The following is a 57,038-nucleotide window of genomic DNA, read 5'->3' as shown; positions in this document are numbered from 1 at the left end:
TGTTGCAACTTGCCCAAGAGTTTCTATTTTCAAATCAAACAGAACCCTTTATGTTCAAGCGATTGACGATGTTACAGCTACTACACTAGCTGCAGTTGATGGTAGAAAAATAGGCATAAAAGCAAATAAAGAAGGTGCGGTCACTTTAGCTAAAGAATTTGCTAAGGCTTTAAAAGCTAAGAAGATAGATGTTGCAATTTTTGATAGAAATGGTTATTTGTATCATGGCGTTATCGCAGCATTTGCTGAAGCTTTAAGAGAAAATGGCATCAAGCTATAACCCAAAGGAAAATCGATGGAAAAATATAATAGAGAAGAATTTGAAGAAGTAATCGTCGATATCGGTCGGGTTACAAAGGTTGTTAAAGGTGGTCGTAGATTTAGATTTACAGCTTTAGTTGTTGTTGGTAATAGAAATGGCCTAGTTGGCTTTGGATATGGCAAAGCTAAAGAGGTACCAGATGCGATGAGAAAAGCGATTGATGACGCATTTAAAAATATTATCCACGTTAAGATCAAGGGCACAACTATCCCTCACGATGTAGAGGTAAAATACAACGCAAGTAGAATGCTACTTCGCCCAGCTAGCGAAGGTACTGGTGTTATTGCTGGTGGTAGTGCGCGTCCTATTATCGAGCTTGCAGGTATTAAGGATATCCTTACTAAATCACTTGGCTCAAACAACTCAGCAAACGTCGTTCGTGCTACTATAAAAGCACTTAGTTTGCTAAAAAGCTAAGAGAAAGGAGTTAAGATGGCATTAGAAAAATTAACACCTGCTGCAGGTTCAACTCATGCAACTAAAAGAATAGGTCGTGGTCAAGGCAGTGGCAATGGCAAAACTGCTGGCAAAGGTAATAAAGGTCAAAGAGCAAGAAAAGGCTACAATGAAAAAAGAGGTTTTGAGGGCGGACAACAACCACTTCAAAGACGTCTTCCAAAGGTAGGCTTTGCTTCTAAATTTGAAAAACCTTATGTTATCAATGTTGAAAAGATCGCAGCTATAAAAGAGCTTGCGGAAATTTCAATCGCAACAATAGCTAGCGTTCATAAAATTTCAAAGAGCGTTACTAAGATAAAACTAATCGGTGCAAGCGCAAAAGCTCTTGCTTCAAAGATCAAAGACGAGAACGTTAGCGTTAGCGGAACAAAATAATGGATAAAACACTGACCAACAAGATTTTAATCACGTTGGCATTTTTGTTCGCATACAGGATACTGGCTTATGTGCCAGTTCCTGGTGTTAATGTCGACGTAATTAAAGAATTTTTCAATTCAAACAATAGCAACGCCTTGGGTCTATTTAATATGTTTAGTGGTAAGGCTGCTGAGCGTTTAAGTATCATATCTCTAGGCATCATGCCTTACATCACAGCTTCGATCATCATGGAGCTTCTAGCAGCGACATTTCCAAAGTTAGGTCAGATGAAAAAAGAGCGCGACGGTATGCAAAAATATATGCAAATCATACGTTATGCAACCATCGTTATCACTCTTGTACAATCAATCGGCGTTTCTATCGGACTTCAAAGCTTAAGCGGTCGTGGCGGCGAGCAAGCTATCATGATAGATATGAATTTATTTATCGCGATCTCTGCTGTGTCTATGCTAACTGGCACCATGCTACTTATGTGGATAGGCGAGCAGATCACACAGCGCGGTATAGGCAATGGTATAAGTCTTATCATCTTTGCGGGCATCGTCTCTGGCATACCTAGTGCGATCGGCGGAACTGTAAATTTGGTAAATACTTCTGAGATGAATTTCCTAACAGTCATCGCTATTTTGGTGATCATTTTAGCGACCATTGGTGCTATTATCTTTGTCGAGATGGGCGAAAGACGTATCCCTATTTCTTACTCAAGAAAAGTGATAATGGAAAATCAAAACAAACGTATAATGAACTATATACCGATCAAAGTAAATTTAAGTGGCGTTATCCCACCGATATTTGCTAGTGCGATTTTGATGTTTCCAAGTACTATTTTACAAGCTAGTACAAATCCAGTAATCCAAGCTATCAACGACTTTTTAAGTCCAAATGGCTATATGTTTAATGTTTTAACATTTTTATTTATCATCTTCTTTGCGTTTTTCTACGCATCTATCGTGTTTAACACAAAAGATATAAGTGAAAATTTAAAGAAACAAGGTGGATTTATCCCAGGTGTTAGACCAGGTGAGAGTACAGCTAGCTATCTAAATGAAGTAGCTGGCAGGCTAACTTTAGGTGGAGCTTTGTACTTGGGTATCATTTCAACATTACCTTGGGTACTTGTAAAGACTATGGGCGTACCATTTTATTTTGGTGGTACATCAGTTCTTATCGTGGTTTCAGTAGCACTTGATACGATGAGACGTATAGAAGCTCAGTCTTATACAAACAAATACCAAACTCTAAGTGCAGTAGGTCTGTAAAATGGCTATCACGCTAAAAAGACCAGCTGAGATAGAGAAAATGAGAGCGGCGAACAAGATCGTCGCTCGAACACTTGATCATGTTTCTACGATCATAAAACCTGGAATTTCCCTTCTTGAGATAGATAAAATTTGTGAAAATATGATAAGAGCCGCTGGAGCAAAACCTGCCTTTAAAGGACTTTATGGCTTTCCAAATGCAGCTTGCATAAGTGTCAATGAAGTGGTAATCCACGGAATTCCAAATGAGTACAAACTAAAAGAGGGTGATATCGTTAGTGTAGATATTGGTTCAAATTTAGATGGTTATTTTGGTGATTCAGCTAGGACATTTGGAGTTGGTAAAATTTCAAAAGAAGACGAAGCTTTGATCGCTTGCTCAAAAGACGCGCTATATTTTGCGATTGATTTTATAAGAGCTGGTATGCATTTTAAAGAGGTTAGCTATGAGCTTGAGAAATTTATTCTTGGTAGAGGATATGTACCTTTGCGCGGATATTGCGGTCATGGCATAGGCAAAAGGCCACACGAAGAGCCAGAAATTCCAAACTATCTTGAAGGAAATAATCCAAAAGCTGGACCAAAGATAAAAGAGGGAATGGTTTTTTGTATAGAGCCGATGATCTGCCAAAAAGATGGCACGCCAGTTTTAGGAAACGATAACTGGAAAGTAACCTCAAAAGATGGTTTGAGAACTAGCCATTATGAGCATTGCATGGCGATAGTTAATGGCAAAGCCGAAATTTTAAGCCAAGCGTAAAATTTATAGCAAATTTAAAGAAAGGAGAGTTTGTGGCAAAAGACGATGTCATTGAGATTGATGGAAATGTTGTTGAAGCACTGCCAAATGCAACTTTTAAAGTTGAGCTTGACAACAAACATATAATTTTATGTCATATCGCCGGAAAGATGAGAATGCATTATATAAAGATAATGCCTGGCGACCGCGTAAAAGTAGAACTTACGCCATATAGCCTAGACAAGGGCAGGATCACTTATAGATATAAGTAAATTTGATTTTGTGGCAAATATGCTAAGTAAATTTAAAGCTGGTTTTGGGTAAAATCCAAGCTTTGCGAAAAGCTGTATGAAGAATTATTTTCAAAGTTCCCCACTTATTTTGAAAATAGTTGGTTTAAATTATTTCTTTAGACCTGATGCAGCCCCTAAAAAAGTGGAATAAATTTTTAGGAGACTAAAATGAAAGTTCGTCCTTCTGTAAAGAAGATGTGTGACAAATGTAAAATTGTCAAACGTAGTGGCATAATTCGTGTTATCTGCGAAAATCCAAAACATAAACAAAGACAAGGATAAGGCATGGCACGTATTGCAGGTGTAGATTTACCAAACAAAAAGAGAATCGAGTATGGTTTGACTTATATCTATGGTATAGGTCTTTACAAATCTCGTCAAATCCTTGACGCAGCTGGAATTTCTTACGACAAGAGAGTTTACGAGCTTAGCGAAGACGAAGCAGCAGCTATCCGTAAAGAAATTCAAGAGCACCACGTCGTTGAGGGTGATTTGAGAAAACAAGTTGCTATGGATATCAAAGCTCTTATGGATCTTGGAAGTTATAGAGGTCTTCGCCATAGAAAGGGCCTTCCTGTTCGTGGTCAAAAGACTAAAACTAATGCTAGAACCAGAAAAGGCAGACGTAAAACTGTCGGTGCGGCTACTAAGTAAGGCAAGGGTTAAAGGATAATAAATGGCGAAAAGAAAAATTGTTAAGAAAAAAGTAGTTAGAAAAAGCATAGCCAAAGGTATCGTTTATATCAGTGCAACATTTAACAACACTATGGTAACTGTAACTGATGAAATGGGAAATGCTATTGCATGGAGTAGTGCAGGTGGCTTAGGCTTTAAGGGTAGTAAAAAATCAACTCCTTATGCAGCTCAACAAGCTGTAGAAGATGCTTTAAACAAAGCAAAAGAGCACGGCATTAAAGAAGTTGGCATCAAGGTTCAAGGTCCAGGTAGCGGACGTGAAACGGCTGTTAAGAGTGTAGGTGGTGTTGAAGGTATAAAAGTAACTTTCTTCAAAGATATCACACCTTTACCACACAATGGTTGCAGACCGCCAAAACGCCGCCGCGTATAATTAGAGAAAATTAGGAGAAATTATTATGGCTAGATATACAGGACCTGTTGAAAAATTAGAAAGACGTCTTGGTGTGTCTCTTGCGTTAAAAGGCGAAAGAAGACTTGCTGGTAAAAGCGCTTTAGAAAAAAGACCTTATGCGCCAGGACAACACGGACAAAGAAGAGCAAAAATAAGCGAATATGGCTTACAACTTCGCGAGAAGCAAAAAGCTAAATTTATGTATGGTGTTTCAGAGAAACAATTTAGAAGATTGTTCCAAGAAGCAGCACGCCGCGAGGGCAACACTGGTGCTCTTTTGGTTCAACTATTAGAGCAAAGATTAGACAATGTTGTTTACAGAATGGGCTTTGCAACGACTCGTCGTTTTGCTCGCCAGCTTGTAACTCACGGACATATTTTAGTAAATGGCAAGAGAGTAGATATCCCATCTTACAGAGTGGAGCCAGGCTCTAAAGTAGAAGTTGCTGAGAAATCTAAAAACAATCCACAAATCGTTCGCGCGATCGATCTTACAGCTCAAACTGGCATCGTTGCTTGGGTAGATGTGGAAAAAGAGAAAAAATTTGGAATTTTCACTAGAAATCCAGAAAGAGAAGAGGTTATCATTCCTGTTGAGGAAAGATTTATAGTAGAGCTTTACTCAAAATAATAGAGGGTATAAAGATGAGAAAGATTACTACATCAGCTTATATGCCAACTGAAATAGAAGTTAAAAGTGTTAGCGAAAATGTCGCTAACATTACAGCATATCCTTTTGAAGCAGGTTATGCTGTTACTTTGGCTCACCCACTACGCCGTCTTCTTTACACAAGCACAGTAGGCTTTGCTCCTATCGGTGTAAAGATAAAAGGCGTTAGTCACGAATTTGATAGTATGCGTGGCATGCTTGAAGACGTGGCATTTTTTATTATAAATTTGAAGAAGATCAGATTTAAATTAAAAAGCGGCAGCGAGCGTGAAGTTATAGAGTATAGCTTTAAAGGACCAAAAGAGATAACTGGAGCTGACCTAAATAACGACCTAGTTGAGATCGTTAATCCAGACGCATATCTTGCAACCATCAACGAAGATGCTGAGTTAAATTTCTCAGTTATCATCCAAAAAGGTATCGGATATGTTCCTAGTGAAGAGATCAGAGAAGAGATCGAAGACGAGTATATCGCACTAGACGCTTTCTTTACACCTGTTAAAAAAGCAGTTTATGAGATACAAAACGTCTTGGTTGAAGATGACCCAGACTACGAGAAGATCGTATTTACGATAACAACAGATGGTCAAGTTGGTCCAGTAGAAGCTTTTAAAAATTGTTTAGAAGCTATGTATCAACAAATGTCAGTATTTAAAGGAATTTTAGATATTGACGTTAGCGCCCCAGTTGCTAGTTCAAGTGCAAGCGGCGAGTTCTCAAAGCTACTTTCTAGCGTAGAAGATCTAAATTTAAGCGCTAGAAGTTTTAACTGCCTTGACAAAGCCGATATTAGATTTATCGGTGAGCTTGCGTTGATGGACGAAAATGAGCTTAAAGAGCTTAAAAATTTAGGTAAAAAATCTCTTGAAGAGATAAAAGCGGTTATGGAAGAGATAGGCTATCCAGTTGGTGTCGATGTGTTAAAAGATAGCAAAGAGCAACTCAGAAAGAAAATAACCGAGCTAAAATCACAAATGAGTGCAAAAGAATAAAAGGACAATAGATGAGACATAAACACGGATATCGCAAACTTGGTAGAACGTCATCTCATAGATCTGCATTGCTTAAGAATTTAGCGATAGCTATCATAAAAAGCGAAAAGATAGAGACAACTTTACCAAAAGCAAAAGAGCTTAGAAGCTATGTTGAAAAGCTTATCACAAGAGCTAGAAAGGGCGACTCTAACGCTCACAGAGCAGTATTTGCTTCATTGCAAGACAAAGAGACTACAAATAAGCTAGTTACTGAAGTAGCTCCAAAATTTAAAGAGCGCAACGGTGGCTATACAAGAATCATCAAAACTCGCGTTCGCAGAGGCGACGCAGCTGAGATGGCTTATATAGAGCTAGTAGCTGAATAATCCCCAGAGAGCCTATCTGGCTCTCTTTTCTTTTTAAATTTATTTTTTACATTTTATTAAATTTCATTTTTTAAAAGCTTTTTTAATTCATCTATCCTATTTCCTAGCAAATTTGTAAGTTGAAATGCTTTAAATTTTGGCTTTTGGAGTGTTCGGGTGTGATGGGTCGGAGCTAGTGTAAATTATATATTGGCTTTAAAATATAAAAAGGCTAGATACTCATATATCAAATTTAATGTATTTCAAATTTCTAAAATAACCTTACAAATTTCTATATTTTTTAATTTTAGCCATTTTGTGTTGTAGCAAATTTGCAAGTTGGAACATTATAAATTTTAGCTTTTCGAAGTGTTAGGTAATTGGCACAGAGTTAGTGAAAGTTTAGAATTATTAAAACAGAATTGGCTAGACGCTCATAGAATTAAATTTAATGTATCCGCAAATATCTAAAATAAACTCATAAATTTCTAGCTCAAATTTATCCTATTAAATTTTATTGCTAACGTTATAAATTTCTGAATTTAAGCTGGTTATTCTTGGTTTGTTTTAAATTTTGCCCGTTTTGGCGTGGTGTGCAGAATTTAGAAGCAGTAATGCGGTGCAACTTTTATGATATTTTGTTAGTTTTAAGAGCAATTACTAGATATTTACAAGGAGAAAACGAGTATAAAACAAAAATTTCAAAATGGCCTATCTTGTGCTATAAATTTGCCAAATTTATCCAAAAGGCAAATTTCTGCTTTCCTATAAATTTGCGATCTAAAATGATATAAATTGCTAAATTTAGAGCCAGCTTTTTAAATTTTCGGTGTTGTGCCAAGCTACGGGCTGAGTAGGCGATGTTTGTTTTTTATTTGTATTTGTGGCGCAAATTTACAAAGTAGTTTGTGGAGTTTGAAGGGTAATGGTCGGATACTTGAAAACATGCGGTATAAATTTCTAACAGACTATCTAAAATTATAAATTTTACCAGCTTCACCAAAATCAAATTTCAAATTTGCAATTCAAAAGCTTCTAAATTTATTAATAACGCATTGGCTAGTAACTTCTGCGCCGCTCGTGCCAAACGATGCAACACTACTTTTTACAAATGCTGGCATGGTGCCATTTAAGAGCATTTTCACAGGCGAAGTGCCACGCCCAACACCACCTATCCGCACTAGCTGTCAGACCTGCATAAGAGCTGGCGGAAAGCACAACGACCTTGATAACGTTGGCTACACAGCGCGCCACCACACATTTTTTGAGATGCTAGGAAATTTTAGCTTTGGCGAATACTTCAAAAAAGAGGCGATCGCTTATGCTTGGGAATTTGTCACAGAGGTGCTAAAACTACCAAAAGATAAGCTCTATGTCACGGTGCATGAGACTGACGATGAGGCCTTTAAAATTTGGAGCACTCACATTGCAAAAGAGAGGATTTACCGCTTTGGCGACCATGATAACTTCTGGCAGATGGGCGATACTGGACCATGCGGCCCTTGCAGTGAAATTTTTACGATCAAGGGGCTGAGCGGTTATGCGAGCAAAGATGGCGCAAATTTGATCTTAAATGATCAGCAATATGGCAAATATACGAGCTAAAATCAAAAATATGAAAAAACAATAAAAGCAAAACCAACTCAGGCAAATGCCTACAAAGCAAATTCTAAAATATCCAAATTTATCCAGTCCTAAGTCAGCCTAAATTTACAAGTCAAACTCTATAAATTTCTAAATTTTACTCTGAAAAAGACGATATTTGTTTTAACTATCTTACAAAGGATTTGAGATGATAGGTGGCGTAAATGGAGCTAATGTAAATTTATATAGCGGCTTTCAAAACATTAGAGAGCAAAGCGCTAGCCGTAGTAAGCCCAGTGCGGACGAAAATTCTTTAAATTTATCATCTCAGAATTTAACCAAAAAGACCAACCAAAACAGTGAGCAGATAAATTTAAGTCGCACAAGCGAGAGTAAATTTAACAAAGATGACGAGCCACTAAAATTTGCTAAAGACTACTCGCTCACAGGCATAGCTGCCAATGGCAAGATAAGCATCTGGGGCAAGCTCATGGGATACGACAAGCAAATGAGTCAAGATGAGATAAACGAGCTTAAAAGCTTTGTTAGTCAGACCGAGGCGCTTGGTTTTGGAAGGCTTTACGAATCGATCATCGGATACTATCCAACAAACGTCGATCTCTTCGCTAAAGAGTACACGTCAAAAGATGATAGCGGCACCTTGCTCGGACTTGGACACAAAAGCCACGTGGAGGGCTTTGAGATACTTGATAAGGACCTGAGCGTCGAGGAGTTCAAGGATAGGTGGCTGGACTATGCGCTGAGGCAATATCTTGGCGAGAGGGTCGGCGTTGAGAGCATTACAATAGGCAAGAAGGCTATCTCAATGCTAACTAGCACGAACAAGCCACCGATCGAATATGAGACAATGCAAAGCATAAATTTCACTGACGATGAGAGCAGGCAGAGATTTTTAACGCTGATGAAGGCTGGCATGAAGAGCGGCGCGAAATTTAAAGAGGTGATAGAGGGCGTGCTGTCGCTTTACAATGTGCAAAATACCGATAAGCTTGATGGCAACAAGGTCTATGCCTCGGTGATCGGCCGAAGCGAGAAGCTAGCGACCTACGATATCAATAAAGATGAGAAATTTGCCTATCTTAAGGAGCTAATGCGCCTTGAAAAAAGCGGCATAGATATACTAAAGCTAATGGAGAAAAGCCAAAAAAAACGAAATTTAGACGTAAAAGTCTAGCCGTTTTCTTATAAATTTAACCTCCAAAGCCATCTTTTTACTTTCAAGTGATACAATTTTGATTTTAATTATTACATTTTGCTTTTAAATTTGACGGGAGCTTTAATGAAAAAAGTGGTTTGGTTAAATCCTGTTGTAAAAAATATCTACGACTTTGCAGCGCTTAAAGAAATTTTGCAAGACAAAGGTTTTAGCGTAGTAGAGTGCGAAAAAGACCACGTTAAAAGCGTAAAAAACGCATACAAAAACGCTCTTGCGCAAAGCGAGCTTATTTACGATAGTCGCTGCCCGAGAGCTGTAAATTTCATCAGGGCAAATTTCAAAGAACAAGCCGCATTCATATCAAATTTAAACCCCATTTTAATAGAAAGCGCGCTTGAGCTTAGCGCAAAGCTAAAAGAGGACGAGTGGCTTTACGTGACCACACCTTGCGAGGACTTGGCCCAGCTTGGCATGGGGCTAAATTTAGAGCGAACCACATTTTTGACATGGAAAAGCTTTAGGGAGCAAAACGCTATAAATTTAAAGATGCGTAGTATCGAGCAAAGTCCGATACCGCCGGGATTTTTCACAAATTTGGGCGTAAAAACACTAAGTCTTAGTAGTAAAGAGAAGATAGAAAACGCCCTTTCATATAAATTTAGCGAGCTTAAAAACTACCAGATCATCGAGCTTTTATACTGCGAAAACGGCTGTCACAACGGAGATGGGCTGTGAGGGAGATTTTTAAAAAGAGCATTTTGATCCTAGCGATCTTTGCCATCTGGCAGGTCATTTGCGATCTAGAAATTTTCACACCATATATATTGCCAAGTCCGCTAACTACGCTAAAGACGATGTATAGCATGAGCTTAAGCGGCGAGCTTGCTACGCATACGATCATCAGCTTTAAGCGCATATTTGCAGGATATGCTCTCTCGTTTGCCCTAGCGCTCGTGCTTGGCGGTATAGCCGCACTTTTGCCAAAGATCAGCGTTTATTACGAGTGGATACTGGAGTTTTTTAGAAACATCCCGCCGCTTAGTTTGATCGCCATTTTGGTGCTTTGGTTTGGCATAAACGAGACGCCAAAGATCATCATTATCATCCTAGCCTCGTTTTTCCCGATGTTTCTAAGCATCCAAAAAGGACTAACGAGCTGCGATATAAAGCTCATCGAGGTTGGTAAAATTTTTGGTTTTAGTAAATTTGAGATTTTTTACAAGATCATCTTAAAAAGCGCGCTAAAAGATATCATTGTCGGCATGCGAATAGGCTTTGGCTACGCCATGCGCGCGATCATCGGAGCTGAGATGATAGCGGCTTCAAGCGGGCTAGGCTACTTAATCCTTGACGCCGAGGAGCTCTCACGCGCGGATAGGATATTTGTAGGCATTTTTACGATAGGCATTTGCGGCGTGCTCATAGATAGGCTCTTTTTGCTTTTGATAGCGAAATTTAGCCTTTTGCGAGGTGAAAAATGATAGAAATTTCAAATTTATCCAAGCATTTTTTTATAGGCGAAAAGCGTATCGACGTTTTAAGAGAGCTAAGCTTAAACATAAAAAAAGATAAGATCACCGTCATACTTGGCAGAAGCGGTTGCGGCAAAACTACGCTTTTACGCCTCATAGCTGGTCTTGAGGGCGTAAGTCTTGGCGAGATAAAATTTAAAGAGCAAGCAAAGATCGGCTTTGTCTTTCAAGAGCCCCGTCTTATGCCGTTTTTAAACGTCTATGAAAACATCGTTTTTCCTCTTAAAAAGCATGAAATAGAGGCTGAAAAGATAGGTAGCCTGATATCGATGATAGGGCTTAGCGACTTTAAATTTGCCGCAGTTTCGCAGCTCTCTGGCGGTATGAGCTCGCGCGTTTCGCTTGCTAGAGTGCTTGCGTATGAGGCAAATTTGATCCTCATGGACGAGCCATTTGCCGCACTTGACGCATTTACTAGAGCTAGCATGCAGGCTGAAATTTTAAAGATACAAGCTGGCAAAACCATCATTTTTGTCACGCACAACATCGACGAGGCGCTATTTTTGGCTGATGAGATCATCTTGCTTGAAAAGGGCGGGATAAAGTCAAACTACGAGCTATTAAATTTAGCAAGGCCAAGAGATCTGCTAAGCGAGGAGCTAATAGCGATAAAACGCAAAATTTTGAGCGAAATTTAGGCAAATAAAATGATAATTAAAACCAAAATGAAGCAAAAGATTATATAATCTTGAAAATTTTTAAAAGGAGTAAGTATGAGAAAGTTTTTTAAGGTTTTGTGTGCGGCCTCTTTGTTTTGCCTAGTCGCAAATGCAAGCGAGGGCTTAGATAAGATCGGCATGACCTACGTCAAATCGCCGCTAAACGTCCCATCGATCGTCGATAAATTTAAAGGTTTTTATGCAAAGTCTTTTGGCGTACCAGTCGAGTACTCTGAGATCACCTCGGGTGCGAAACAAACGCAAGCGCTCGCTTCAAATTCGCTCCAGTTTCTAAACTGCGTGGGCGGTACTTCGGTCATACTTGCAGCGGCAAATAAGGCTGATATAAAGATCATAAGCGCCTATTCAAGGGCACCAGAGGCTTTTGTGATATTTTCTAAAGACCAAAATATCAAGTCGCCAAAGGATCTAAAAGGCAAAAAGGTAGCAGGCCCAAAAGGCACGATCTTAAACGAGCTTTTGATTAGATATCTAGCTCTTGGCGGACTTAGTATAAACGACGTAGAGTTCATCTCTATGGGTATCCCAGCTGCGCAAGCTGCACTTGAAAACGGCAGCGTCGATGCAGCGCTTCTTGCAGGACCAGCGGCCTACAACGCTCAAAAATCAGGCCTAAATGTAGTGACAACCGGTAAAGGCGTCATCACTCCAGTCATCGTCACGGCAACAAGCGGAGAGTTTTATAAAAAGCACAAAGACATAGTTGAGAAATTTAAAAAGGCTCAGGATGAAATTTTGGCCTACATCAAAGCAAACGAGGACGAGGCGCTTAAATTTACAGCCGAAGAGACTGGGCTTAGCATAGAGGCGATAAAGAGCATGTATCCTCAGTACGACTTTAGCTCAAAGATCACGGCTGATGATATAAAAGCGCTTGAGACTACGCAAGAATTTATGCTTGAGAGCAAGATGATTGAACATAAAATCGATATAAAATCACTTCTACTAAACTAAACTTAAAGGGCAAATTTGCCCTTTTTCTCCACAAAAAAACACCAAAATTTAAAGCCAAAACGCCCACGCCAAAAGCCTAGAAAACGTTTGTTTGCACTTTATCTGCTATAATAGCTAAAAAATTTAAGGAAAAAATATGATCCCATTTAGTGATGAAGAGCTTTTAAAACCAGTGACTGCGAGTTTGCAAAAGGTGCTACCTATGCTTGAAAATGACGGCGGCGGCATGGAGCTACTTGGCATAAAAAACGGCAAAATTTACGTAAGACTCACAGGACATTGTCACGGATGCGCAGCTAGCACAACCACGCTAAAATACGGCATCGAAAGGCAGCTTCGCATAGACATTCACCCAGAGCTTGAGGTCATAAATGTCCCAATCGGCGAGGAATTTGACATTGATAGATTATAAAAAAATAGGCATAAAATATTTCAAACGCTCTAAGTTTAAAGACGCGATCTTTTACTTTTCGCTAGCCTACGAAAAGACGCAAGAGAAAAATTTACTATTTTTGATACAAATTTGCTCTCTTGGCGAGGAAAATGCCGAAGAGGCAAAGCTCTTGTTTGACTACTACATGGCTAAGGTAAGAGCCGGCGAAGACGACGAGGGCGTGGAGGAAATTTTAAAAATTTTAGAGTCCAGAGACGAGGAGAGCGAGTACTTTGAAGAGCAAGACGCGATCAGCTACGAGGACTTTAAAAGGGCTGTTTATAAGGACGGCAGCTTTAAAAAGGTCTTTGAAAACATCATGTTCTCAACAAAGGTGATGATCTCAAACAAAGACGATTTTTTGGAATTTTTAGGAAATTTGATAAAAAATGACTTCATCGACATGAGCATGAACTACCTTGAGAGTGCGGCGGTGATGTTTGGCGGCGACGAGCGTATAGATCAGCTTTTTAAAGAGATACAAAAAAGACAAAACGATGAAAATATCAGTAGAAAATAGCTTCATAACAGATGATTCAAACGAGTGCGAACAGGGTGCATACTTTGTGCAAACTACTGCAAATGCGAAATTTGTAGAAGCTGCGGTAAAAAAGGGCGCTAAGATAATCACCCTTGAAGAGTGCAAAAAGCTTTTAAAGATCGATGAAAATCTAAAAATAGTTGGCATCACAGGCACCAATGGCAAGACCACAACGGCTGCGGCTATCTACGAGACCTTGCGAAATTTAGGCAAAAAATGCGGTCTAAGTGGTACCAGAGGGGCATTTATAGAGGGCGAGCAGATAGATGACAAGGCGCTTACGACAAGTGCCATTTTAAAGACGTTCTCATACCTCAAAGCAGCCAGCGAGCAGGGCTGTGAGTACTTTGTGATGGAGGTTAGCTCACACGCGATTGCTCAAAAACGCATAGAGAGCTTAAATTTTGCTCTAAAAATTTTTACAAACTTAACTCAAGACCATCTCGACTACCACAAGAGCATGGAGGAGTACGCGAGGGTAAAATCAAGCTTTTTTGACGATGAGAGCGTAAAGCTCATAAACATTGATGATGGCGGAGTTAAATTTAACCCAAAAAACGCCTACACATACGCGCTCAAAAAGCCAGCTAGCTTTGCACCGATAGTTTATGGGCTAAAGGACGGCATAGACGCAGTTATCAAGACGCCAAATGGCGATGTGGAGATAGACTCAAGCCTTCAAGGTGAGTTTAATCTTTACAACCTAATCGCAGCACTTGGCGCCGTTTGCCTGCTAGAGCGCCCAGACGCAGCCGCACTTTCAAAGGCGATAAGTAAATTTAAAGGCGTGAGCGGCAGGATGGAGGTCGTTAGCACCGATCCGCTAGTCATCGTGGATTTTGCCCATACGCCAGATGGCATCGAAAAGGTACTAAACTCGCTTAGACATCTAAATTTGATCGCAGTCTTTGGCGCAGGCGGCGACAGAGATAGGACAAAGCGCCCTAAAATGGGAGCAATAGCCCAAAAATACGCAAGAATTTGCATAGTCACTAGTGACAATCCAAGAAGCGAAGAACCAGAGAGCATAATCGATGAAATTTGCGCTGGCATGAGCCAAAATGAAAATTTGATACGAAACGCCAACCGCAAAGAGGCGATCGCTCTAGCCATTAGCAAGCTTGAGCCTGGCTGGGCGCTTGTCATACTTGGCAAAGGCGACGAGCCATATCAGGAGATAAAGGGCGTCAAGCACCCATTTAGCGACAAAGAAGTAGTGCTTGAAATTTTATCTAACTAGCTTACGAAAGGAAAAACGATGAAGATTTTAAATTTAGCCCTTGTGTCTGCTTGTAGTGCGCTGCTACTAGGATGTGCCACCGCTCAAAAAGAGCCGCAAAAGCTACAATCTAGCGCAAACCAAAAGAGCTATCTGGTGAGCAACCTACCTCAAAATATAGAGTATGACGGCCAAATTTATCACCAAAAATACCAAAATGAATTTACGGTGGAGTATTATTTGGAAGATGAGGGCGGCTATGGATGGAGTAAGCTAATCAGCGTTACCTATGCGCCAAGCATCAAAAACATAGATGATTTTATAACAGCGATAAAAAAAACCACAGATCCAAAAAAGGGCAAATTTAAGATAGAAAAGATAGGTAACGACAGCTCTTACCGTGAGGAAATTTACTATCCAGAGCCAAATAATCCAAAATTTAACAGCTACGAGATAACTCTAGACGTTGCCAAAACGAGCGAGTGTGGACTAGTTGGCGTATCTTTTGCTAGAAATTTCAAAACCCTTGACGAGCTAGAAAAGACGCTAAAGGCAGAGAAATTTAACGAGAAATTTTTAGCAAACAGACCAGTGATAGAGTGCAAATAAACTAAACAAGGCAGAAAATGAATATAGAAATTTTAGCTAGCAAGATCCACAGAGCTGTCGTAACAGACGCAAATTTAAACTATGTTGGCTCGATCAGCATCGGCGAGGAGCTTATAAAGGCTGCAAATTTGATAGAAAATCAAAAGGTTGAAATTTTAGACGTAAATAACGGTGAGAGATTTGCCACCTACGTGATAAAGGGCAAAAAAGGCGAAATTTGCCTAAATGGCGCAGCTGCTAGAAAGGTCTGCGTTGGCGACGTGGTCATCATCGTGGCTTATGCTAGTATGAAATTTAAAAAGGCTAAGAAATTTAAGCCAACCATCGTGCATGTAAATAACAAAAACGAGATCATAAAGGAGTAGGCGATGTTTGAGGGGTTTGACTTTTCAAAGATGGGGCAGATGCTTGAGGATGTGCAAAAGCAAGCCAAGCAGATGGAAGAAGAGAGCAAAAATAAAGAATTTGGCGCAAAAAGCGGCGGCGGGCTGGTAAGCGTTAGAGCAAACGGCAGCGGCGAGATACTTGATATCAGCATAGATGATAGCTTGCTTGAAGATAAAGAGAGCATGCAAATTTTACTAATAAGCGCCGTAAATGACGTGCTAAAGTCAGTTGAGGCTGATAAGAAAAACACCGCTTCAAGGATGCTTGGCGGCCTTGCTTCGATGGGGATAAAATGAGACTAAAATATAAATTTGCCCTTGCATTTTTGCTATCAGCGCTTTGCCTAAACGCCGATCCTAGGCCTACGCAAGAGGACTTTAACGCCTGCTTTGAAAAGAACAAAAACTCAATCGTCTCAGTAAATAAACACTTTGGCGTGGCTATCACTAAAAATTTAATCGCAGTGCCAAAAAGTGACGGAGCTCCGCTTGGCGAATATGTCAAATTTGATCCATATTTGCAGCTCTTTTTGGTCCGCTCTAGCAAGGAGCTAAGCCCTGTCGTGATGGCCGATGAGACTAATGAAGAGCGCATAAAAAAGAGCACCTGGGTTGGCATCTTAAATGACGCAAACAACACCGTCATGGGTCACATCAAGTCTTTGGGGCAAAATTTAGGCGACTTTGACACACTAAGCTTCGAGTATAACGCAACTGGCGAGATAAACACGCCTTGTTGCAAGATGATAGGCATAGCTGTTGGAGCTGATAAATTTATACCAAACCGCTATTTAAAGCACTTTGTATCTTACGATGACGTATATTACGGCGATATCGGCGTGAAGTTCTTGCAAAAAGAGGATAAATTCTTTGTGGGACTTGTTGATCCACTGGGCCGCGGCAAGATGATGATGGTTGATGATGAGCTTGTGAGCGTAAATGGCATCAAGCCAAAGAGTCTAAGAGAGCTAAATGAGATGGTGCTTTTTGCTCCAAAGGGCGCAAAACTGGACATCATCGTGAAGCGTGATAGGCAAGAGCTACTCTTTCAAGTGCCAGTAAGCGGAGATGTGAAATTTAACCAAAGCCTAGATATTGACGCTCCTTCAAGCCTTGATCTGCCAAATTTAAATATCATGCCAAAGTCGCCTGAGAGCTTGTTAGATGATAAAGTTTTGGTGGATTATGGTATCACGGTTGATAAAAATTTAGTAGTTACAAAGGTTGAGCCAAAGTCAAATGCAGAAATTTTTGGCATAAAGATCGGCGATAAAATTTTAGGCTACAACAAAGAGAGTGTGAGTAGCCGCGAGGAGCTTTTAGAAAAGATCGGCGACCTGCAAAATTTCGTGCTTTTATTTAGTAGAAATGACTTTCAGTTCTTTGCAAGAGTGCCAAAATGAGCCTACTGGAGGAGTTTGTAAAATTTCTAAACGCAAATTTGCCAAAGGCGCCTAGCTTTCACCCTTACTACGAGGAGGCGCTTGGCGTTATGCTAAAGGCTGGAGGCAAGCACTTTAGGGCGCTTTTGCTTCTTGGTGTGGTGGAAAATGTCGATAAAAGCCTCACGCAAAAGGCTATGAGAGTGGCTTTGGGGCTTGAGATGATGCACACATACTCGCTCATCCACGATGATCTGCCTTCGATGGATAACGCAAGCCTTAGGCGCGGCACACCAACGCTTCACGTCACATACGACGAGACGACTGCGATACTTGCAGGAGATGCGCTAAATACGCATGCTTTTTATGAAATTTCACGTGCCAAGTTGCCAGCTGACACTCGTATAAAGTGCGTTGAAATTTTAAGCCAAAATGCTGGCGTTAGCGGCATGGTGCTAGGGCAGGCACTTGATTGTTTTTTTGAAAATACAAACAAAGAGGACATCAAAAGAGCAAAGGCTAAATTTGGTCTCTCTGGCAAGATGCTAAGCCTTGATGAGCTAGTCTTTTTGCATATCCACAAGACCGCAAAGCTCATCGCTGCTAGCCTAAAAATGGGCGCTGTGATAGTAAATTTAGACGAAACAGAGTGCGAGAAAATTTATGATATCGGGCTAAAGCTTGGGCTTGCTTTTCAGATACAAGATGATATCATCGATCTTACAAGCGACGAAGCGGCCGCTGGAAAGCCCGTGCACAACGACCTAGCTAAAAATTCATTTACAAATTTACTCGGTCTATCTGGCGCAAAAAAGAAAAAAGATGAGCTAATTTGCCAGATAGAGGAGGCGCTAAAGCAGATAGATACTGGCATAGCAAAGATGATCTTAGAGCTTACAGACAAGCATCTAAGATAGCTCGTAAATTTAGTAAATTTATATCACTTTTTAGACATTTTGGGCAAAAATGCAAGGCAAGTTTTAATCACTTTTTTGTATAATCTGACGCAATAAAAGGAGATCATATGCTAAAAAAACAAGCCGATACTATAAGATTTTTGTGCGCTGATATGGTGCAAAACGCTAACAGCGGACACCCAGGTGCTCCTATGGGCCTAGCCGATATCATGGTGGTTTTAAGCAATTTTTTAAAACACAACCCTAAAAATCCAAAATGGCTAAACAGGGATAGGCTCGTTTTTAGCGGTGGTCACGCATCAAGCTTGGTTTATAGCTTCTTACATTTAACTGGCTACGATCTAAGCCTAGACGAGCTTAAAAATTTCCGCCAACTTGGCTCAAACACCCCAGGACATCCAGAAATTCACACTCCAGGCGTTGAGGTGGCTACTGGCCCACTTGGTCAAGGCATAGCAAATGCAGTTGGCTTAGCCATGGCAGAAAAATACGCTGCAAACGTGCTAAATGAGCCAGATAATAAAATAATCGATCATAAAATTTACTGCCTTTGCGGCGATGGCGACCTTGAAGAGGGCATAAGCTATGAGGCATGTTCAATCGCAGGAAATTTAAGACTAGACAACCTTGTGCTCATCTACGACTCAAACAACATCACGATCGAGGGCGACACAGCGATAGCATTTAGCGAGGATGTCAAAGCAAGATTTGAGGCGCAGGGCTGGGAGGTCGCACGTATCGACGGACACGACTTCAACCAGATCGAATTTGCGCTTGAGCAAGCTAGCGAGAAAGAGTCGCCATATCTCATCATCGCAAACACACACATAGCACGCGGCGCAATGGAGCTTGAGGGCAGCCACCACAGCCACGGCGCACCGCTTGGTGAGGAGATCATCAAAAAGGCAAAGGCTGCAGCTGGCTTTGATCCTGAGAAGAAATTTGCAATTGACGAGGACGTGCTTTTAAGATTTAGAGGCGCAGTAGAAAAGGGCGATCTTGAAGAGGCTATGTGGAACAAAAAGGTTGAGGCGTTAAGCATTGAAGGCAAAAATTTATTAAACTCACTTCTTAATCCAGACTTTAGCAAGATCGAATTTCCAGACTTTAGCGACAAAAAGCTAGCCACAAGAGATACAAACCACGTTATCTTAAACGAGATAGCAAAAAAACTCCCTGGCTTTATCGGCGGTAGTGCAGATCTTGCTCCTTCAAACAAGACCGAGCTAAAGGGCATGGGCGACTTCCCAAATGGCAAAAACATCCACTACGGCATCAGAGAGCACGCCATGGCAGCTATCAACAATGGCATCGCCAGATACGGTCTTTTCTTGCCATTTTCAGCGACATTTTTCATCTTCAGCGACTATCTAAAGCCAAGTGCGAGGATAGCAGCGCTAATGGGCATCAAGCACTTTTTTGTCTTCACGCACGATAGCATCGGCGTTGGCGAAGATGGTCCAACGCATCAGCCTATCGAGCAGCTTAGCACATTTAGAGCGATGCCAAATTTCTACACTTTCCGCCCAGCTGATGGCAACGAAAACGCAGCTAGCTGGCAAGTGGCTCTAAATTTAAACGCTCCAAGTGCCTTTGTGCTTAGCCGCCAAGGGCTTGACCCACTTGCAAAAGGCGAATTTGGTGAGGTTAGTAATGGCGCATATCTTTTAAGCTCGGCAAAAGATGCAAAGATAACATTTATAGCAAGCGGCAGCGAGGTCTCACTCTGCGTAAAAGCAGCTGCACTTTTAGCTGAGCAAGGTATCGGTGCAAACATCGTATCAGCGCCTTGTTTTGACCTACTTTGCGAGCAGCCAGCTGAGTATGTGGCTAGAATTTTAGATAAAAACACAACGATCATTGCAGTTGAGGCCGCAACTGGCTATGAGTGGTATAAATTTGCTGACGCAGTTTATGGCATGAATAGCTTTGGCGCCAGCGGCAAGGCAAATGAGCTATTTGACCACTTTGGCTTCACGCCACAAAAACTTGCAAATTTTGCTAGCGAACTTATATAAAATTTAACTTTGGGGAGTAAAATCCCCAGCTGCAATCTAAAATCAAAAAAAGGCATTTTATGGAAATTTCTCACGTTATCGTTTTGGCCTTGGTGCAAGGCATAAGCGAGTTTTTGCCGATATCTAGCTCGGCTCATCTCATCTTGGTGCCAAAGCTACTTGGCTGGCCAGATCAAGGGCTTGCTTTTGACGTGGCAGTGCATGTTGGTACGCTAAGTGCGATACTTTTTTATTTTAAAGATACGATTTTTAAGCTACTTCGCGACTTTTTTGCCTCGATCGCGCAAAGAAAGATGGTAGGCGATAGCTTGCTTGTCTGGTGCGTGGGATTTGCCACTATCCCAGTTGGCATCTTTGGGCTTTTGTTTAACAACGTGATCGAAGAGTACGCAAGAAGTGGCGTTGTGATCGCAGTTACAACTATCATCTTTGGCATCGCACTTTACTTTGCTGATCTTCGCTCAACAAACAAAAGCGAATACGAAATGACCATAAAATTTGCTCTCATCATAGGCTTAGCGCAGGCTGTGGCGCTCATCCCTGGCGTCTCAAGATCAGGTATAACGATGACAGCGGCACTTTTTTTAGGATTTAGCCACAAAGGCAGTGCAAATTTCTCATTTTTACTTTCGATACCTGTCATCATCCTAGCTGGCGGACTTGAGAGTATCAAGCTTATAAAAGATCCAAACGCCCTACCTTGGAGCGACATCGCCCTTGGCGTCATCATAAGTGCAGTTAGTGCTTATATCTGCGTGAAGCTATTTATGGGGATCATCTCAAGGATCAGGATGCTACCTTTTGTCATCTACCGCTTGATCTTGGGTGCGTTTTTGCTCTATCTATTTTTATAAATTTAAGTGATGAAAAGGCTAGGCTAAGACCTAGCCAAAATGATAAATTTGCCAAAAAGCTTGGCAAATTTACTCCTCTTTTTTATCTTTTTTTATGACGTTTATGAAGTCTTTTGCGGCTTGATAGGCCCTGTCGCCAAATTTCTTAGCTTCTGATTTTATATCCATTTGTTTGATGTCTTCGAGCTTGTCATTTGCGTCAAAATTTAGCTTTAGCTTTTTGCTCTTGTCGTTTAGCTCTTGTTTTAGAGCTTCAAATTTATTGTTCGCCTCGCTCATAAGCTTTGCAACGCCGTTTGATTTTAGCTCTTCAAGCCTTGAGCTGATCTGCTCCATCGCTTGATCGCTTATGCGTTTAAATTTTGCTAGATTTGTGTCAAGTTCGCTATTTATCACGCTTTCGATCTCGCTTTTAGCCACGCCGTCAAATTCATTTTCAAGCTCTTTAAGAAGCGCTATAAACTCTTCATCCACGTTTTTTAAATTTAAAAGCTGTGAGTTTAGCCTTAGCTCATCTGGAGCAAATTTCGCCTCATCTTTTAGCTTCTCAATAGCTCTTAAAATGCCATCTCTTGTGCCATTTATCGCGCCTTTTATGAGCTCTTTTGCAAATATATGCCCCTCATTTGCTAAATTCCCCGCTGCACTGATGATATTTTTTGAAATTTCAAACATTCGCTCTTTGCTAAACTCTCCACCTCTTATCGCAGCGTAGGTCATATTTTTAGCTATCGCGCCAGCAGTCTCTTCGACATCCTTTGCGCCCTCAAGCGTCGTTAGAAAGGCGATTTGAGCACTCTCTTTTAAGATGCCAAGCATCCTTGTTTCTCTGATAATGGCATTATTTAAAAGCTCTAAAATTTCCTCTTTTTCGCCAAAATTTCTATCTTTTACGACCTCTTCAGCCGCCTCAAATGAAATTTTTAGCCTATTTTTTATCTCTTCTCGCTTTGCCTCGATCGCTCTATTTATCTCATCTCTTTTATCAAATAGCTCATAAAGCTCCTTTTCTTCGTCGCTAACTAGGGCCTGATTTATCCCCTCCATAGCGCTTTTTAGGTTTTTAGCATTTATGAGGCTCTCTTTATCCATCTTGTCGTAAAGCTCGTTCATTTTTTGTTTCAAAAGATCAGGCAGTGTGTTTTCGTCTTTGTCTGAGACGTCCCTAAAAAAGTCGTTGCAAAGAGCTTTTATGCTAGTTAGCAGCCCCTCACTATCTTTATAATCACGTAAATTTTTCTCAAGTTTATCCATATTTTTACCTTATAAAACGTATTTTGCTTCGTGTTTTAACGCTGAAAATATCTCCAGCCTCTCTTCTTCGCTTAAAACTAGCACGGCTAGATCGTAGCTAGCGTATTTTTTATCTTTGCTAAATTTCGAAAAAACTAGCTTAAATTCTCTATCTTTTACTATCCCTTTTACCTTCTCTTCGGCATTTACGCCAGCATCAAAGATCACCTTATACTCCCAGTGTGTTGGGTAGTCGATTTTCGCCTTTTTATCATTTAGATCGTATATATTCGCCACTTTTGCCTCCTGTTTTGCTCTCTAGTACGATGTTGTCTATCTCCATGCCCTTATCTATGGCTTTTACCATATCGTAAATGGTTAAAAGTCCCACGCTCACGCCTGTTAGCGCCTCCATCTCAACGCCTGTTTTGCCCTCTATCTTGACACTCACGTAAAGCTTAAAAGCGCAAATTTCAGGCAGCTCCTTGATGTCACAATCCACACCCAAAATGGCCAGTGGATGGCACATAGGTATTAGCTCGCTTGTCTTTTTAGCGCCCATTATCGCAGCGACAACGGCTGTTTGGATGACTGGGCCTTTTTTGCCGGTATTTTCTTTGATCGCCTTAAAAGCATCTTTGCTCATTTTGATGATCCCGCTAGCAGTTGCTACTCTTTTGGTGGGATCTTTTGGGCTTACATCGACCATTTTTGGACGATCTTTTTCATCTAAATGTGTTAGCATTATCTCTCCTTTTTTTGGTGGATTATAGCCTATTTAAGCAAATTTAAGTTATCAGTAAATTTAAGCAAAAAAATATCAAAAATCTAAAAATTAAGCTTTGCTCAAAACGCAAGAGCGATTTTTCATTTCTTAATATAATTATCTAATTTAAATAATTTTTTTAAAAAAATATTTATAATTTAAATTTTAATGCATAAAATACCTAAAATACGAACTTTTATAGATAATAAATTTTATCAAAAATATATTTCTATCCATTAAATTCCAAAGTCTATTTATTGTAAATGGCAAAATTTAAAAAAAATTATTGATATTTTTCTTTAAATGCTTAAAAAAGTAAATTAATCGCTAATTTGCTTTTAAGAGTTATGCTTGTATAGTTTTTACAAATTTTAAATTTACGATGAAAGCAACCTAGATAATGAAATTTCTGCTATGTCTTAGCTTATCTTTGATAGCGCTTTTTGCTGAGAGTAAGGGCTGCTTCGTCGATGAAAATAGTCAAAACATCATCTTTGTAAAAGATGGCGAGACAAAAAGCCTAGGACTAAAGGAGAAAATTTACAAAGATCAAAGATGTGCTTTTGATGAGAGCTCTTTTTACGTTGCAAATTTAAACAACGAGATCGTAAAGGTAGCTAGCGAGAAGGAATTTTTATTTGCACTGCCAAATGTTGGCTGTAAGGTTTCAAATATCTTGCTAGATAAAGAGAAAATTTACGTCGCTTGCGATATGGCAAATGTCGTAACGATCGCTATTTTTGACAAGAGTTCTAAAAAATTTATATCAAAAAATTTTAACAATGTTTATAAAATTTCTAGCTTTTTGCCGCTTGGCGAGGGAGTGTTTTTTACCAGCTTTAATGGCAAGGCATTTTTGCTTGATAGTAAGCTTAACGTAAAAGAGCAAAAAAGCGTTGGCTTTGCGCCCATTAGTGCTTGTAAATTTAGCGATGATGAAATTTTCATAGGCTTTAGAAACGGAGAAATTTTAGATCTTAAAAGTGGAGCTAAAAAGCAAGTTTTAAGATCTAAAATTTCAGCTCTTGCGTGCGTGGGAGATGAGGTTTTAGTAGCTGGCGAGGACGGAGCGATCTATAAATTTGACAAAAGCTTTAAGCTAAAGGGCAAAAAAGAGCTTTTTAGCGGCGAGATAAAAGAAATTTTTATAGATAAAAACGTGCTTGTTGGCGTGGATCTAGGCAATAAGACAAAGAGTTTAGAGATAAATTCATTTTAAAAAGGAGAGTAAATGCAAAAGTTATTTTGTGTCGCAAGTGCTGCACTGCTTGGGCTATCTTTAACTGCTGCTTGTGCTGCTAGTAGTGACCTTGAAAAAGTCATGAAAGAGCGCGGGCTAAGCGAAAAAGATGTCCTTGCAGCTGCTAAGACTTACCAGCCAAGCGGTAAAAAAGATGATTTCATCGTCTTTTCATCTGGCGGGCAGAGTGGTCAAGTGCTAGTTTATGGCGTTCCGTCGATGAGAATTTACAAATACATCGGCGTTTTCACCCCAGAGCCTTGGCAAGGATATGGCTATGACGATGAGTCAAAAGCTGTTTTAAAACAAGGCAACATCAGGGGCAAAGAGATAACTTGGGGCGATACACACCACCCAAATTTCACTGAGAAAAATGGTGAGTATGTTGGTGATTATCTATTTATCAATGACAAGGCAAACCCAAGGATCGCTGTTATAAATTTAAAAGACTTTGAGACAACTCAAATGGTTGTAAACCCTATCATGAAGAGTGAGCACGGCGGTAGCTTCATCACTCCAAACAGCGAGTACGTCATCGAAGCTAGCCAGTATGCAGCTCCACTTGATGACAACTATCACTCAATGGACGACTACGAAGCCGTTTATAGAGGCGCTGTGACATTTTGGAAATTTGACTATCCAAAAGGCAAGATCGATGAGAAAGCATCTTTCTCTCTTGAGCTTCCTCCGTACTGGCAAGACCTAAGTGACGCTGGTAAGGGCGAGAGCTACGGCTGGGGCTTTACAAACTCAATAAACAGCGAGATGTATACAGGTGGTATCGAAAAAGGTCTTCCTCCATTTGAGGCAGGTGCTAGTAGAAACGACACCGACTTCTTACATGTTTATAACTGGCAAATTTTAGAAAAACTTGCACAAGACAAGAAAAACTACAAAGTTGTAAATGGTCACAGGGTAGTTACGATAGAAGCTGCTGTAAAAGCTGGGGCACTATTTTTGATCCCAGAGTCAAAGAGCCCACACGGTTGTGACGTAACACCAGATGGTAGATACATTATCGTTGGTGGTAAGCTTGATACTCACGCATCAGTTTATGACTTTAAAAAGATCAAAGAGCTAATCGACAAAAAAGAGTTCGCTGGCACTGACCCATACGGCATACCTATCTTAGATAGAGAAAAGACAATGCACGGACAAGTCGAACTTGGCCTTGGACCACTGCATACATCATTTGACTCACAAGATGGCGTAGTCTATACTTCACTTTACGTTGATAGTCAAATCGTAAAATGGGACTACAAAAATTTAAAAGTGCTAGATAAAGTAAATGTTCATTACAACATCGGTCACCTTGACACAATGGAGGGCAAATCAGCAAAACCAGTTGGCAAATATGCAATCGCTCTTGATAAACTTTCAATCGATCGCTTCAACCCAGTTGGCCCGCTTCACCCACAAAACCACCAGTTAATAGACATCAATGGTCCAAAAATGGAGCTAATCTATGATATGCCTATCCCACTTGGTGAGCCACACGACGTTGTCTCAATCGCTGCTAGCAAGCTAACTCCAGCGCTTACTTACAACATGGGTACAAACTCAAGAACAGGCGAGGCTAGCCCATACGCAACTCTAGCTGGTCAAGAAAGAGTTGAGAGAAATGGCAAAAACGTAACTGTCTATGCAACAATGATCAGAAGCCACATCAACCCAGAGCACATCGAGGTAAATAAAGGCGATAATGTAACAATTCACCTAACAAACCTAGAGCGCGCTCAAGATGAGACTCACGGCTTTGGCATCGACCTTTACAACATCCACGCTTCACTTGAGCCTGGTAAAACTGCTTCAGTAAATTTCGTAGCTGATATGGAAGGCGTCTTCCCATACTACTGCACCGAGTTTTGTTCAGCACTTCACCTAGAGATGATGGGTTACTTACTTGTTAAAGATCCAAATAAAAAATATGAATCTGCAAAAAATAGCAAGCTAAAAACTCTAAGTCCAGAGGCTCTAAAAGCTGAGTACGACAAAGTAATCGCAACTAACAAAGCAACTGATGATGTTATCCAAGAGGTTGTTAAATACCTAAAAGAGAAACATTATGAGAAATATCCAAAAGTAAAAGCTTTGGTTGATGACGCACTTGATCAATACGGCCATATCAAAGAGGTAAAAGCTAAAGCTGACGAAGCTTACAAAAAAGGCGACGTAAATGGCGCTATCCTTTGGGAGTACCAAGTATGGCAATACATGGTTAAAACCGCCGACGTTGGTCTAAGAGCTAAAAACAACCTAGCTAAAGAGATCGCAACTCCGATGAGCCCAGCTGCTGCAAAAGGCGAAGAAGCTTATCTAAAAGGCGGATGTAATGGCTGCCACGTCATCGGTCAAGTAAGCTCAGGTCCAGACCTAACTGGTGTCTTGCTAAGACATGAAAACGGCGAAAAATGGGTAGCAGACTTCATAAAAGATCCTGCTAAATTCTATAACGATGACTACGTTAAAGCGATGATTGATTTCTTTAAACTTAGAATGCCAAATCAGCACATGAGTGACGAAGAGATCAAAAATATCATCCAGTATCTAAAATGGATAGACGAAAACGCAGGTATGTAGTTTTAAGGGGCATTTTTGCCCCTTTTAAATTTTAAAATTTAACTTTTTGCTAGGCTAAATTTTAAAATTTAAAGGAGAGATTATGAGTAAATATAAAATTTATACCATTGTTGCACTTATCATCATGAGCGTTTGTTTTACTCTGCCAGTTCTTGGCTGGCATGGAGCAAAAGAGCGTATAGCTAATGGCGACGAGCTACCATCTTATGCTTACACTATCTACGATCTTTATAGCTCATTTCAGTATAAAAACCACCTTTTACCAAAAGAGGTAGCAAGTGATCTTCATAAGATGATCGAGCAAAAAGCAGAGATAGGCACTCCATCTTTTCCTATCTGGTACGTATCTCTTGAAGCGCCAAACTATCCAAAGGCAGCCTTTCCAGATGGCATCCCAGTATATTTTCACGTAGATGGATATAGTGGCGACGTGCACGAGATGAATACGATAAACCACTACATCGGCATGTATCCTATGGAGCATGGCGGAAATTTAGAGCGAGCGATCGCACCTTATTATCTGCTTATCGCCACACTTTGTATGCTTGCGTTTTTATACTATGACGGTAAATTTAACTCACTTCTCATGGTGCCAACCATCATCGCACCGGTGCTATTTATGAGCGCATTTGTGGGCTGGCTATACTGGTATGGACACAACATGCAAGAGTGGGGCGCCTTTAAGATCAAGCCATTTATGCCAACAGTCTTAGGCGATGGTAGCGTGGCGCACTTTACAACGCACTCATACCCAACTATCGGCTTTTGGGTGATGATGGTGATGAGCGTGCTTTGCATACTTGCGGTATTTTCAAAGAAAAAAGAGCTAAATGCGTAAATTTTCTAAATTTGCCCTTGTTTTTTTGCCACTTTTTGGCTTTGCAAACGTCCTTCAAGATGCGATAAATAACGCTAACCCTGGCGATGTGATAAAGCTGGGGGATGCCGTTTATGAAGGAAATATAATCATTTCTAAGCCTCTTACTATCATCGGCGAGGGCAAAAATGCCCACATAAAAGGGGACGGCAAGGGCAGCGTTATAAAGATCATCGCTTCAAACGTGACACTTAAAAATTTAAAGATAAGTGGCAGTGGCAACGACCTTGGCGAGCTTGACGCTGGCATAGGCTGTGACAAGGCAAATAACGTTGAAATTTCTAAAAATGACATAAGCGATGTGCTTTTTGGGATTGATTTTAAAGAGTGCAGCAGCTCAAAGATCACTGAAAACAACATCACCTCAAAAAAGGGCGCTAGTCTTGGCTTTAGAGGCGATGCGGTGAGACTTTGGTATAGCCATGAAAATTTGATCGAGCGTAACAACATCCGTGACAGCCGTGACATGGTCGCATGGTACGCAAGCCACAATAAATTTCTAAGCAACAAAGCAGTTGGCAGTAGATACTCGCTGCATTTTATGTATGCTAATCAAAATTTAGTCGAAAATAACGAATTTATCGGCAACGCTGTTGGTATGTTTTTTATGTATTCAGCTAGCTCAAATATAAAAAACAATCTCGTTATGGATAGCGACGGCGCCTTTGGTATCGGCATCGGGCTAAAGGACGTGTCTGACTTTACGATAGAAAACAACACCCTTGTCTATAACGCGCGTGGCATCTTGCTTGATAACTCGCCTTTTCAGCCGGGATCAACTATAAATTTTATAGGCAATAAAATTTTACACAACGTAGTTGGCGTCTATTTTCACGCCACACAAGGCACAAGCATCTTTGAAAACAACGACTTTATCGGCAACATGGACATCGTCGTAAACGATACCCCGGGCGAAAAGATGCTACTAAACAGATGGAGTAAGAATTATTATGATGAGTATGAGAGCTTTGATAGAGATAAAGATGGCTACGGCGACACGCCATTTTTGCACCTCTCATACATCGATAAGCTCTGGCAGTACTATCCAAATTTGCAGTTTTTCTATGGCTCAAGCGTCTTTAGCGTCTTAAATTTCTTAGCTAAACTCGCTCCATTTTCTGAACCGATAAAGCTACTTGAAGATAGTTCGCCTAGGATAAAACCGCTTGATGTTTCAAATTTCAACGCTTTAAAGGCGAAACGTGGATAGAAGAAATTTTATGATAATTGGCTCAGCTGCAGCGGTGGCTGGATACGCCATAGGCAAGTTTTTGCCAAAAAGTAGTGGTGACAAGCTCTATCTTAGACCGCCAGGTGCTGTTGATGACTTTGATGATCTTTGCGTAAAATGCGGTCAGTGCGTACAAGTCTGCCCTTATCACAGTATAAGCTTACTTGATATAGAAGATGGCTACTCAAGTGGCTCAGCTCACATCGACGCCAAAGAGCGAGGATGTTACTTGTGCGACCTTTTTCCATGCGTGCTAGCCTGTCCTAGCGGTGCGCTCGATCACGCCACAAAGGTCGTGGGTGATGTCAAAATGGGCGTTGCAGTTTTAAGTGACACGGCTGCCTGTTTGAGCGTGAAAAGAGAAAATTTAAGCGAAGCTGACGTTAAACATCTGCTTGATCGCAAAGCCTATAACGACAGAGAAGAGGCGCTAAAAGATAAGATAAAAGGCAAGATCGATCAAATTTGCGATCTTTGCGTCACGCTTTGTCCAGTTGGCGATAGCGCGATAGCAATGAGCGAGGCAAATTTACCACTTATAAAAAATGGCTGCGTGGGTTGTGGCGTTTGCGCTGAGGTCTGCCCAGCAAAGATCATAAATATCGCCCCAAAGATGAGCTATGATGAAATTTACAAGGAGAAAAAATGAGAGCAATAATACCTTTAATAGCTGCTGCGTTGCTATTTGTCGGCTGTGAAAAGAGTGAGGACAAAGCGCAAGAGGCTGCTAGCGAGCAAGGTGCAAAAGTAGCGACAAGTGCTAGCATAAAGGTCGAAAAAAATGAAAACAACGAGAGTGCAAATAAGCAAAATGAATTTATAAAATACGATATGCACGGCGAAAAAAGCGTTAAATTTGGTCTTGAAGATAACAACGTAAGCCGCCAGATCGGAGCGCTTGCCATGGTAAAAAGCCCGCTTCAAACTATAAATTTAAGGCTTATAAAGGGCAGACTTAGCAAGGACTTCATCACAAAGTGCTCAGCCTGCCACGACGACTATGCAAATGGCATCATCGGACCATCGCTTCTAACAAAGAGCGAGGATGAAATTTATAAGATGATAAACGCTTATAAAAACAAAGAGAAAGTAAATGTGCTGATGCGTGATCTTGTTAAAAAGATGGATGAGAGTGAGATTAGAAAATTAGCCAAAGAGATAAGCGATTTTAATGCGCAGTTTAGGAGCAAACAATGAAAATCGGAAAAATCATAACGATCATTTTAGCGGTGCTGATATGTGGCATCATGGTGTTTATGCTAAGCCAAACTCCGCCTAAAAAGGAGAAAGTAGAAGCTAGCGTTCAGCCAAAAGTGGAGCAAAATATCTCAAAAGAGCAGTCAAAGTCTAGCGAGGAATTTGCCAGCGAAGATGAGCTAAAAAAGGTAAAAGAGCTAAGCCTAAGCGTGGCTAAGACGCAAAATGAAGGCGTTAGCAAGCAATACCTAACCTCTTGCGCTCCGTGCCACGGCGCAAATGGCAAAGGCATAGTAGCGCCTGATATCACTCATCTAAGCAAAGAGGATCTGCTAAAAAAACTAGCTGATTACAAGGCTGGCAAGGTGCAAAACACGCTTATGAAGGGACTGCTTACAAACGTTAGCGACAGCGATCTAAACAGCCTTGCTGATGAAATTTCTAAATTTAAAAAGTAAAAATGGATAAATATAACGTTCGTGCGACAGTTAGAAATGTAAGCTTTCTAAGCACGCTAATAACGACTACAAAAGATGGCAAAAAGCGCCCAAGCATACGTTTTTGGCGAATTTTTACCATCGTGCTAGTGCATCTTTTATTTGTGCTCTCTTATAGGGTCGATGTGCAAATTTTAGAGGGTGACATCAGCGCCTCAAGGATACTTGGCTTTCACCTAGCAGATGCATTTATGAGCTTGCAAGTCTTTTTAGCAACGCATGAAATTCATGTAAATTTGCTAATTGGCTCGCTTAGTATATTAGCCTTTTACATCATTTTTGGTGGCAGGGGCTTTTGCTCGTGGGTTTGCCCGTATTCACTCATAAGCGAGATAGCTGAGAAAATTCACGAAAATTTACGCGCCAAGAAGATAGTAAAACCGCGAGTTTTTGACACAAAGTGGCGATATGCTTTTACCATTTTGTTTTTGGCTCTTAGCTTTGCTAGCTCAAGTCTTGTCTTTGAAATTTTTAACGTCGTTGGGATATTTTCAAGATTTATCATCTATGGCTACTTTCACGCTATCTGGCTTGTTGTAGCTATGCTTGTGGTGGAAATTTTCTTCTCACGCAGGGCATGGTGCAGGTATGTCTGCCCTGTTGGAGCGACCTACTCGCTACTGGCTAAGCCAAATGCTATAAAGGTCAGCTGGGATAAAGAAAGGTGCGATCACTGCTTGGTTTGCACCGATGTTTGCCTAGTGCCACACGTGCTTTTTATGACAAAAAAGGGGGCAAAAACTGATGATAGTAAAAAGCTCTTTAGGATAGCTGGGGCTGACTGCACGCTTTGTGGCAGGTGTATCGACGTTTGCCACCAAGATGCGCTTAAATTTGACAACGGCTTTAAGAAACTCATATAAGGAAATTTTTTGATAGATATAAAAGAAGTAACGAAAATTTTTGGCTCGCAAAAGATACTTGATAGCGTCAGTCTAAATGTAAAAGCTAGCGAAAAGATAGCGATACTTGGGCAAAATGGAGCTGGCAAAAGCTCGCTCATGCGTATCATCTTGGGTGAGTTTGTGCCAAATAGCGGAAGCGTCGCGATAAATGGCGTAAATACCCTAAAAGATAGAAAAGAGGCGCTAAAATTTATATCATTTGTGCCGCAAACCCCGCCACCGCTTAAATTTAGCCTACGTGAGCTTTGCGAGTTTGTCTGCAAAAGCTCAAATGTCAAATTTGAAGATATTGAGAAATTTAGCAAGCTTTTAGAGCTTGACCTGCATGCAAATTTGAATAAGTCCTTTTACAAACTCTCTGGCGGTATGAAGCAAAAGATGTTAATAGCCATCGCATTTGCCAAAGATAGCGAAATTTTGATGTTTGACGAGCCAACGGCAAATTTAGATGTAAAAGCAAGGGAGTCTTTTAAAAATTTGCTCGATAACTTCACGCAAAAAAAGACGCTAGTTTTCATCTCGCACCGCATAGATGAGATCGCTCATCTGCTTGATAGATGCGTCTATATGGACCTTGGCAAGATCATCAAAGAAGAAAATTTAAGGAGCAAGAGTGAATAACCTTTTTTTAATAGCAAAACTAGACGTCAAAGAGTCGTTTCGCTCGAGGTGGTTTGCGATCTATGCGCTTCTTTTTTCTGCTTTGATGATAGGATTTTTATTTAGCGGAGTGACCGACTCGCGTGTACTAGGCTTTTCTGGGCTAACAAGGGCGCTACTTTTGTTTATACAAATTTGCGTCATCATCGTGCCGATATTTATCCTCATCTCAACCGTTAGAAGTATAAACCAAGACAGAGATACAAACCTGCTTGAGTACGTGCTAAGCTTTCCGCTAAGCCTTAAAGAGTACTACTTTGGCAAGGCGCTTGGGCGGACTTTTGTCGTTTTTGTGCCGCTTTTGTTCTCGCTTTTGCTTTGCGTGGTGGTTGGCTTTATAAAGGGCGTGTCGATACCTTGGGGCGTGCTGGTGCTTTATTTTGGTCTGCTTTTTAGCCTAAGTATCGTCTTTTTGTCGCTTGGCTTTTTCATCTCAAGCCTTATTAAAAACCAAGAAACAGGTCAAGGCGTGGCGTTTTTGCTCTGGCTTATCATGCTAGCTTTTATCGACCTAGCGCTCATTGGGCTGCTTATGCGAAGCTCTGTCGATGAGTACGTCATCTACTCTATCGCGATGCTAAATCCGATCGAGCTTTTTAGGATAGCAGCGCTTAGCCTTTTTGATCCAAATTTAGCAGTCATCGGCACTGCGTCTTACTTTATCTTAGGCACATTTTCAAAAGCGACCTTTGTAGCTTACGCGATCATCTACCCTTTAGTGCTTGGCGCGATCTTGCTAGTTTGCGGCTATTTGGGCTTTAGCAAGAGAGATCTTGTTTGATTGTTTTTTGTTAAATAAGAGTTGGCTTTAAATTTAGACGAGGCTTGTATTATTCCACTTGTCCAACAAGAAACCTCCTTTTTGTAATGACCCCCTTTCCCCCAAAGGGGGTTTATCTCTCTCAAGGAAATTTATGAAAAAATCCATTTTATTTTTAACATTTGCCGTTTTATCTCTAAGTGCAAACTGGGATGAAAATATGCAAAACTGCATCAACAAAAGTGACGCAAAAGCTTGCGAGAGCTTTACTAAAAAGCTTTCAAGCGAGTGTGAGAACAAAGACAAAACCTCTTGCTTTTTATATGCTGACATGCTAGGCCGAGGTCTTGGCGTGGAGAGAGATCTGGTTAGATCTTATGAGATATTTAAGTCGCTTTGCGAAAATGGCAGCAGCGAAGCTTGCTACGAGCTAGCTACAAAATACCTGCAAGGAAACGGCGTAGAGCAGAGCTTTGATCTATCTGCAAATGCCCTTGATAAAGCTTGCAAAATGGGCAGCAAACGAGCCTGCAACGTCTTAGAACTCGTGCCTAAGAATTAAAATTTATCTGAAATTTATATGTATGACGAAGCAAATTTGCAAATTTTAAACTTTCATTCACTCGCAAGAATTGACTACTAAAATTTGGCTTCGCTAACCGCTTGGCTCAAATTTTAGAGCCGAAATTACTCGTTCATGAAATTTTAAAATTTGCGAAAACTTACTTGATAGCAAAACGCATGCGGCACGATAGTGCTATAGCATGCACCTCTAACGTTGTCGGGGTTAGGGGATTGTTAAGGGGGAAGGGAGCGACTTCGTAATTCAAGCCTCTTCCCCCTTAACAAAGAAACAAAACTTTAAATTTCTAAAAAGCTATTTTGCAAATTTTAAAACTTTACTCACTCGCCTTAGCAGCTTACTAAATTTAGGGCTCATAACTATTCGCCACTAAATTTAGAAGCGTGATATGCTCGCTCATAAATTTTAAAATTTGTTAGAACTTTTGAAAAAATAAATAAAATAACTTTTAAATAAACCACGTTTAATAGTAATAAAAATGAAATTTCAAATGTGATTTTTGCTTTCATGCAAAAGCATATATTTTACCTTTTTAAAAGAGAAATTTCTTTAGAAAATGCCTAAATATCGTAATTGACTTTAGTATTACGTAGAATTTCTTTTTTATTAACTAAAAATTTCATTAAAATTTATATTTAAATAATAACATTTCATCGTCCTAAACGGGCCCTCCTTTTTGTAGCGGTTAAGACTTTGCTTCCCCCTTTTCTGGCTTTTCCGCTTACACAAAGAGGAGTTGTCTCTCTTTTTATATCAAATTTTTTACCTTTATAAACTCAAATTTCACAAACGTTACTTTCTTTTTAAAATTATATTTTGATAATGGTTTTAAAAATTATAAAAGCAAAAATCTTATAAAATTGCGAGCTATTATCAAAACTAATTTTTAAAAAGGTGGCTAAAGGGGTGAAATTTTTAAATTTAAAGCTTTTTTACAAGGTGCATGCATATTTGTCGCTTCTCTTTTTTATCCCGCTTGTCGTAGTTTGCTTTAGCGGTGCGATCCTGGTTTATAAAGATGAGCTAAACAGCCTTTTTTACCCAAATATCGTAAATGTAAATTTAAACAAAGAAAATTTGAGCAAAAGGATCAGCTTTGATGAGCTAAGAGATATCGTCGCAAGCGAGCTTAGCGGCTACGAGATGGTTGGCATAAACATCGATGCAAACCCTAAAAAATGTGACAAGATTTGGCTAATTGAGCATAACGACAGCAAAAAAGAGTGGAAATTTATCTATTTTGACGCTTTTAATGGCAAGATAAAGAGCGAGCCACTTGCGCATGATAAGGGATCTTTCGGAGTTTTGACGCATATCCATGAGGAGCTTTTGCTTGAAAAAAGTGGCAATGTTATCCTCTTTCTAACAGCTATTTTTACATTTTTTATCTGCATTAGCGGCTTTGTGATCTACCGCAAATTTTGGCTAACTCTGCTTAGACTGCGCGTAAATGGCCTAAATGTTTTCATGAATGACATCCACAAGATAATAGGCATTTTTTGCACGCCAGTTTTGCTTCTCATTTGCATAAGTGGCGCTTGGTGGGAATTTCAGATGGCACGCGCGCCAGAGTTTAAAAATGACTTCGTAATAGACACAAAAATTTACAACAAAAGTTTATCCCTTGATGAGCTGGTGGCTCGTAGCAAAAAGGATATAAAAGGATTTGAGCCACACTTCATCTCGCTGCCTTTCATGCAAGGAGCAAACATCCGCATCTTTGGCTACGTGATGTGGCAAAGTTTCTTGCATAACGAATACTCAAGCGTGATCACCTACGACAAAGAAAGCGGCAAACTAGTTAGCGTCCTAGACATAAAAAATGCAAATTTAAGCGAGAAAATCCTCTCAGCCTTTAGGAGATCGCACTTTGGAAACTACAACCAAACTACGAAATTTATCTGGTTTATAGTGGGCATCTCGCCGTTAGTTTTGAGTATCTCAGGGCTTTATCTGTGGTTTAGAAAATTTAAAAGGAGAAAAAATGAAAAAAATTTTATTTAGCTTAGTTGCTTTAAATTTGGCATTGCCTCAAATTTACGCTAGTGAAAATGACAAGGTTTTAGAAGCGGTCGATGTCGTGGAGAGCGAGCGAAGAGACGATGCAAACTACTTTGCAAAAGAGCTTGTAAAGAGCACAACAAGGCTAAATTTAACCTCTCGCCAAACGCCCAGTCGCTAACCGTGCTAACAGAAGCAAGGCTAAAAGATCAAGGCATCAAGGACTATCAGGTGCTTCTTAGAAATATCCCAGGCGTCACGCTAAATAAATGGGACGAGCGCGTATATCCGACGGCTCGTGGCTTTAAGATAGATTATTACTTGCTTGATTCGATGCCTAGCTTTGGCGGCTTTAGCCTTGGCGCAAATGATATGAGCTTGCTACCTTATGAAAGAGTCGAGGTGGTAAAAGGAGCAAATGGCCTACTTGCAGGCGCTGGCAATCCAGCTGCAAGCTTAAATTTCATAAGAAAAAGAGCAGACTCAAAGGAGCTAAAAGGAAATTTTGGCATAAGTGCAGGCTCATACGATAGATACGGCGTAAATGGCGATGTGCAAACGCCAGTAAATGAGAGCGGAAGCGTTAGAGCAAGGCTATCTTTTATGCATGAGAAGTCGCACTCTTATATGGATTATTACAACCGCAAAAATAGCGCGATTTATGGCGTAGTCGATAGCGACATAGGCGATAACTCATGGCTTAGCCTTGGTGCGTTTTATCAAGAGCTAAGACGACGTGGCGTTAGGTGGGGCGGCATGCCAGCATTTTACGTAGATGGCTCTAGGACAAATTTTAGTAAAAATGAAATTTTCTCTCAGCCTTGGACTAGGTGGGACATAAAAACGCTTGATTTTTACGCTGATTTTAAGCACTACTTTGAAAATGAAGCGAGCTTAAATTTAAGCTACTCATTTAGACGGGCAAACACTGACTCAAATTTACTCTACTACGGCGGAGCGGTAAATTTAGATGGCACCGGCAATATGAGTGGTCTTAGCGCCTATGCAAACAAAAGAGAGGAGAATATCCATAACTTCGATGCATACGCAAATATCCCTTACGAGATAGCAAATTTATCCCATGAGTTTGTCTTTGGCGCGATGTATAACAACTATAAAAAAAGTAGCGATAAGGTAAGTAGCTACTGGTTGCAAAGGACTACGCCAGCTGGGCTTGCTTATACGGCTAGAAGTAGGATAGACTTTAAAAATTTACACCTTGATGATCCAAAATTTCCTTACGAAGATCAAAATAACAAAGACAAAACCATACAAAAGGCATTTTACGCGGCAAATAAACTATCAATCACCGATGAGCTTAAATTTTTGCTAGGTGCTAGGGTGAGCTACTACAAATACGAGATCGAGGGCGGCAAAGACAATAGAAATTTCACAAATGAGATCACGCCATATCTTGGCGTCACTTACGACATCGGAGCAAACCACACTCTATATGCTAGCTACACGAGCATATTTAAACCCCAAAGCGTAAAGGACGCAAACGACAAGTATCTTGATCCGATCCAAGGCAAGGACTATGAAGTGGGCATCAAAGGCGAGTATCTTGACGGGGCGCTTCAAGCAGGTCTTGGCGTCTTTAAGATCGTGCAAGATAAGCTTGGCATAGATACTGGCAAGATAAATCCAGCGACAAATGCCAAAATATATGAGGCTGGCAAGGGTGTGACAAGCAGGGGCGTCGAGCTAGATCTAAACGGCGAGATCACTAAAAACTTAAGCCTAAGCTTTGGTGCAACGCACTTTAACGCAAAAGATGCTAATGGTGAGAAATACGCCACCGACTCATCAAGAAGTACGGCAAATTTATTTGCAAAGTATGAATTTAGGGACTTTAGAGTAGGGGCTGGAGCTATGTATAAGAGCAAAATTTACACTGGCAAAGGCGTAGGTGAGATCACACAAAAGGGCTACACCTTGGCAAATTTGATGTTTGGATATAAATTTGCTAAAAACTTTGACGTGCAGCTAAATATCGACAATCTCTTTAATAAAAAATACTACGAGGGCATCGGCAAAAACATGATGGTTTATGGCGATCCACGCACATTTAATCTCAGCTTTAACTACAAGTTTTAGTTAAATTTACTCTAACGCGCCAGCTAAATTTCTAGTTGGCGCTCTTCATTTTTTGCATAGTAGGTGTATAATTTCAAAAAACTAAGGAATTTGCATTGCTTAAAGTAGAAGTGATATATAAATTTTGTCTTGTTTGCGCTCTTGCTTGTGGGATCTGCCTGCTTGCATTTACTGGGCTAAATTTCGCCATGGGTGATTATAGTGAGTGGATGATGAGCGCGCACAAATTTGCAGGGGCTTTGATCGTTTGTGCCGTGATCTTGCACCTTTTTAACCGCAGAAGAAAGCTAGTAAAGCTCGTAAATGAGATAATAGATGTCACCACGCAGCGCAGAAATCCAACTATATGCAACATGGACCGCATCATCGCCTCGCTTGAGCCTTACACTATCAGTGAAATTTCACGCATGCTTGGCTTTGACGAGACTGAGTTTTGCAAGAGTTTGCGCGAAAATGATGTTAAATTTAATGACGCTAGCCAAACTTTACGCCAGATCGCGAGGCTAAACGATGAGAAGATATTTTTCGTACTCGTTCTCATCGTCGAAGCCAAATTTGGTAAGAGATTTTGCGGCGCGGTAAGCTGCAGCGTCGGGAGAAAATTTTAGTACTCGCTATGCTCCTGCCACCTTCGCTCCTCAAGGTCGATGTGATACAAAAAGATCCTGATGATCTCTTCGTCGATTTTTGGGTCTTTGTTTAGCTCACGAAGCGCCTTTCGCTGCTCATTTAGGATCTCAAAATAGGTCTGCCTGACCTCGTCGCTGATCTCGAAATTTTCATTTGAAAGCTCGAAATTCCAAACTTCTTTGAGTTTTTGGAACAAGAAATTCTCCTCATTGCAAAATTTCTCGCTTTGAAATTTAAGCGAAGCCTCGGCAAGTGCCTTTTTTATCTTGATCCTTGCAAGCTCATTTGGCATGTGGTCGTTAAAGTCTGGAAATTTGACACTTTTTATAAGTAGCGGCAGAGTTAGTCCCTGAACTACGAGCGTTAGCAAGATAACGACAAAGGTGATAAACAAGATGAGATCTCTATGTGGAAACGGCTCGCTACCAGCCATGGCGGGGATAGAGAGTGCCGTAGCTAGCGAGACTACGCCCCTCATGCCCGCCCAACCGACGATCAATGGTGCGGCTTTGCCAGGGTTGCGATCGTCCGCCACGCTGATATAGCGCTTCATAAACATCGTGATATAAACGGCTCCATAAGATGACATGAGGCGGATAACGATGAGCACGGCAGTGACCAAAACGCCGTAAGAGACCGCCTCAAAGAGCGAGACGCCGCTACGCTTTAGCCCTGCTAAAATTTCAGGCAGATCAAGGCCGATCATGGTAAAGGCAAGGCCGTTTAGCAAGAAAATAAGGTTGTACCAAACGGGGAAAGCGTGGATCCTTGTTGAAGCGGTTAAAATTTCGTTTCGTTTTGTCGAGAGGTAAAGTCCGCCGCAAACTACCGCCAAAACGCCGCTCGCGCCAAGCTCCTCAGCTAAAATATACATAACATAAGGCGTCGTGATCGTCATGATCGTATCGCTGTTCTCATCGGTTGGCAAGGTCTTATGCAAAAAGTAGGCTACTAATGCCACCACAAGACCGACCAAAACACCGCCAGCCACCATCCAGACAAAGCTTGCAGCCGCCTTGTACCAGATAAACTGCCCAGTAGTCACTGCCACTGCGGCAAAGCGAAAGATGATGAGCGATGATGCGTCATTTAAAAGGCTCTCGCCTTCTAAAATAGCGCTGATCCTGCGCGGGGCTTTGACAAATTTAAGGATAGCTGCCGTGCTCACCGCGTCTGGTGGCGAGACGATGGCGCCAAGCATGAAGCCAAGGGCGAGCGAGAAGCCAGGGATCACTAAATTTGCTATCAAAGCAACTGCTGCTGCGCTTATGAAAACCACGATAAAGGCGAAACTGCCAATCATTCGGCGCCATTTATAGAGCTCTTTTAGCGAGTTTGCCCACGCAGCCTCATAAAGAAGTGGCGGCAAAAATATGATGAAAATAAGCTCTGGATCGATCTTGATACTTGGTAAATTTGGCACAAAGCTAATGGCAAGCCCGCCAAGGACTAATAGCACAGGATAGGCGACCTTTAGGCGGTTTGAGACCATCACTAAAGCGATAATGATAGCTAGTAAAGCCAAAAATAGTAGTAAGTGTTCAATCATCTTTTTCCTTTAAATTTTATTTTTTGTTGATGCCTAGGCTATCTTTTATGCCAAAGCTACCCTATCAGGCATCATATGATCAAATTTGCGATAAATTTTCTTGAAATTTGGTCATTTTCGTTTTTAAATTTCTCCCTTTTTTGTCCAGCTCGTAACCTCGTAGTCTATCTCGTTGGCACAACTAAACCACTACGGACGTATCAGCGTGTAGTGAGTCTATGTAGGAGCTTAAAGCACATCCATAACGTAGCCACCAAGGCTTTTGCTAGCGCCTAAGAGTAAAATTTTCATACCTATCCTAAGCACTAGGTAAATTTGATAGGTTTAAAAAATGGCGGGCAGAGAGAGATTCGAACTCTCGGTGAGTTGCCCCACACACGCGTTCCAGGCGTGCTCCTTAAACCGCTCGGACATCTACCCAAGAAGAAGGTGATTATATCTTCATTTGCTTAATGCTTGGCTTTTAGAGCTTTAGCCCCAAGATAACGACATCTTTGTACTCATTATCCATCAGGCAAACGCCAGGCAGTTCGCCCCATTTTTCAAAGCCAAATTTCAAAAAGAGCCCAAGGCTTGCTTCGTTTTTGCTAAAGATTAGTGCGATGATATTTTTTAAATTTAGCTCTCTAGCTTTGTTTATACTGTGGGCTAAAAGCTGCTTGCCGATACCATTTTTAAGAGCCTTTTTAGCGACATAGATGCTTATCTCTACGCTTATATCGTAAGCGATCTTGGGATTGAAGTCACTTAGCGAGCAGTAGCCTAAAATTTCATCATTTTCTTTGTAGATAAAGATAGGGCGCGAGCCGCCGTGGGCGTTAAACCAAGGCTCTCGCTCCTTTGTGCTAACTGGCCGCATATCAGCAGTCGCAGTTCTTTCTAGTATGTAGTCATTATAAATTTTCGTGATCGCTTCAAGGTCGCTTAAATTTGCTCGCTCGATCAAGCCTAACCTTTTTTTGCCGCTTGATAGATCGGTTCAAGCTTTGCTGCGATCTCTTTTAGATCCTTGATCCTGCTCTCGTTTGATGGGTGAGTGCTTAAAATTTCAGGCACTTTGCCACCACTCATCTTGCTCATCTTAACCCAAACTTCGACCGCCTCTTTTGGATCGTACCCAGCTCTTGCCATTAGCTCAGTGCCGATGTGATCAGCCTCGGTCTCGTGTGAGCGAGAAAATGGCAGTGAGATGGTGTATTGGCTAGCTAAATTTAGAGCGCTTGCGCCAAGGTCGCCAAGTCCGGTGGCGGTTGCGACTGCGAAGATGCCGATGTTTTTGAGCTGGTCGGTGCTCGCTTGCTCCCTGCTGTGCTCTCTAAGCGCGTGGGCGATCTCGTGACCCATGACCGCTGCTAGCTGTGCATCTGTCAAATTTAACTTTTTAATAATACCGCTATAAACGACGATCCTGCCCCCTGGCATGCACCAAGCATTTAGCGTATCTTCGTTTATGACATTCACTTGCCACTTCCATTTTAGGGCATCCTCTCTGAAAACGCCAGTTTGCGCGATCAGCCTTTTTGCGATATCTTGAACCCTTTTTGTGAGGATCGGATCGACGTTTAGCTCGCCCTTGCTTCTAGCAGCTGTGAGCGTCTTGACGTAAGCTTGAGCCGAGCTTTGCTCCATCGCTTCAGAAGATACTAGCATGAACTGCTTGCGATCTGCGCCCACGACGCCTGACTTTGTGACGCTCGTGCAGCCAGTGATAAGCATGCTAGCTGTTAATAACGTAAGTAAAATTTTTTTCATTTTCATCCTTTTTGGATTAAAATTTGGCGTATTATAGCTTGTGTTGGATATGCATTGTTAAACGAGGAGTGAAATTTAAATTTTGCGATTTCAAAAATAGAAATTTACTATCGCGCAAATTTTAAAATTTCATTTACTCGCAAGAATTGACTACTAAAATTTGGCTTCGCTTACAGCTTAGCTCAAATTTTAGAGCCGAAATTACTCGCTCATGAAATTTTAAAATTTACTTGACACTTATATGAATTGACGAAGCAAATTTACAAATTTTAAAACTTTACTCACTCGCCTTAGCAGACTACTAAATTTAGGTCTCGTAGCCACTCGCCACTAAATTTAGAGCCGTGATATGCTCGCTCATAAATTTTAAAATTTGTCAAACACTTGTCCTATAATAGATCGCATGCAGTGCGAAGCACATTTGCATGCACTTTGAACGTGCGAGGGGATTGGGGGATTTTAAAGGGGGATAAGGGGACGGCTTTGCTTCACAAGCTCGCAACTGCAAGCAGAACGTAATTCAAGTCCCATTGTCTCCCTTTTGATAAATTTACATCTCAAAGTAAATTTTAAAATTTCACTCACTCGCAAGAATTGACTACTAAAATTTGGCTTTGCTTATCGCTTAGCTCAAATTTTAGAGCCGAAATTACTCGTTCATGAAATTTTAAAATTTATCAGAGTTTCTTCAGTATGTAAATTTAACCCCTACGCTTTATAGTCTATATTTCTCTCAAATTCTCTCAAACGCTTATTGACCGATCTTAGCTCCGTTATCGTCGTCCAGTTATCAATAAAGACACTAAAACTCTCTCTGACCTGCGAGAAAGCATTGCTAGCTTGGATCAAAACACCAAGCGTGATGACGCCGCTAAATAGGCCATTTCCCATGATGATGTAAGGTACGATGACAAGAATTTGCGAAAACGAGATGAGCCAGAGATTAAAGTAGCCGTAGTGCAAAAATAGCTTGTAGTAGTTTAGCTTGACCCCTGTAAAAAGCTCTAGCATAACGTTTGGCTGGCAAAATTTGAGCTTATCATCCTCGCCATAAACTAGCTCTTTTCTAAATGCAGCCTCCGCTTTTTGGTTGTTATACTCAAGGTGTGGCAGCTTTATGCCCACAAACCACGATACAATGAGGCCTCCGACGCTAATTAGTAGCGCGATATAAACTAGTGAGCCCTCGATGTCCTTGATGAAAGGTAGGCTCACGCTTTTGCTTAGCTCCCAAAGCACCGGTATAAAGGCAATCAGCGTCATAAATGCCTTTAAAACCTGCACGCCAAGGCTCTCCATGATCTTAGCAAAGCGATAAACGTCCTCTTGGATACGCTGCGAGCTACCCTCGATGTCGTTTTGGCAGTTTCGCCAAAATTTGAGATATTTAAAGGTCATCGCCTCCCTCCAGCGAAAGACCCAGTGGCTCGCAAAGAACGATATCACCGTGTAGGTCACGACGTAAGGCATGGCAATCTTTATGAAATTTAATATCTCGCGCCAAAACTCATCTACTTTGTGATCCTTTGAGTTTTGCACGATGTCGTAGAAATTTTTATACCACTCGTTGATGCGGACGTTTAGATGTGTTTGATAGACAAGTAGTAAGATGATAAATAGCGCTCCGCCGTAAGCCCAAAGCGCCCATTTTTTGTCTTTGAAAAATGATGAAAACATAAAGTGCCTTTTGTAAATTTTGGCAATTATAGCAGGCAAGGTTTAAGCATTTATATAAAATTTAAACCCAAACTATATCATTTTGCAAATTTTAACGTAAAGGAAAATGATGAAGAAATTTGCATTTTTAGCTCTTAGTCTTTGTGCGACCTTAGCACTTGCGGCCGATATGAAGGTCTATAAAAGCCCAACTTGCGGTTGTTGTGGCAACTGGGCGAGTGCTATGCAAAAAGCTGGCTTTAGCGAAGAGACCATAAAAGTAGATGATATGGTTAAGGTTAAAAAAGAATTTCACGTGCCACTAGAGCTTTCAAGCTGCCACACAGCTATCGTTGATGGCTACGTTATCGAGGGTCACGTGCCAGCTGATGAGGTCAAGCGCCTGCTTGAGCTTAAACCAAAAGATGTCGTTGGTATCGCAGTGCCTGGCATGCCTATGGAGAGTCAAGGTATGGAGCAAGGCGGTAAAGCCGAGCAATACGACATCATACTCTTTAAAAAAGATGGCTCGCAAGAGGTCTTTGCTACTTATATCGGCTCTAAAAAGCTAAAATAACTTCAAATTTAGACTTAGCTCGTCTTTTGATGGGCTAAGTTAAAAAGAAATTCCCTTGCTAATGGCGATGATGCAGAGCAAAAAGGCTATTGGCACATAGATAAATTTACCCACAAAGTACCAAAATGAGCCGTAAGTTTTATTTGCTCCTGAATTTACCTCGTCTAAAATTTCTTCTTTTTTGATGATCCAAAACCAAGATATTGCGCCGATGACTGCGCCGATCGGGATGATATAGATAGAGACAAAGTCCATCCAAGGTCCCCAGCTGCTAATAGGCTCCATAAACGCTCCAACCCCAAAGCAAACCACGCAAAGCAGAGCAAGCACCCAAAATCTACTAAGGCGTGGGAATTTATGCATAAGTGACTCAGCTACCACTTCAAACATATTTTGAAGCGAGGTGATACCGCCAAAGATGACTGCAGTAAATAGTATGATCGCAAAAATTTGACCGCCGATCATATTTTGTAAAATTTTAGGAAGCGTTACGAAAAGTAGCTTTGGACCCTCAGCTGGATCCATAGCGTAGGCAAAGACCGCTGGGATCATGACAAGCGCTGCCACAAGGGCTGCAAGCGTGTCAAAAAATGCCGTAGTTTTTGCACTTGCAACGACGTCTTCGTTCTTTGAAAGATATGCTCCATAAACTATCATGCCAGAACCCGTGATAGAGAGCGAGAAAAAGGCTTGACCCATCGCAGTGACCCACACCATCGGATCTTCAAGCTTGCTAAAATCAGGGATAAATAGAAATTTATACCCCTCAAATGCGTTTGGAAGCATCGCGACATTTATAGCCAAAATGGCAAATAACACGAAAAATAGTGGCATCATGATTTTATTAGTTTTTTCGATGCTTTTTGCTCCAAAAAATAGCGTAAGAAGCGTGCCAACGATCACTATAAAGTGATATGGCAGGACTGAGTACTCATAAAGCGCAAATGAGTTAAACCAAACATTTGTATCAACGCTCATAAATGAGCCAGTAAGCGCCTGAGTAAGGGCTTTTAGCACGTAAGCGATGATGACAGCGTAGCCGATGGCTATGCAAAGCGAGCCAGCAAGTGGGAGCCAGCCAACGATGCTGCCGATGACGCCTAAATTTCTACTTTGCCAAGCAAATTTATATGATCCTAGCGTGCCAGTCTTTGCGCGTCTGCCGATCGCATACTCTGCGCTTAAGCCAACGTAAGAAAAAAGTGCCACAAAAAAGATGTAGATGAGTAAAAACGCTCCACCACCATTTGTGCCAAGCTTGTAAGGAAAGCCCCAAACATTTGCCATACCAACGGCTGAACCAACTGAGGCTAGTATAAAAGCCCAGCGTGATGAAAAATTCTTTTTGCTCATTGTAAAATCCATAAATTTAGTGATGAAAATAATGTTACCAAAATATGATTTAAGAACTTTTTATAAATCTTAAATTTAAGAAAAGTTGTTACTTTTGGGCGCGGCTAATTTGACCGCTAAATATAAATTCGCTATAATCAGCCAAAATTTTTAACTCTTAAGGATCATAATTGTACCCCAGTAGCGATAACTCGCTTTTAATGGTAATACTTGCCATTATATTCATTTTACTAAACGCATTTTTTGTTTTGTCGGAATTTTCCCTTGTCAAGGTTCGCAAGTCTAGACTTGAAGAGCTTATCAAAGAGAAAAAGCCAAACGCCCAGCTTGCTTTTGAGATGTCAAACAAGCTTGATACCTATCTTAGCGCCACTCAGCTTGGCATCACGCTAAGCTCGCTCGCCCTTGGTTGGATCGGTGAGCCAGCAGTCGCAAGGCTCATAGAAGCCCCACTTAAAAATGTTTTTAATCTTAGTGATATCTTAGTTCATACAGTCGGCTTTGCGATCGCATTTACGCTTATCACGCTACTTCACGTCGTTATGGGCGAGCTTGTACCAAAGTCAGTCGCCATAGCCAAATCAGAATCAGCAGTGCTTAAAATCGCTCGTCCGCTTCACTTTTTCTGGATACTGTTTTCGCCTATCATAAAGCTTTTTGACATCCTAGCTACATCTGGACTTAAAATTTTAGGCATCCAGCCAGCAAAAGAGAATGAGCTAGCGCACTCTGAAGAGGAGATCAAGATCATCGTTGGTGAGAGCTTAAAGGGCGGCGTGCTTGATAGCTTTGAGACTGAGCTTATCAAAAACGCAGTTGATTTTAGTGACACGGTCGCAAAAGAGGTTATGACGCCAAGACGCGACATGATCTGTATAAACAAACAAAAGAGCTTTGAAGAAAATTTACAAGTCGTTTTTGAGTCAAAATATACTCGCTATCCTTATATAGACGGCTCAAAAGATATCATTTTGGGCATGATACACATTAGAGATATCTTGCAGCTACACTTTAGCGAGGATAAAGAGAAGAGTTTTGATGCGATCGTGCGTAAATTTGTCATCGTGCCTGAGAGCCTTTCTATATCAAAGGTGCTTGTGATGATGAACAAGGAGCAAATTTCAGCTGCGCTTGTCGTTGATGAGTACGGCGGCACGGCTGGACTTCTTACGATGGAGGATATCATGGAGGAGGTGCTTGGCGACTTTAACGATGAGCATGACGAGGTCGATCAACACTACAAAAAGATAAATGAAAACATCTATGAATTCCAAGGCAGATATGATCTAGAGAGTGTTGAGGAGCTTCTTGGCATAAGCTTTGATGAAGAGACCGATCAAGTCACGATCGGCGGATATGTCTTTAACCTTATCGGTCGTTTGCCAGTAGTTGGGGATAAGATCGAGGATGAAAACTGCTACTATGAGGTGAGAAAGATGGATGGAGCTAGCATCTCACGCGTAAAAGTTAGAAAAAAGATAAAAGAAGAAGAGGAGCCTGCTCAGGCTTAGTTTATAAATTTAATGGCTTTTTGAGCCATTAAATTTAACCTCACAAATCATAAAATAGGGCAAATTTAAGTGGCATTGCGCTTTTTAAAGACTTTAAGCCATCAAATTTAGTCTCACAAAATCACAAAATTTAAAGTGGCACTACGTTTTTAAATAGCCCTAAACTCTAAAGGCGTCACTAACACCTTTTTCATAAATTTGGTTATAAATTTTAAAATGGCTTGTGAGTTTTAAAATTTATCAACTGCTCGCAAAAGTAGCCGAGTAATATTGCTTGTGATATTTAAATTTACTAAAGTTAATTAGCCTTGGCTCGTAGATACGATGTCACGAAATTTCGTTATAAATTTCTCTATCGCGCTCATCTAGGCTGCAACAAGAGAGCCAAATTTCTTTTGTTAAATTTTAAAACGCCTCTTAATAGCTCTTTTGTGGCCAAATTTGCTTATCTATTTTTATGGCTAAATTTATCTTGATAAAAGCGTGCTAGATCTTTGCCATGCTTTAATGCTAGCTCGTAGTATGGCATATCTGGATCCTCGCCTATCATCTCATAGAGCTTTTTACGAAGCTCTGGCAAAAGGCGAAGATCGCTATAATCTATCCTATCTTTATACGCTGGCAAGCCTTGTAAAAGCAGGGCATTTGAGTAGTTTATGCCACCAGTTTTAGTGCCAGTAATGTTAAATTCATTCTCATATTGCGCGCGAGTTAAGCCAGTTGGTATGCTAAGCTCTCCCCGTTGTAGGCAAATTTTATCATTGCTACTGATGAGATACTCTGGAAATTCTAGCTCTTTGTAGTTGATATCTTCGTGATCATAATAGACCCACTTTATAGCGTCTTTATTTTTGCGGTTGAAACTGCTTTTGTAGATGAAGCTACCAGGGATTATAAATTCACGGCTTTTTAGCACTGGCGTATCTGCTATATCTTTATAAACAGCAACCAAGTAGCAGTCACTAAAAAAATCAAGCGGCCAAAGAAGCCCCTCATTCGCTCGCTTTACAAAACGGTTCATGATATCAGCTAAGATCTTGCCAAAGAAAAATTTCTTGTAGTAGTCATTATAGACGTAAAATATGTCGCCTTCTTTGAGCTTTGTCTTATCTGGCATTTTATAAATTTAGCTCTTCCAGATGTTTTTGTTTAGCTCCAGATCGCGCATGATCTGCAAAAAGTCGCTGATACTTGAGATGTAGTTTTGCACACTCTCATTGCTATTTAGTGGCATTTGAAGATCAGGCTCAAAGCTATCCTTTCTAAGATCGATCGCGATGAAAATTTCATTTTTTAAAAACGCTGCCGAGAGTGGGGCATTAAATTTAGTTCTTAGAGTGGTTAAATTTTCCATCAGCTTTGGCGTCAGAGCATATCTTGCAGCGATCTGATCAGTCGTGTAGGTCTTAAAAAGCTCATTAAATTTAGGGTTATCCATCGTCGCTTGTTCGCCCTCGCTTCTTAGATCAGAAGTTTGCTTTTTATCGCAGACGTAGATCGTGGCGTTTAACTCTTTTTTAAACTCAGCCTTTAGCAAAATACCTTGAAATTTTACCGTCGTATAGGTGCCTCCTTTGCTGGATCTTGTCTCCTCTGCTGCATAAAAATCGCAAAGCTTAAACTGTGTGTTATCGATCTGTCCGTAGATCATATCTTCTGCATTGTGTCTATTTACATAAACGTCATAAATTTTAAAAAAATCATCCAATTTTAACCCACTATAGGCATTGAAATTTAGACCATAGCTTTTTACGATTACGCCAACTACTTTTTCTTTAAAATTTAATGTAAGCTCTTTTTTTAACTCACTTATTGTCTTGCCAAGATAAAAAACTCCGCCTATTAGCAAAAAGAAAAATAAATTTCCAAGGTGCAATGAGGCTAAAATGCCACCTGTAACTATGGCGCCAAGGAAGCCATAAACGATCATTTTAAAGGCTTTTTTCCCCATGGCAAGGCGCTCTTTTTCAAGCTCGTCAAGGTCGCTTAGATCGATGCCCTTTAGTTCGTCTGCTTGCATTTTTTATGCCTTATTTTTTAAAAAGATCACCGACGTTTGGAGCAACTGCTTCATTTTCAGGGATATCAAAAAATACATCTTTGTGAAAGCCAAACATTGAAGCTACGATGTTTGAGGGAAACATCTGTATGGCGTTGTTGTAAATTTCAATGGCTGAGTTGTAAGCACGTCTGGCAGCTGAAATTTGCTCTTCAATCTCATTTAGTGTGCTTTGGATGTGAAGTAAATTTTGATTTGCTTTTAGGTCTGGGTAGTTTTCTACGCTCACTCTTAAACCATTTAGCAAGCCTGAAATTTTGTTATTTAGCTCAAATTTCTCCTCATTTGTAGAGGCGCTTCTAGCACTCTCTCTAAGGGCAGTGATGTTTTCTAGTAGGCTCTTTTCATGCACCATGTACTCTTTTGCAGTAGCTACTAAATTTGGTATGAGGTCATATCTTCTTTTTAGCTGTGCGTCGATGCCAGCCTCCACGCTTTTTACCTGGTTTTGCTTTGCAACAAGTGAGTTGTAAAGGCTGATGAAAAAGACAAAAATGACTGCGATAACAAGTATCACGATGACGAACGAATTCATAACTTTTCCTTTGAAATTTAAGTTTGTTGTAGTTTATCCAAAGTTGCTTAAGAGTATTTAAACACCGAGGTTGGGTGATTAAATTTAATATTATAATTTAATCTTAAATTTTACATATAATTTATATAATTAAAAATTGTTTTTTACGAGGAGGATAAATGAGAACGGTAAACGTAAAAGATATAAAAGAGACTGTTGCAAAGCTTTGCAAACAAGCCTGTTACGTCGTTACACCAGATCTAAAGGCTGCTTTTACAAAAGCTCAAACCACTGAGAGCTCATCTCTAGGTAAAGATATCTTGGGCAAAATTTTGCAAAATGCCAAGCTAGCAGAAGAGGGCGTTGCGCCTATTTGCCAAGATACAGGTATGACGGTTGTATTTGTCGAGATCGGTCAGGATGTGCATATCGAGGGCGGATATATCGAAGATGCGATCAACGAAGGCGTTGCGAAGGGCTACACTGAGGGCTACCTTAGAAAATCAGTCGTTGCTGAGCCACTTTTTGAGAGAAAAAACACCACAAACAACACTCCAGCAGTCATCCACACTAGGATCGTCCCAGGCGATAAGCTAAAGATAAAAGTCGCTCCAAAAGGCTTTGGTAGTGAGAACAAATCAATACTAAAAATGCTTGTGCCAGCTGATGGCATAGAGGGCGTTAAAAAGGTATTTTTAGAGGCTGTAAAATACGCTGGACCAAACGCTTGCCCTCCAATGACAATAGGCGTTGGCATAGGCGGCACCATGGATAAAGCTGCACTTCTAGCCAAACAAGCTGCAGTTCGTCCAGTAGATAGCAAAAATGCCGATGCTAGATATGCAAAACTTGAAGATGAGCTTCTTGAGCTTGCTAGCAAAACAGGCGTCGGTCCTCAAGGACTTGGCGGCGATACAACCGCTATAAAAGTAAATGTCGAGTGGTATCCAACTCACATCGCAGGCCTACCAGTAGCCATAAATATCAACTGCCACGCTGCACGCCACGCAGACGCCGAGCTTTAAGGAGATAACATGTCAGAAGTAAAAAGAATAACAGCACCATTTGATAAAGAGGTGGTAAAAAGCCTAAAAGCAGGCGACAATGTCCTAATCTCAGGCACTATCATCGCTGCTCGTGACGCCGCTCACAAGGCGCTAACAGAGGCTCTAGCACGTGGCGAGAAGTTGCCAGTTGAGCTAAAAGGCGAGACTATCTACTACGTCGGACCAACACCAGCTAAACCAAACCAAGCTATCGGTGCAGCAGGCCCAACAACAAGCGGCAGAATGGACAAATACACACCAACTATGATAAACGAAGTTGGCATAAATGGCATGATCGGCAAAGGCTACCGAAACGACGCCGTAGTTGATGCGATGAAAAAATCATGCTGTGTTTATATGGTCGCTATCGGCGGCATCGGAGCGGTCATTAGCCAAAGTATCAAAAAATATGAAGTACTAGCCTATCCAGAGCTAGGACCAGAGGCAGTCGCAAGGCTCACAGTCGAAGACTTCCCAGCGATAGTCGCTATCGACTGCGAGGGCAATAACTTCTACGAAGTAGGCCAAGCACCTTATAAAAAAATCTAAATTTGATCCGCTAGCAGCCTAAGCTAGCGGAATTTCTCCCAAAATGAAAACTTTTTGCAACGATCAAGCAAAGCCACTACTTAGATTTTTTACCAAAACCAAAAGTGAAATTAGAAATTTAAAGCTAAAGCAAATTTTAAACGAGGGCTTTATCTTAAAACCCCAAGGGATATTTTTAAAAGCTGCCATAAGAAAAAGGCAGAAATTTGAGCAAAACAAGACGCAAAATGAGTGGTCACTAAATGAGATAGTAGTTTTTGAAAGCGAGTATGAAAGCCCTGAAGAGTACTTTAGCGACGTGGGGTCGTTTGTAGTGAAGCTGGCTGATAAATTTAGAACAAGTGGCATTAGCGAGAAGATGGTGCTTGCTGTTTCGTTTCAGGCACTGCAGTTTGTCACACTGGATAGTGAGGAGTTTAAATTTATATACGAGGACTACGATGAGAGCACAAACTCCGCTCACATTAAAATTTACGCCAAAAGAGAAAACGACGAAATTTTACTATATAAAGATAGGATAGGGGGCTACAAAACTGAGGCGCTAATCGTTTACGAGGTGGCTAGTAGTAGCCAAGACACATAGTCTCAGTCAGTTTTATGCGCTTTTCAAAGGGCGCTGGCGAGAAAAATTTGCACTTTTCTATATAAATTCTATACGAGTAGCTAAGCTTAAAATCATCATAAAATTTCTTTAAATTTAAAAATTTGATACCGCAAATTTCATGAAATTCAAAAAGCTCATAAATTTTCGAGCCATTTTTCGCCACGAGGTGGGATGGGGCAAGTGAGGTAAATGAGCAAAAAACGCCAGTTGGCACGAGGCCATTTAAGGGCGTGCAAGCTTGCAAAGCGCTTGCAAATTTCTCTGGGACACTCTTTTTTCTAAGAAAAACGATGCGCGAGTTTTCAAATTTAGCGCTGATCGCATTTTTCCAAAAGAGATAGGCGTTTGATGAGATGCCCGCGTTTTTGGCAAGCTGCGCGCCAAGCACGTAGTCATCTAAAAATTCGTTTGGTGCAAGGGTTATTTGCATCTTTGTCCTTTTGAAATTTTGCTCATTATAGCCTTTGGTGCCTAAAAATTTAGAAATTTATAGTAGGATTTTGCCAAATTTCAAAGGAGAAGATATGAAAAAACAAATTTCAACAAAAAACGCCCCACAAGCGATCGGACCATATTCTCAGGCGATTAGCGCGAATGGATTTTTATTTATCTCAGGTCAGCTTGGTGTCACACCAGCAGGCGAGTTTGCAGGCAGTAGCGTAGAGGCTCAAGCTGAGCAATCACTTACAAATTTACAAAATATTTTGGCTGAGGCTGGACTTAGTTTTGATAATGTCGTAAAGACTACGATCTTTTTAGCAGATATGGCAGATTTTGCCAAAGTAAATGTCACATACGCTAAATTTTTCAAAGAGCCATATCCAGCTAGAAGCACGGTGGCTGTGAAGACTTTGCCAAAAGATGCACTTGTAGAAATTGAGGTTATCGCAGCACAATAATGTCACAACTGTACCCAAGTACAATATACAAAGAGGATTAAAATGTCTTAAAATTACGTAAAATTTATTTTACGATAAGTATAGACATGCAAACTCAAGTAGGAGTAATCAAACAAATCTCAGGCTTAGTGGTAGCTGTAAATCAAAATGGCGTTAGCCGCGTTTTAAAAGTTGGCGACGCTTTATATCTTGTGGAGGTTATAAAGACCTCTTCAGCTTCTTCTAAAGCCGTAGTTTCAATGGACAATGGCAAAGATGTCACCATCTTGGGTGATGAGTCGTTAAAACTTGACGAAAATGTAGCTGCAGGACAAAATTCAAATAAAGTAGCCGATGTTAGCGATTTGCAAAAAGCGTTGTTAAACGGCGAGGATCTAACAAAACTAGAGGAGACTGCCGCTGGTGGTAACGCAGCCGCAGCTGGTGGCGGAGATGGCGTTAGCCTTGGTGCGGCGTCATTTGATGAGGGCGGTCACTACTCAAATATCAATGAAAATTTCCGCTCTATAGGTGATCTAAACAGCGCAAGGGGTGCTGAGAGGATAGGCGGCGTAAGCGGCGCAGCCGATAATGCTGGTGGTGACGCTGGTTTTGTAGATACTACTACCCCAACAGTAACTCTAGATCCAATTAACAACACTTCAACAGTAGTAACTGGTAAGGTTCCAAATCCAGATCCAAATACCACTGTAATTGTTGAAATTCCTGGTCATACCCCAGTTACAGTTCCAGTAAATCCTGATGGTACATTTAGTGTTCCTACACCAAATAATGAACCACTAAAACCAGGTACTGAGGTAAAAGTTACTCCAAAAGATGATGCAGGCAATGGTACACCAGTTACTACTCCAGTATCAGACGTTGTGCCGCCGCAAGTAGATCTTACTCCAAAGGCTGACGGCACAGTTGATGTGGTGCCTCACGACAATGACGCGACAAAAGTTGAAATTTCATACACAGATAATGGTGGCAACACGCAAACTATAACCGTGGTCAAAAACCCAAGCGCTGGCTGGGTTGTAGATAGCACTCCTGGCAAGACGACAGCTCCAACAGGTGCTTTTAAGCTTGATCCACATAGTGGCAAGGTCACTATCAGCGACAATGCGACAAAAGACAACACTCCAGACCGCAAAGGCTACTGATGGCGCTGGCAACACAGCCACAGGCGAGACTACTGCTCCAGATAAATTTACTATCAAATTTAATGATGATGCAGATGGCAACGGCACTATCACAAGAGGCGAGAACTATGCTGAGGATGGCGCAAAAGCTACTGTAACCATCAGTATACCAAACCTTGCAAAGGATGGCAGCAAGATCCGTGTCGTAGGCACTGGTATAAATGACTATTACACAGTTCATAAAGATGCTAGTGGCAATATTACAAGCGTTATAGATACAAAAGGCAACAATGTATTTGACGGCGATAATGGCTTTAATGTTGAGTACACATACAACGATGTTCAAACAGTTTATGGATATCCTGCAAATATAACAGCTCAGTTAGAAGGCACAACCCTTAAAGCTACTTCAAGTGTTAAATTTGAAAATGTTGGCAAGGCTGAAGTTAAATTTGTAGAGCTTGATGAGCATGGCAATGTTCTAAATGAAAAATCAGATCAAATAACAAATCAAAATAGAAATACAGCTATGCTAGATGGCGATATCAACCACACCACAGCACGCATCTCACTACCTGAGAATGTTCAAGATGGCGATGTCGTAACTGTAAAATATGGATATGGACCAGATGCAGCCTCTCTTGCAAAAACAGGTGGCATAGATACGACTGCTTATAAATATTTCTTAGTTCATAAAGCAGCTGATGGCTCTATGACAGTTGATCAGATCACTTCAGAGACTGATAAGACACCTATAAAAGCTGGTCTTACATCTACAAATGGCGCTGGTGAGAAATTTGGTATAGATATCCACGATATGCCAACAACTACCTATAATCATACACACTCACGTGGTATAGAAGTGAGTATAAAAGGTGATGATCATGCAGATAAATCTAACGGAAATACATGGATATTTAGAGATAGCATGGAGGCTCCGAAGGTTGAATTTATAGAAGGTAACAAAGTTTATAATCCAAGTGTTTCAGGAAGTGGCTCAGGAGCACTAAATGCTGGTATAAGCGTAGCTGACGCTATAAAGGACGGCGATATCAGCCACACTACAGCTCGCATAACATTACCAAAAGTGTTCTCAGACGGCGATAAACTAACAGTTGCTGTAACTGACTACAACAAAATTTATGCTGACACTGGTGTAAAACAATACCCAGCAAATAACCCAGAGCCAACATTTGTTAAGGCATTTATCATTCACAAAGCGGCTGACGGCACTGTGACTTTTGACGAGGTCGATACAGCTGGCAATGTCACACATGCAGGCATCCCAGCGCTAAATAATAATGCTATCGAAATAACTGGCGTGCCACTATATAATATGTATGAAAATGGCGTTGTGAAGTCAGATTATGTCCATGCAACAGGTGTTAATGCTACTATCACAGACCACCTTAACCTAAATGGCAACGATAGTGGAAGCAATACAGGCTATGCATTCTTAGCGAACGTAAATGTTGTCACTATCACAGAGGTGATCGACGACGTTGCAGGCGGTATAGATCACGGCAATGTCAAAGATAACGACGTAGTGGTAAATGGCGTAACTAAAAAAGGCCTAACAAACGATAGTACTCCGACATTTAACGGCAAGGCGGACCCTAACTCAGTAGTAGAGCTATACGATGGCACTACTAAGATAGGTAGCACAACAACTGATAAATTTGGCAACTGGTCTATCACTCCGGCCACTCCACTTGGTGAAGGTGCTCATAGTATCACAGCCTCATCTCCAGCCACAAATGCGACCAAGGCTTCTGACCCAGCTACTATAACAGTAGATACAGGCACTAAGGTTACACTTGATAGCGTTATCGATGATGTTGCAGGTGGCGTTGTAAATGGTAATGTTAAGGGCAATGATGTGACAGTCGATGGCAAAACACTAAAAGGCCTAACAAACGATAACACACCAACTCTATCAGGCAAGGCAGAGGCTGGCTCAACTGTAGAGATCTTTGATGGTACAAACAAGATCGGTCAAGTAGAGGCAAAAGGTGATGGTTCTTGGAAATTTGAAGTAAGCAATCCGCTTAGCGACGGCGAGCATGAGCTTAAAGTAAAAACTACTGACAAAGCTGGCAACACAGCCGAGGCTGCTCCAGTAACCATAACTGTTGATACGAAAGTGACAAATTTAAAAGTCGAATGGATAGATGATCTCAACAATGATGGTAAATTTAGCTGGAGTGAGAATTTAAATCCTGAGCACGCAGGACGTATAGCTTGGAAAGCATATCTTCCAAACGATGGTACAGTTAAAGTTGGTGATGTTATGCACTATATGTGGGGTGGACCAGGTGCTACTGGTGAGCTAACTTATACTATAAAAGCCGAAGATATAGCAAAAGGCTATGTGGGCTTTGTAAAACAAAATATGATTCAAGGAACATGGGAACATATTCCTTTTGGCAAGGATTCTGATGGTAAAGTTTTTGAAGCTTGGGCATATCTAACAGACGCTGCTGGAAACAAAGGATCAACAGGCAAAGATGAGATAGTCTTTGACTTTAGTGATGCACCTACTATTATAAATGCTAGCGCTATTTATGGCACAAATAGAACAGGCTTGTTACTTGATGACAATCCAAAAAGCGCAAGCGCTGTTAATATCGAAGCACAAGGTAAAGCAGTAGAGCTAGATGTTAAAACATTCACTCATAGAGCAGATGTGAAACTAGGTGATGGTGACGATATAGTAACGGTGCATAAGAGCGGCGGTGTTTGGGGTGACATGGTAGAAGACTCAAAACTAAATTTAGGCAATGGAGATAATATCTTAAAAGTAGAGACAAATATCGATAGAGCATCAGTAATTGCTGGAGATGGTTATGACAACGTCAAAGTCGATGGATATATAACAAATCGCTCTTATGTAAATTTGGGCGATGGCAACAATACATTAACAGTTGGAACAAATATAGATCATAGTACTGTAGAAACTGGAAGTGGAAACGACACCATCAAAGTTGGTAACTATATCCATTACTCTACTATAAAGCTAGGCGCAGGCGATGACTCATTAACGATTGCAAAGTCAGATATGCAAGGTAATGATATAGATGGTGGCACTGGTTATGACAAATTAGCTATCACAAATCCAGGAACATCTATAAATTTAGATAGCATCGCAGATCATGCACATAACTTTGAGGAGCTTAATATCTCTAACAAGAGCCAAAATACTACTTTAAGCGTAAAACTAAGTGATGTCATAAGCTTAACAGATGGTGATAATACACTAAAAATAACAGCTGATGCTGGAGACAAGGTAGAATTTAAAGATGCTGGCTGGCAAAAAGGTGCATCAACTGACGGCTATACCGCATATACAAATGATACTAGCGGAACAACTGTTACTATCGAGATCAAGGACGAAGTAACACAGCCTATGTAATCATAGATGTAAATTTGCTATCAAAGTGGTGGCGTTAAATCAAACGGAGAGCAAGGAAGCTCTCCAAATTTCTACATAAAAAATAAAATTTAAATTTGTAAAATATTTTGCAATTATTTCAACTATTTTTAAGCATCCCTCATATATAATTCCAGCTCACGAAACGAGAAACCACCTTTAACTTCAACGTTAATAAAGCCTTTTTCTTATCGTTGTTCTTTTAACTTACAATTGTTAAACTATTAGTCAATCTTTGAAATCTAAACAAGTGATCGATTGAGCCAGTCTATTATGATTAAATAATAGATTAGACAAACTAATATAAAAACTAAAAGTTTTTT

Annotated in this window: 60 protein-coding genes, 1 tRNA gene and 2 pseudogenes (1 of these 63 running past the window's edge); 50 read left to right on the top strand and 13 right to left on the bottom strand. The window is 40.7% G+C overall.

Translation table 11 applies throughout. The annotated features are described in order from the left end of the window. The 28 genes and pseudogenes from rplR to CVS81_RS06910 all read left to right on the top strand — a co-directional run. Positions 1-280: the 3' portion of a 50S ribosomal protein L18 gene (gene rplR / locus CVS81_RS07045; protein WP_087583626.1), read on the top strand. It extends 77 nt beyond the left edge of the window; the window shows 280 of its 357 coding nt (coding positions 78-357); its start codon lies beyond the left edge, outside the window; it ends in the stop codon at positions 278-280. A 15-nt stretch (positions 281-295) separates the two neighbouring features. Continuing rightward, the gene (rpsE, locus tag CVS81_RS07040; RefSeq protein WP_002941646.1) at positions 296-739 is read left to right on the top strand and encodes a 30S ribosomal protein S5; all 444 of its coding nucleotides are present in this window, start codon (positions 296-298) and stop codon (positions 737-739) included. A 15-nt stretch (positions 740-754) separates the two neighbouring features. Beyond that, on the top strand, positions 755-1,156 hold the full coding sequence (gene rplO / locus CVS81_RS07035) for a 50S ribosomal protein L15 (protein ID WP_002941506.1): 402 nt from the start codon (positions 755-757) through the stop codon (positions 1,154-1,156). Then, positions 1,156-2,418, top strand: a complete 1,263-nt coding sequence (secY, locus tag CVS81_RS07030) for a preprotein translocase subunit SecY (RefSeq protein ID WP_009295263.1) — start codon at positions 1,156-1,158, stop codon at positions 2,416-2,418. The genes rplO and secY overlap by 1 nt, the downstream gene beginning before the upstream one ends. A 1-nt stretch (position 2,419) precedes the next feature. Further along, positions 2,420-3,178: a type I methionyl aminopeptidase gene (gene map / locus CVS81_RS07025; RefSeq protein WP_107965526.1), complete on the top strand. Its 759-nt coding sequence runs from the start codon at positions 2,420-2,422 to the stop codon at positions 3,176-3,178. Between the two features lie 32 nt (positions 3,179-3,210). Further along, positions 3,211-3,429, top strand: a complete 219-nt coding sequence (infA, locus tag CVS81_RS07020; RefSeq protein WP_002848031.1) for a translation initiation factor IF-1 — start codon at positions 3,211-3,213, stop codon at positions 3,427-3,429. Between the two features lie 189 nt (positions 3,430-3,618). After that, a complete protein-coding gene (gene rpmJ, locus CVS81_RS07015; RefSeq protein WP_002941545.1) occupies positions 3,619-3,732 on the top strand; it encodes a 50S ribosomal protein L36 in 114 nt (37 codons plus the stop codon). A 3-nt stretch (positions 3,733-3,735) separates the two neighbouring features. Next, on the top strand, positions 3,736-4,104 hold the full coding sequence (gene rpsM / locus CVS81_RS07010) for a 30S ribosomal protein S13 (protein ID WP_012140556.1): 369 nt from the start codon (positions 3,736-3,738) through the stop codon (positions 4,102-4,104). A 22-nt stretch (positions 4,105-4,126) separates the two neighbouring features. Continuing rightward, entirely contained in the window at positions 4,127-4,519 is a 393-nt protein-coding gene (gene rpsK / locus CVS81_RS07005) for a 30S ribosomal protein S11 (protein ID WP_002941551.1), read from the top strand. A gap of 25 nt (positions 4,520-4,544) precedes the next feature. After that, complete coding sequence (rpsD, locus tag CVS81_RS07000) at positions 4,545-5,171, top strand: 30S ribosomal protein S4 (protein ID WP_002941501.1); 627 nt, start codon at positions 4,545-4,547, stop codon at positions 5,169-5,171. Positions 5,172-5,185: 14 nt separating this feature from the next. After that, complete coding sequence (locus tag CVS81_RS06995; protein WP_002941564.1) at positions 5,186-6,202, top strand: DNA-directed RNA polymerase subunit alpha; 1,017 nt, start codon at positions 5,186-5,188, stop codon at positions 6,200-6,202. A gap of 11 nt (positions 6,203-6,213) precedes the next feature. Continuing rightward, positions 6,214-6,570, top strand: a complete 357-nt coding sequence (gene rplQ, locus CVS81_RS06990; protein WP_002941584.1) for a 50S ribosomal protein L17 — start codon at positions 6,214-6,216, stop codon at positions 6,568-6,570. A gap of 1,002 nt (positions 6,571-7,572) precedes the next feature. After that, positions 7,573-8,103: pseudogene (locus CVS81_RS06985) on the top strand (alanine--tRNA ligase-related protein); the annotation flags it as partial. Positions 8,104-8,341: 238 nt separating this feature from the next. Further along, positions 8,342-9,328, top strand: coding sequence for a hypothetical protein (locus tag CVS81_RS06980; RefSeq protein WP_107965525.1), 987 nt, complete (start codon positions 8,342-8,344; stop codon positions 9,326-9,328). A 105-nt stretch (positions 9,329-9,433) separates the two neighbouring features. Beyond that, positions 9,434-10,045, top strand: a complete 612-nt coding sequence (locus tag CVS81_RS06975) for a hypothetical protein (RefSeq protein WP_103611396.1) — start codon at positions 9,434-9,436, stop codon at positions 10,043-10,045. Further along, complete coding sequence (locus CVS81_RS06970) at positions 10,042-10,791, top strand: ABC transporter permease (protein WP_103611397.1); 750 nt, start codon at positions 10,042-10,044, stop codon at positions 10,789-10,791. Before CVS81_RS06975 ends, CVS81_RS06970 begins: the two co-directional genes overlap by 4 nt. Next, a complete protein-coding gene (locus tag CVS81_RS06965; RefSeq protein WP_107965524.1) occupies positions 10,788-11,480 on the top strand; it encodes an ABC transporter ATP-binding protein in 693 nt (230 codons plus the stop codon). The genes CVS81_RS06970 and CVS81_RS06965 overlap by 4 nt, the downstream gene beginning before the upstream one ends. Before the next feature lie 75 nt (positions 11,481-11,555). Then, on the top strand, positions 11,556-12,476 hold the full coding sequence (locus CVS81_RS06960; RefSeq protein WP_107965523.1) for an ABC transporter substrate-binding protein: 921 nt from the start codon (positions 11,556-11,558) through the stop codon (positions 12,474-12,476). Between the two features lie 136 nt (positions 12,477-12,612). Beyond that, entirely contained in the window at positions 12,613-12,888 is a 276-nt protein-coding gene (locus CVS81_RS06955) for a NifU family protein (RefSeq protein ID WP_009295267.1), read from the top strand. Further along, on the top strand, positions 12,875-13,429 hold the full coding sequence (locus tag CVS81_RS06950; RefSeq protein ID WP_009295268.1) for a hypothetical protein: 555 nt from the start codon (positions 12,875-12,877) through the stop codon (positions 13,427-13,429). The genes CVS81_RS06955 and CVS81_RS06950 overlap by 14 nt, the downstream gene beginning before the upstream one ends. Then, positions 13,407-14,690, top strand: coding sequence for a UDP-N-acetylmuramoyl-L-alanyl-D-glutamate--2,6-diaminopimelate ligase (locus CVS81_RS06945; protein WP_107965522.1), 1,284 nt, complete (start codon positions 13,407-13,409; stop codon positions 14,688-14,690). Before CVS81_RS06950 ends, CVS81_RS06945 begins: the two co-directional genes overlap by 23 nt. A gap of 18 nt (positions 14,691-14,708) precedes the next feature. Continuing rightward, positions 14,709-15,278, top strand: coding sequence for a hypothetical protein (locus CVS81_RS06940; protein WP_107965521.1), 570 nt, complete (start codon positions 14,709-14,711; stop codon positions 15,276-15,278). Between the two features lie 17 nt (positions 15,279-15,295). Further along, positions 15,296-15,643, top strand: a complete 348-nt coding sequence (gene panD, locus CVS81_RS06935) for an aspartate 1-decarboxylase (RefSeq protein WP_002941539.1) — start codon at positions 15,296-15,298, stop codon at positions 15,641-15,643. Positions 15,644-15,646: 3 nt separating this feature from the next. Then, the gene (locus CVS81_RS06930) at positions 15,647-15,961 is read left to right on the top strand and encodes a YbaB/EbfC family nucleoid-associated protein (protein WP_002941513.1); all 315 of its coding nucleotides are present in this window, start codon (positions 15,647-15,649) and stop codon (positions 15,959-15,961) included. Then, on the top strand, positions 15,958-17,067 hold the full coding sequence (locus tag CVS81_RS06925; RefSeq protein WP_107965520.1) for a PDZ domain-containing protein: 1,110 nt from the start codon (positions 15,958-15,960) through the stop codon (positions 17,065-17,067). Before CVS81_RS06930 ends, CVS81_RS06925 begins: the two co-directional genes overlap by 4 nt. After that, positions 17,064-17,963: a polyprenyl synthetase family protein gene (locus CVS81_RS06920; RefSeq protein WP_107965519.1), complete on the top strand. Its 900-nt coding sequence runs from the start codon at positions 17,064-17,066 to the stop codon at positions 17,961-17,963. The genes CVS81_RS06925 and CVS81_RS06920 overlap by 4 nt, the downstream gene beginning before the upstream one ends. Positions 17,964-18,070: 107 nt before the next feature. Further along, positions 18,071-19,981 (top strand): transketolase, encoded by a 1,911-nt coding sequence (gene tkt, locus CVS81_RS06915; RefSeq protein WP_107965518.1) that lies wholly within the window; start codon positions 18,071-18,073, stop codon positions 19,979-19,981. Positions 19,982-20,040: 59 nt separating this feature from the next. Further along, on the top strand, positions 20,041-20,835 hold the full coding sequence (locus CVS81_RS06910) for an undecaprenyl-diphosphate phosphatase (RefSeq protein WP_002941660.1): 795 nt from the start codon (positions 20,041-20,043) through the stop codon (positions 20,833-20,835). 69 nt (positions 20,836-20,904) lie between these two features. Here CVS81_RS06910 and CVS81_RS06905 read toward each other — a convergent pair whose 3' ends face one another. The 3 genes from CVS81_RS06905 to moaC are packed head-to-tail and all read right to left on the bottom strand — an operon-like array spanning position 20,905 to position 22,816. Next, complete coding sequence (locus CVS81_RS06905; RefSeq protein WP_107965517.1) at positions 20,905-22,089, bottom strand: hypothetical protein; 1,185 nt, start codon at positions 22,087-22,089, stop codon at positions 20,905-20,907. Between the two features lie 9 nt (positions 22,090-22,098). Further along, on the bottom strand, positions 22,099-22,365 hold the full coding sequence (locus CVS81_RS06900; protein WP_107965516.1) for a DUF493 domain-containing protein: 267 nt from the start codon (positions 22,363-22,365) through the stop codon (positions 22,099-22,101). Beyond that, complete coding sequence (gene moaC / locus CVS81_RS06895) at positions 22,340-22,816, bottom strand: cyclic pyranopterin monophosphate synthase MoaC (protein WP_199907168.1); 477 nt, start codon at positions 22,814-22,816, stop codon at positions 22,340-22,342. Before moaC ends, CVS81_RS06900 begins: the two co-directional genes overlap by 26 nt. A 418-nt stretch (positions 22,817-23,234) precedes the next feature. On the opposite strand from moaC, the gene CVS81_RS06890 reads away from it, so the two are divergent. The 14 genes and pseudogenes from CVS81_RS06890 (at position 23,235) to CVS81_RS06825 (ending at position 38,070) form a co-directional block, all read left to right on the top strand. Continuing rightward, positions 23,235-24,053 (top strand): ATP-dependent protease, encoded by an 819-nt coding sequence (locus CVS81_RS06890; RefSeq protein WP_107965514.1) that lies wholly within the window; start codon positions 23,235-23,237, stop codon positions 24,051-24,053. A 12-nt stretch (positions 24,054-24,065) separates the two neighbouring features. Continuing rightward, a complete protein-coding gene (gene nosZ, locus CVS81_RS06885) occupies positions 24,066-26,654 on the top strand; it encodes a Sec-dependent nitrous-oxide reductase (protein WP_107965513.1) in 2,589 nt (862 codons plus the stop codon). Between the two features lie 82 nt (positions 26,655-26,736). Continuing rightward, positions 26,737-27,492: a hypothetical protein gene (locus tag CVS81_RS06880; protein ID WP_021086571.1), complete on the top strand. Its 756-nt coding sequence runs from the start codon at positions 26,737-26,739 to the stop codon at positions 27,490-27,492. Then, on the top strand, positions 27,485-28,741 hold the full coding sequence (locus CVS81_RS06875; protein WP_107965512.1) for a nitrous oxide reductase family maturation protein NosD: 1,257 nt from the start codon (positions 27,485-27,487) through the stop codon (positions 28,739-28,741). Before CVS81_RS06880 ends, CVS81_RS06875 begins: the two co-directional genes overlap by 8 nt. Beyond that, positions 28,734-29,411 (top strand): 4Fe-4S dicluster domain-containing protein, encoded by a 678-nt coding sequence (locus CVS81_RS06870; RefSeq protein WP_103597015.1) that lies wholly within the window; start codon positions 28,734-28,736, stop codon positions 29,409-29,411. The genes CVS81_RS06875 and CVS81_RS06870 overlap by 8 nt, the downstream gene beginning before the upstream one ends. Beyond that, positions 29,408-29,959, top strand: coding sequence for a c-type cytochrome (locus tag CVS81_RS06865; RefSeq protein ID WP_103597014.1), 552 nt, complete (start codon positions 29,408-29,410; stop codon positions 29,957-29,959). The genes CVS81_RS06870 and CVS81_RS06865 overlap by 4 nt, the downstream gene beginning before the upstream one ends. Continuing rightward, entirely contained in the window at positions 29,956-30,417 is a 462-nt protein-coding gene (locus CVS81_RS06860; protein WP_103597013.1) for a c-type cytochrome, read from the top strand. Before CVS81_RS06865 ends, CVS81_RS06860 begins: the two co-directional genes overlap by 4 nt. 2 nt (positions 30,418-30,419) lie before the next feature. Beyond that, a complete protein-coding gene (locus CVS81_RS06855) occupies positions 30,420-31,319 on the top strand; it encodes a NapH/MauN family ferredoxin-type protein (RefSeq protein WP_103579327.1) in 900 nt (299 codons plus the stop codon). Between the two features lie 9 nt (positions 31,320-31,328). Next, the gene (locus tag CVS81_RS06850; protein ID WP_103597012.1) at positions 31,329-31,982 is read left to right on the top strand and encodes an ABC transporter ATP-binding protein; all 654 of its coding nucleotides are present in this window, start codon (positions 31,329-31,331) and stop codon (positions 31,980-31,982) included. Further along, on the top strand, positions 31,975-32,802 hold the full coding sequence (locus tag CVS81_RS06845) for an ABC transporter permease (RefSeq protein ID WP_009295293.1): 828 nt from the start codon (positions 31,975-31,977) through the stop codon (positions 32,800-32,802). The genes CVS81_RS06850 and CVS81_RS06845 overlap by 8 nt, the downstream gene beginning before the upstream one ends. Before the next feature lie 133 nt (positions 32,803-32,935). Continuing rightward, on the top strand, positions 32,936-33,343 hold the full coding sequence (locus tag CVS81_RS06840) for a tetratricopeptide repeat protein (protein ID WP_107965511.1): 408 nt from the start codon (positions 32,936-32,938) through the stop codon (positions 33,341-33,343). A 927-nt stretch (positions 33,344-34,270) separates the two neighbouring features. Next, positions 34,271-35,368, top strand: coding sequence for a PepSY-associated TM helix domain-containing protein (locus tag CVS81_RS06835; RefSeq protein WP_107965510.1), 1,098 nt, complete (start codon positions 34,271-34,273; stop codon positions 35,366-35,368). Next, positions 35,349-37,462, top strand: a pseudogene (locus tag CVS81_RS06830) (TonB-dependent siderophore receptor). The gene CVS81_RS06835 and the pseudogene CVS81_RS06830 overlap by 20 nt, the downstream one beginning before the upstream one ends. 95 nt (positions 37,463-37,557) lie before the next feature. Continuing rightward, entirely contained in the window at positions 37,558-38,070 is a 513-nt protein-coding gene (locus CVS81_RS06825) for a chemotaxis protein (RefSeq protein WP_107965509.1), read from the top strand. Here the strand turns inward: CVS81_RS06825 and CVS81_RS06820 are convergent. The 5 genes from CVS81_RS06820 to CVS81_RS06800 form a co-directional block, all read right to left on the bottom strand. Next, complete coding sequence (locus CVS81_RS06820) at positions 38,067-39,641, bottom strand: Na+/H+ antiporter (RefSeq protein WP_107965508.1); 1,575 nt, start codon at positions 39,639-39,641, stop codon at positions 38,067-38,069. The two genes, CVS81_RS06825 and CVS81_RS06820, sit on opposite strands and share 4 nt — an antisense overlap. Before the next feature lie 332 nt (positions 39,642-39,973). Beyond that, positions 39,974-40,061, bottom strand: a tRNA-Ser gene (locus tag CVS81_RS06815). A gap of 43 nt (positions 40,062-40,104) precedes the next feature. Then, a complete protein-coding gene (locus CVS81_RS06810; protein ID WP_107965507.1) occupies positions 40,105-40,587 on the bottom strand; it encodes a GNAT family N-acetyltransferase in 483 nt (160 codons plus the stop codon). Between the two features lie 2 nt (positions 40,588-40,589). Further along, positions 40,590-41,393, bottom strand: coding sequence for a M48 family metallopeptidase (locus CVS81_RS06805; protein WP_087583657.1), 804 nt, complete (start codon positions 41,391-41,393; stop codon positions 40,590-40,592). A 708-nt stretch (positions 41,394-42,101) separates the two neighbouring features. Next, complete coding sequence (locus tag CVS81_RS06800) at positions 42,102-43,070, bottom strand: putative transporter (protein WP_107965506.1); 969 nt, start codon at positions 43,068-43,070, stop codon at positions 42,102-42,104. A 109-nt stretch (positions 43,071-43,179) separates the two neighbouring features. Here CVS81_RS06800 and CVS81_RS06795 point away from each other — a divergent pair, with 109 nt between their 5' ends. Next, entirely contained in the window at positions 43,180-43,626 is a 447-nt protein-coding gene (locus CVS81_RS06795; RefSeq protein ID WP_107965505.1) for a DUF411 domain-containing protein, read from the top strand. Between the two features lie 39 nt (positions 43,627-43,665). Here CVS81_RS06795 and CVS81_RS06790 read toward each other — a convergent pair whose 3' ends face one another. Beyond that, positions 43,666-44,979 carry a sodium-dependent transporter gene (locus CVS81_RS06790; RefSeq protein ID WP_107965504.1) on the bottom strand — a complete coding sequence of 438 codons (1,314 nt, stop codon included), beginning with the start codon at positions 44,977-44,979 and terminating at the stop codon, positions 43,666-43,668. A 170-nt stretch (positions 44,980-45,149) separates the two neighbouring features. On the opposite strand from CVS81_RS06790, the gene CVS81_RS06785 reads away from it, so the two are divergent. Continuing rightward, the gene (locus CVS81_RS06785) at positions 45,150-46,490 is read left to right on the top strand and encodes a hemolysin family protein (RefSeq protein ID WP_021086551.1); all 1,341 of its coding nucleotides are present in this window, start codon (positions 45,150-45,152) and stop codon (positions 46,488-46,490) included. A gap of 445 nt (positions 46,491-46,935) precedes the next feature. On the opposite strand, the gene CVS81_RS06780 is transcribed toward CVS81_RS06785, so the two are convergent. The 3 genes from CVS81_RS06780 to CVS81_RS06770 are packed head-to-tail and all read right to left on the bottom strand — an operon-like array spanning position 46,936 to position 49,084. Next, complete coding sequence (locus CVS81_RS06780) at positions 46,936-47,607, bottom strand: sugar transporter (RefSeq protein WP_107965503.1); 672 nt, start codon at positions 47,605-47,607, stop codon at positions 46,936-46,938. A gap of 9 nt (positions 47,608-47,616) precedes the next feature. Beyond that, positions 47,617-48,510, bottom strand: a complete 894-nt coding sequence (locus tag CVS81_RS06775) for a DUF3137 domain-containing protein (protein WP_107965502.1) — start codon at positions 48,508-48,510, stop codon at positions 47,617-47,619. Positions 48,511-48,520: 10 nt separating this feature from the next. After that, entirely contained in the window at positions 48,521-49,084 is a 564-nt protein-coding gene (locus tag CVS81_RS06770) for a LemA family protein (protein ID WP_107965501.1), read from the bottom strand. Between the two features lie 158 nt (positions 49,085-49,242). Between CVS81_RS06770 and CVS81_RS06765 the strand changes: the two genes are divergently transcribed. Genes CVS81_RS06765 through CVS81_RS06755 form a run of 3 tightly spaced genes read left to right on the top strand, consistent with a single transcriptional unit; the run spans position 49,243 to position 51,241 of the window. Next, positions 49,243-50,088, top strand: coding sequence for a fumarate hydratase (locus tag CVS81_RS06765; protein WP_009295312.1), 846 nt, complete (start codon positions 49,243-49,245; stop codon positions 50,086-50,088). 9 nt (positions 50,089-50,097) lie between these two features. Next, on the top strand, positions 50,098-50,658 hold the full coding sequence (locus CVS81_RS06760; protein ID WP_002942950.1) for a Fe-S-containing hydro-lyase: 561 nt from the start codon (positions 50,098-50,100) through the stop codon (positions 50,656-50,658). A 43-nt stretch (positions 50,659-50,701) separates the two neighbouring features. After that, positions 50,702-51,241, top strand: a complete 540-nt coding sequence (locus tag CVS81_RS06755; RefSeq protein ID WP_107965500.1) for an L-cystine-binding protein TcyA — start codon at positions 50,702-50,704, stop codon at positions 51,239-51,241. On the opposite strand, the gene CVS81_RS06750 is transcribed toward CVS81_RS06755, so the two are convergent. After that, positions 51,219-51,692 carry a hypothetical protein gene (locus CVS81_RS06750; protein ID WP_002942954.1) on the bottom strand — a complete coding sequence of 158 codons (474 nt, stop codon included), beginning with the start codon at positions 51,690-51,692 and terminating at the stop codon, positions 51,219-51,221. The genes CVS81_RS06755 and CVS81_RS06750 overlap by 23 nt on opposite strands. A gap of 94 nt (positions 51,693-51,786) precedes the next feature. On the opposite strand from CVS81_RS06750, the gene CVS81_RS06745 reads away from it, so the two are divergent. The 3 genes from CVS81_RS06745 (at position 51,787) to CVS81_RS06735 (ending at position 56,697) form a co-directional block, all read left to right on the top strand. Beyond that, positions 51,787-52,161 (top strand): RidA family protein, encoded by a 375-nt coding sequence (locus CVS81_RS06745; protein ID WP_021090165.1) that lies wholly within the window; start codon positions 51,787-51,789, stop codon positions 52,159-52,161. Between the two features lie 86 nt (positions 52,162-52,247). Continuing rightward, on the top strand, positions 52,248-53,306 hold the full coding sequence (locus CVS81_RS06740) for a retention module-containing protein (protein WP_107965499.1): 1,059 nt from the start codon (positions 52,248-52,250) through the stop codon (positions 53,304-53,306). Continuing rightward, positions 53,266-56,697, top strand: a complete 3,432-nt coding sequence (locus tag CVS81_RS06735) for an Ig-like domain-containing protein (RefSeq protein ID WP_107965498.1) — start codon at positions 53,266-53,268, stop codon at positions 56,695-56,697. The genes CVS81_RS06740 and CVS81_RS06735 overlap by 41 nt, the downstream gene beginning before the upstream one ends. Positions 56,698-57,038: the final 341 nt, after the last annotated feature.

This window comes from Campylobacter concisus, assembly GCF_003049065.1.
GTDB lineage: Bacteria > Campylobacterota > Campylobacteria > Campylobacterales > Campylobacteraceae > Campylobacter_A > Campylobacter_A concisus_BE.
Note: the sequence above shows the minus strand (reverse complement) of the source record. Positions and strands in the feature narration are given on the sequence as shown.

What these genes read in the sequence shown, in the direction of transcription:
- rpsE (WP_002941646.1), top strand. Translation starts at nt 296, where the DNA reads ATGGAAAAATATAATAGAGAAGAATTTGAAGAAGTAATCGTCGATATC.
- rplO (WP_002941506.1), top strand. Translation starts at nt 755, where the DNA reads ATGGCATTAGAAAAATTAACACCTGCTGCAGGTTCAACTCATGCAACT.
- secY (WP_009295263.1), top strand. Translation starts at nt 1,156, where the DNA reads ATGGATAAAACACTGACCAACAAGATTTTAATCACGTTGGCATTTTTG.
- map (WP_107965526.1), top strand. Translation starts at nt 2,420, where the DNA reads ATGGCTATCACGCTAAAAAGACCAGCTGAGATAGAGAAAATGAGAGCG.
- rpmJ (WP_002941545.1), top strand. Translation starts at nt 3,619, where the DNA reads ATGAAAGTTCGTCCTTCTGTAAAGAAGATGTGTGACAAATGTAAAATT.
- rpsM (WP_012140556.1), top strand. Translation starts at nt 3,736, where the DNA reads ATGGCACGTATTGCAGGTGTAGATTTACCAAACAAAAAGAGAATCGAG.
- rpsK (WP_002941551.1), top strand. Translation starts at nt 4,127, where the DNA reads ATGGCGAAAAGAAAAATTGTTAAGAAAAAAGTAGTTAGAAAAAGCATA.
- rpsD (WP_002941501.1), top strand. Translation starts at nt 4,545, where the DNA reads ATGGCTAGATATACAGGACCTGTTGAAAAATTAGAAAGACGTCTTGGT.
- CVS81_RS06995 (WP_002941564.1), top strand. Translation starts at nt 5,186, where the DNA reads ATGAGAAAGATTACTACATCAGCTTATATGCCAACTGAAATAGAAGTT.
- rplQ (WP_002941584.1), top strand. Translation starts at nt 6,214, where the DNA reads ATGAGACATAAACACGGATATCGCAAACTTGGTAGAACGTCATCTCAT.
- CVS81_RS06980 (WP_107965525.1), top strand. Translation starts at nt 8,342, where the DNA reads ATGATAGGTGGCGTAAATGGAGCTAATGTAAATTTATATAGCGGCTTT.
- CVS81_RS06975 (WP_103611396.1), top strand. Translation starts at nt 9,434, where the DNA reads ATGAAAAAAGTGGTTTGGTTAAATCCTGTTGTAAAAAATATCTACGAC.
- CVS81_RS06965 (WP_107965524.1), top strand. Translation starts at nt 10,788, where the DNA reads ATGATAGAAATTTCAAATTTATCCAAGCATTTTTTTATAGGCGAAAAG.
- CVS81_RS06960 (WP_107965523.1), top strand. Translation starts at nt 11,556, where the DNA reads ATGAGAAAGTTTTTTAAGGTTTTGTGTGCGGCCTCTTTGTTTTGCCTA.
- CVS81_RS06955 (WP_009295267.1), top strand. Translation starts at nt 12,613, where the DNA reads ATGATCCCATTTAGTGATGAAGAGCTTTTAAAACCAGTGACTGCGAGT.
- CVS81_RS06945 (WP_107965522.1), top strand. Translation starts at nt 13,407, where the DNA reads ATGAAAATATCAGTAGAAAATAGCTTCATAACAGATGATTCAAACGAG.
- CVS81_RS06940 (WP_107965521.1), top strand. Translation starts at nt 14,709, where the DNA reads ATGAAGATTTTAAATTTAGCCCTTGTGTCTGCTTGTAGTGCGCTGCTA.
- panD (WP_002941539.1), top strand. Translation starts at nt 15,296, where the DNA reads ATGAATATAGAAATTTTAGCTAGCAAGATCCACAGAGCTGTCGTAACA.
- CVS81_RS06930 (WP_002941513.1), top strand. Translation starts at nt 15,647, where the DNA reads ATGTTTGAGGGGTTTGACTTTTCAAAGATGGGGCAGATGCTTGAGGAT.
- CVS81_RS06925 (WP_107965520.1), top strand. Translation starts at nt 15,958, where the DNA reads ATGAGACTAAAATATAAATTTGCCCTTGCATTTTTGCTATCAGCGCTT.
- CVS81_RS06920 (WP_107965519.1), top strand. Translation starts at nt 17,064, where the DNA reads ATGAGCCTACTGGAGGAGTTTGTAAAATTTCTAAACGCAAATTTGCCA.
- tkt (WP_107965518.1), top strand. Translation starts at nt 18,071, where the DNA reads ATGCTAAAAAAACAAGCCGATACTATAAGATTTTTGTGCGCTGATATG.
- CVS81_RS06910 (WP_002941660.1), top strand. Translation starts at nt 20,041, where the DNA reads ATGGAAATTTCTCACGTTATCGTTTTGGCCTTGGTGCAAGGCATAAGC.
- CVS81_RS06905 (WP_107965517.1), bottom strand. Translation starts at nt 22,089, where the DNA reads ATGGATAAACTTGAGAAAAATTTACGTGATTATAAAGATAGTGAGGGG.
- CVS81_RS06890 (WP_107965514.1), top strand. Translation starts at nt 23,235, where the DNA reads ATGAAATTTCTGCTATGTCTTAGCTTATCTTTGATAGCGCTTTTTGCT.
- nosZ (WP_107965513.1), top strand. Translation starts at nt 24,066, where the DNA reads ATGCAAAAGTTATTTTGTGTCGCAAGTGCTGCACTGCTTGGGCTATCT.
- CVS81_RS06880 (WP_021086571.1), top strand. Translation starts at nt 26,737, where the DNA reads ATGAGTAAATATAAAATTTATACCATTGTTGCACTTATCATCATGAGC.
- CVS81_RS06875 (WP_107965512.1), top strand. Translation starts at nt 27,485, where the DNA reads ATGCGTAAATTTTCTAAATTTGCCCTTGTTTTTTTGCCACTTTTTGGC.
- CVS81_RS06865 (WP_103597014.1), top strand. Translation starts at nt 29,408, where the DNA reads ATGAGAGCAATAATACCTTTAATAGCTGCTGCGTTGCTATTTGTCGGC.
- CVS81_RS06860 (WP_103597013.1), top strand. Translation starts at nt 29,956, where the DNA reads ATGAAAATCGGAAAAATCATAACGATCATTTTAGCGGTGCTGATATGT.
- CVS81_RS06855 (WP_103579327.1), top strand. Translation starts at nt 30,420, where the DNA reads ATGGATAAATATAACGTTCGTGCGACAGTTAGAAATGTAAGCTTTCTA.
- CVS81_RS06840 (WP_107965511.1), top strand. Translation starts at nt 32,936, where the DNA reads ATGAAAAAATCCATTTTATTTTTAACATTTGCCGTTTTATCTCTAAGT.
- CVS81_RS06820 (WP_107965508.1), bottom strand. Translation starts at nt 39,641, where the DNA reads ATGATTGAACACTTACTACTATTTTTGGCTTTACTAGCTATCATTATC.
- CVS81_RS06805 (WP_087583657.1), bottom strand. Translation starts at nt 41,393, where the DNA reads ATGAAAAAAATTTTACTTACGTTATTAACAGCTAGCATGCTTATCACT.
- CVS81_RS06800 (WP_107965506.1), bottom strand. Translation starts at nt 43,070, where the DNA reads ATGTTTTCATCATTTTTCAAAGACAAAAAATGGGCGCTTTGGGCTTAC.
- CVS81_RS06795 (WP_107965505.1), top strand. Translation starts at nt 43,180, where the DNA reads ATGAAGAAATTTGCATTTTTAGCTCTTAGTCTTTGTGCGACCTTAGCA.
- CVS81_RS06790 (WP_107965504.1), bottom strand. Translation starts at nt 44,979, where the DNA reads ATGAGCAAAAAGAATTTTTCATCACGCTGGGCTTTTATACTAGCCTCA.
- CVS81_RS06780 (WP_107965503.1), bottom strand. Translation starts at nt 47,607, where the DNA reads ATGCCAGATAAGACAAAGCTCAAAGAAGGCGACATATTTTACGTCTAT.
- CVS81_RS06775 (WP_107965502.1), bottom strand. Translation starts at nt 48,510, where the DNA reads ATGCAAGCAGACGAACTAAAGGGCATCGATCTAAGCGACCTTGACGAG.
- CVS81_RS06770 (WP_107965501.1), bottom strand. Translation starts at nt 49,084, where the DNA reads ATGAATTCGTTCGTCATCGTGATACTTGTTATCGCAGTCATTTTTGTC.
- CVS81_RS06765 (WP_009295312.1), top strand. Translation starts at nt 49,243, where the DNA reads ATGAGAACGGTAAACGTAAAAGATATAAAAGAGACTGTTGCAAAGCTT.
- CVS81_RS06760 (WP_002942950.1), top strand. Translation starts at nt 50,098, where the DNA reads ATGTCAGAAGTAAAAAGAATAACAGCACCATTTGATAAAGAGGTGGTA.
- CVS81_RS06755 (WP_107965500.1), top strand. Translation starts at nt 50,702, where the DNA reads ATGAAAACTTTTTGCAACGATCAAGCAAAGCCACTACTTAGATTTTTT.
- CVS81_RS06750 (WP_002942954.1), bottom strand. Translation starts at nt 51,692, where the DNA reads ATGCAAATAACCCTTGCACCAAACGAATTTTTAGATGACTACGTGCTT.
- CVS81_RS06745 (WP_021090165.1), top strand. Translation starts at nt 51,787, where the DNA reads ATGAAAAAACAAATTTCAACAAAAAACGCCCCACAAGCGATCGGACCA.
- CVS81_RS06740 (WP_107965499.1), top strand. Translation starts at nt 52,248, where the DNA reads ATGCAAACTCAAGTAGGAGTAATCAAACAAATCTCAGGCTTAGTGGTA.
- CVS81_RS06735 (WP_107965498.1), top strand. Translation starts at nt 53,266, where the DNA reads ATGCGACAAAAGACAACACTCCAGACCGCAAAGGCTACTGATGGCGCT.